Origin of the sequence: Amycolatopsis sp. cg9 (genome assembly GCF_041346945.1) — a bacterium.
GTDB lineage: Bacteria > Actinomycetota > Actinomycetes > Mycobacteriales > Pseudonocardiaceae > Amycolatopsis.
Genome location: NZ_CP166850.1, coordinates 1,074,772 through 1,130,679 on the forward strand (window position 1 = coordinate 1,074,772; position 55,908 = coordinate 1,130,679).

Annotated in this window: 56 protein-coding genes (2 of these 56 cut by a window edge); 16 read left to right on the top strand and 40 right to left on the bottom strand. The window is 72.0% G+C overall.

The window, feature by feature from the left end; genetic code table 11:
- On the bottom strand, positions 1-533 hold the 5' portion of the coding sequence (locus tag AB5J73_RS04670; RefSeq protein ID WP_370968479.1) for a sensor histidine kinase. It extends 988 nt beyond the left edge of the window; 533 of the gene's 1,521 nt are visible here — the first part of the coding sequence; the start codon lies at positions 531-533; its stop codon lies off the left edge, out of view.
- Between the two features lie 2 nt (positions 534-535).
- Positions 536-748, bottom strand: a complete 213-nt coding sequence (locus AB5J73_RS04675) for a biotin/lipoyl-binding carrier protein (protein ID WP_370968480.1) — start codon at positions 746-748, stop codon at positions 536-538.
- A gap of 100 nt (positions 749-848) precedes the next feature.
- On the opposite strand from AB5J73_RS04675, the gene AB5J73_RS04680 reads away from it, so the two are divergent.
- The gene (locus AB5J73_RS04680) at positions 849-923 is read left to right on the top strand and encodes a 50S ribosomal protein bL37 (protein WP_098515123.1); all 75 of its coding nucleotides are present in this window, start codon (positions 849-851) and stop codon (positions 921-923) included.
- 67 nt (positions 924-990) lie between these two features.
- On the opposite strand, the gene rsrA is transcribed toward AB5J73_RS04680, so the two are convergent.
- Together rsrA and AB5J73_RS04690 are read right to left on the bottom strand one after the other, a co-directional pair.
- A complete protein-coding gene (gene rsrA, locus AB5J73_RS04685; protein WP_043777179.1) occupies positions 991-1,311 on the bottom strand; it encodes a mycothiol system anti-sigma-R factor in 321 nt (106 codons plus the stop codon).
- Positions 1,308-1,931 carry a sigma-70 family RNA polymerase sigma factor gene (locus AB5J73_RS04690; protein WP_125312718.1) on the bottom strand — a complete coding sequence of 208 codons (624 nt, stop codon included), beginning with the start codon at positions 1,929-1,931 and terminating at the stop codon, positions 1,308-1,310. Before AB5J73_RS04690 ends, rsrA begins: the two co-directional genes overlap by 4 nt.
- A 194-nt stretch (positions 1,932-2,125) precedes the next feature.
- Here AB5J73_RS04690 and ybaK point away from each other — a divergent pair, with 194 nt between their 5' ends.
- On the top strand, positions 2,126-2,602 hold the full coding sequence (ybaK, locus tag AB5J73_RS04695) for a Cys-tRNA(Pro) deacylase (protein WP_370968481.1): 477 nt from the start codon (positions 2,126-2,128) through the stop codon (positions 2,600-2,602).
- A gap of 169 nt (positions 2,603-2,771) precedes the next feature.
- Here the strand turns inward: ybaK and AB5J73_RS04700 are convergent, their stop codons facing one another.
- The 3 genes from AB5J73_RS04700 to AB5J73_RS04710 all read right to left on the bottom strand — a co-directional run bounded on the left by AB5J73_RS04700 (position 2,772) and on the right by AB5J73_RS04710 (position 5,155).
- Positions 2,772-3,650 (bottom strand): transposase family protein, encoded by an 879-nt coding sequence (locus AB5J73_RS04700; protein ID WP_370968482.1) that lies wholly within the window; start codon positions 3,648-3,650, stop codon positions 2,772-2,774.
- Positions 3,651-3,803: 153 nt separating this feature from the next.
- On the bottom strand, positions 3,804-4,412 hold the full coding sequence (locus AB5J73_RS04705) for an alpha/beta family hydrolase (RefSeq protein WP_370968483.1): 609 nt from the start codon (positions 4,410-4,412) through the stop codon (positions 3,804-3,806).
- Positions 4,409-5,155, bottom strand: coding sequence for an SOS response-associated peptidase (locus AB5J73_RS04710; RefSeq protein WP_370968484.1), 747 nt, complete (start codon positions 5,153-5,155; stop codon positions 4,409-4,411). Before AB5J73_RS04710 ends, AB5J73_RS04705 begins: the two co-directional genes overlap by 4 nt.
- Positions 5,156-5,274: 119 nt before the next feature.
- On the opposite strand from AB5J73_RS04710, the gene rsgA reads away from it, so the two are divergent.
- From rsgA to AB5J73_RS04730, 4 genes are all read left to right on the top strand, one after another.
- Complete coding sequence (gene rsgA, locus AB5J73_RS04715; RefSeq protein ID WP_370968485.1) at positions 5,275-6,297, top strand: ribosome small subunit-dependent GTPase A; 1,023 nt, start codon at positions 5,275-5,277, stop codon at positions 6,295-6,297.
- A 101-nt stretch (positions 6,298-6,398) separates the two neighbouring features.
- Positions 6,399-7,289 carry a hypothetical protein gene (locus AB5J73_RS04720; RefSeq protein WP_370968486.1) on the top strand — a complete coding sequence of 297 codons (891 nt, stop codon included), beginning with the start codon at positions 6,399-6,401 and terminating at the stop codon, positions 7,287-7,289.
- A 70-nt stretch (positions 7,290-7,359) separates the two neighbouring features.
- Positions 7,360-8,106: a hypothetical protein gene (locus tag AB5J73_RS04725; protein WP_370968487.1), complete on the top strand. Its 747-nt coding sequence runs from the start codon at positions 7,360-7,362 to the stop codon at positions 8,104-8,106.
- A 50-nt stretch (positions 8,107-8,156) separates the two neighbouring features.
- Positions 8,157-9,026 carry an NAD-dependent epimerase/dehydratase family protein gene (locus tag AB5J73_RS04730; RefSeq protein ID WP_370968488.1) on the top strand — a complete coding sequence of 290 codons (870 nt, stop codon included), beginning with the start codon at positions 8,157-8,159 and terminating at the stop codon, positions 9,024-9,026.
- Positions 9,027-9,066: 40 nt separating this feature from the next.
- Here AB5J73_RS04730 and AB5J73_RS04735 read toward each other — a convergent pair whose 3' ends face one another.
- The gene (locus AB5J73_RS04735) at positions 9,067-9,558 is read right to left on the bottom strand and encodes a hypothetical protein (RefSeq protein ID WP_370968489.1); all 492 of its coding nucleotides are present in this window, start codon (positions 9,556-9,558) and stop codon (positions 9,067-9,069) included.
- Positions 9,555-10,961 carry a wax ester/triacylglycerol synthase family O-acyltransferase gene (locus AB5J73_RS04740; RefSeq protein WP_370968490.1) on the bottom strand — a complete coding sequence of 469 codons (1,407 nt, stop codon included), beginning with the start codon at positions 10,959-10,961 and terminating at the stop codon, positions 9,555-9,557. Before AB5J73_RS04740 ends, AB5J73_RS04735 begins: the two co-directional genes overlap by 4 nt.
- A gap of 34 nt (positions 10,962-10,995) precedes the next feature.
- Here AB5J73_RS04740 and AB5J73_RS04745 point away from each other — a divergent pair, with 34 nt between their 5' ends.
- Positions 10,996-11,757 carry a TrmH family RNA methyltransferase gene (locus AB5J73_RS04745; protein WP_370968491.1) on the top strand — a complete coding sequence of 254 codons (762 nt, stop codon included), beginning with the start codon at positions 10,996-10,998 and terminating at the stop codon, positions 11,755-11,757.
- A 4-nt stretch (positions 11,758-11,761) separates the two neighbouring features.
- On the opposite strand, the gene AB5J73_RS04750 is transcribed toward AB5J73_RS04745, so the two are convergent.
- Complete coding sequence (locus AB5J73_RS04750; protein WP_370972930.1) at positions 11,762-12,136, bottom strand: HAD-IA family hydrolase; 375 nt, start codon at positions 12,134-12,136, stop codon at positions 11,762-11,764.
- 187 nt (positions 12,137-12,323) lie between these two features.
- Here AB5J73_RS04750 and AB5J73_RS04755 point away from each other — a divergent pair, with 187 nt between their 5' ends.
- Positions 12,324-12,782, top strand: a complete 459-nt coding sequence (locus tag AB5J73_RS04755) for an Rv3235 family protein (RefSeq protein ID WP_370968492.1) — start codon at positions 12,324-12,326, stop codon at positions 12,780-12,782.
- A gap of 57 nt (positions 12,783-12,839) precedes the next feature.
- Here the strand turns inward: AB5J73_RS04755 and AB5J73_RS04760 are convergent, their stop codons facing one another.
- The 7 genes from AB5J73_RS04760 to mtrA all read right to left on the bottom strand — a co-directional run bounded on the left by AB5J73_RS04760 (position 12,840) and on the right by mtrA (position 23,703).
- On the bottom strand, positions 12,840-14,042 hold the full coding sequence (locus AB5J73_RS04760) for a cytochrome P450 (protein WP_370968493.1): 1,203 nt from the start codon (positions 14,040-14,042) through the stop codon (positions 12,840-12,842).
- A gap of 64 nt (positions 14,043-14,106) precedes the next feature.
- The gene (secA, locus tag AB5J73_RS04765; RefSeq protein WP_370968494.1) at positions 14,107-16,989 is read right to left on the bottom strand and encodes a preprotein translocase subunit SecA; all 2,883 of its coding nucleotides are present in this window, start codon (positions 16,987-16,989) and stop codon (positions 14,107-14,109) included.
- 206 nt (positions 16,990-17,195) lie between these two features.
- Positions 17,196-17,882: a ribosome hibernation-promoting factor, HPF/YfiA family gene (hpf, locus tag AB5J73_RS04770; RefSeq protein ID WP_370968495.1), complete on the bottom strand. Its 687-nt coding sequence runs from the start codon at positions 17,880-17,882 to the stop codon at positions 17,196-17,198.
- A gap of 708 nt (positions 17,883-18,590) precedes the next feature.
- Positions 18,591-19,460: a ComF family protein gene (locus AB5J73_RS04775; protein ID WP_370968496.1), complete on the bottom strand. Its 870-nt coding sequence runs from the start codon at positions 19,458-19,460 to the stop codon at positions 18,591-18,593.
- A 64-nt stretch (positions 19,461-19,524) separates the two neighbouring features.
- Positions 19,525-21,234: an LpqB family beta-propeller domain-containing protein gene (locus tag AB5J73_RS04780; RefSeq protein WP_370968497.1), complete on the bottom strand. Its 1,710-nt coding sequence runs from the start codon at positions 21,232-21,234 to the stop codon at positions 19,525-19,527.
- Positions 21,235-21,293: 59 nt separating this feature from the next.
- On the bottom strand, positions 21,294-23,018 hold the full coding sequence (gene mtrB / locus AB5J73_RS04785) for an MtrAB system histidine kinase MtrB (protein ID WP_370968498.1): 1,725 nt from the start codon (positions 23,016-23,018) through the stop codon (positions 21,294-21,296).
- Between the two features lie 7 nt (positions 23,019-23,025).
- On the bottom strand, positions 23,026-23,703 hold the full coding sequence (gene mtrA, locus AB5J73_RS04790) for an MtrAB system response regulator MtrA (RefSeq protein ID WP_005150760.1): 678 nt from the start codon (positions 23,701-23,703) through the stop codon (positions 23,026-23,028).
- 337 nt (positions 23,704-24,040) lie between these two features.
- Between mtrA and AB5J73_RS04795 the strand changes: the two genes are divergently transcribed.
- On the top strand, positions 24,041-24,826 hold the full coding sequence (locus AB5J73_RS04795; protein ID WP_370968499.1) for an IclR family transcriptional regulator: 786 nt from the start codon (positions 24,041-24,043) through the stop codon (positions 24,824-24,826).
- On the opposite strand, the gene AB5J73_RS04800 is transcribed toward AB5J73_RS04795, so the two are convergent.
- The gene (locus AB5J73_RS04800; RefSeq protein ID WP_370968500.1) at positions 24,823-25,791 is read right to left on the bottom strand and encodes a helix-turn-helix transcriptional regulator; all 969 of its coding nucleotides are present in this window, start codon (positions 25,789-25,791) and stop codon (positions 24,823-24,825) included. The two genes, AB5J73_RS04795 and AB5J73_RS04800, sit on opposite strands and share 4 nt — an antisense overlap.
- 64 nt (positions 25,792-25,855) lie before the next feature.
- Between AB5J73_RS04800 and AB5J73_RS04805 the strand changes: the two genes are divergently transcribed.
- Together AB5J73_RS04805 and solA are read left to right on the top strand one after the other, a co-directional pair.
- Positions 25,856-26,305, top strand: a complete 450-nt coding sequence (locus tag AB5J73_RS04805) for a hypothetical protein (protein WP_370968501.1) — start codon at positions 25,856-25,858, stop codon at positions 26,303-26,305.
- A 57-nt stretch (positions 26,306-26,362) separates the two neighbouring features.
- Positions 26,363-27,493, top strand: a complete 1,131-nt coding sequence (gene solA, locus AB5J73_RS04810) for an N-methyl-L-tryptophan oxidase (protein WP_370968502.1) — start codon at positions 26,363-26,365, stop codon at positions 27,491-27,493.
- Here solA and AB5J73_RS04815 read toward each other — a convergent pair.
- The 3 genes from AB5J73_RS04815 to AB5J73_RS04825 form a co-directional block, all read right to left on the bottom strand.
- Positions 27,482-28,114 carry a dTMP kinase gene (locus AB5J73_RS04815; protein ID WP_370972933.1) on the bottom strand — a complete coding sequence of 211 codons (633 nt, stop codon included), beginning with the start codon at positions 28,112-28,114 and terminating at the stop codon, positions 27,482-27,484. The genes solA and AB5J73_RS04815 overlap by 12 nt on opposite strands.
- Before the next feature lie 84 nt (positions 28,115-28,198).
- On the bottom strand, positions 28,199-28,954 hold the full coding sequence (locus AB5J73_RS04820) for a hypothetical protein (RefSeq protein ID WP_370968503.1): 756 nt from the start codon (positions 28,952-28,954) through the stop codon (positions 28,199-28,201).
- Entirely contained in the window at positions 28,951-29,526 is a 576-nt protein-coding gene (locus AB5J73_RS04825; RefSeq protein WP_370968504.1) for a papain-like cysteine protease family protein, read from the bottom strand. The genes AB5J73_RS04820 and AB5J73_RS04825 overlap by 4 nt, the downstream gene beginning before the upstream one ends.
- A gap of 247 nt (positions 29,527-29,773) precedes the next feature.
- Between AB5J73_RS04825 and AB5J73_RS04830 the strand changes: the two genes are divergently transcribed.
- Positions 29,774-30,772, top strand: a complete 999-nt coding sequence (locus tag AB5J73_RS04830) for a hypothetical protein (RefSeq protein WP_003085563.1) — start codon at positions 29,774-29,776, stop codon at positions 30,770-30,772.
- A gap of 25 nt (positions 30,773-30,797) precedes the next feature.
- On the opposite strand, the gene AB5J73_RS04835 is transcribed toward AB5J73_RS04830, so the two are convergent.
- From AB5J73_RS04835 to ahcY, 5 genes are all read right to left on the bottom strand, one after another.
- Positions 30,798-31,184 carry a YjdF family protein gene (locus tag AB5J73_RS04835; protein WP_370968505.1) on the bottom strand — a complete coding sequence of 129 codons (387 nt, stop codon included), beginning with the start codon at positions 31,182-31,184 and terminating at the stop codon, positions 30,798-30,800.
- 129 nt (positions 31,185-31,313) lie between these two features.
- The gene (locus AB5J73_RS04840) at positions 31,314-31,655 is read right to left on the bottom strand and encodes a VOC family protein (protein ID WP_370968506.1); all 342 of its coding nucleotides are present in this window, start codon (positions 31,653-31,655) and stop codon (positions 31,314-31,316) included.
- On the bottom strand, positions 31,652-32,101 hold the full coding sequence (locus tag AB5J73_RS04845; RefSeq protein WP_370968507.1) for a type II toxin-antitoxin system VapC family toxin: 450 nt from the start codon (positions 32,099-32,101) through the stop codon (positions 31,652-31,654). Before AB5J73_RS04845 ends, AB5J73_RS04840 begins: the two co-directional genes overlap by 4 nt.
- Entirely contained in the window at positions 32,095-32,382 is a 288-nt protein-coding gene (locus AB5J73_RS04850; RefSeq protein WP_370968508.1) for a toxin-antitoxin system HicB family antitoxin, read from the bottom strand. The genes AB5J73_RS04845 and AB5J73_RS04850 overlap by 7 nt, the downstream gene beginning before the upstream one ends.
- Positions 32,383-32,492: 110 nt before the next feature.
- Positions 32,493-33,965, bottom strand: coding sequence for an adenosylhomocysteinase (gene ahcY / locus AB5J73_RS04855; RefSeq protein WP_370968509.1), 1,473 nt, complete (start codon positions 33,963-33,965; stop codon positions 32,493-32,495).
- 92 nt (positions 33,966-34,057) lie between these two features.
- Here ahcY and AB5J73_RS04860 point away from each other — a divergent pair, with 92 nt between their 5' ends.
- Positions 34,058-36,316, top strand: a complete 2,259-nt coding sequence (locus AB5J73_RS04860) for a hypothetical protein (protein ID WP_370972935.1) — start codon at positions 34,058-34,060, stop codon at positions 36,314-36,316.
- Positions 36,317-36,375: 59 nt separating this feature from the next.
- Here AB5J73_RS04860 and AB5J73_RS04865 read toward each other — a convergent pair whose 3' ends face one another.
- From AB5J73_RS04865 to AB5J73_RS04875, 3 genes are all read right to left on the bottom strand, one after another.
- Complete coding sequence (locus AB5J73_RS04865) at positions 36,376-37,044, bottom strand: LPXTG cell wall anchor domain-containing protein (protein ID WP_370968510.1); 669 nt, start codon at positions 37,042-37,044, stop codon at positions 36,376-36,378.
- 273 nt (positions 37,045-37,317) lie between these two features.
- Positions 37,318-38,844, bottom strand: a complete 1,527-nt coding sequence (locus tag AB5J73_RS04870) for an amino acid permease (protein ID WP_370968511.1) — start codon at positions 38,842-38,844, stop codon at positions 37,318-37,320.
- Positions 38,845-38,943: 99 nt separating this feature from the next.
- On the bottom strand, positions 38,944-39,861 hold the full coding sequence (locus AB5J73_RS04875) for a cation diffusion facilitator family transporter (protein ID WP_370968512.1): 918 nt from the start codon (positions 39,859-39,861) through the stop codon (positions 38,944-38,946).
- Between the two features lie 132 nt (positions 39,862-39,993).
- Between AB5J73_RS04875 and AB5J73_RS04880 the strand changes: the two genes are divergently transcribed.
- Complete coding sequence (locus AB5J73_RS04880; RefSeq protein ID WP_370968513.1) at positions 39,994-42,924, top strand: BTAD domain-containing putative transcriptional regulator; 2,931 nt, start codon at positions 39,994-39,996, stop codon at positions 42,922-42,924.
- A gap of 927 nt (positions 42,925-43,851) precedes the next feature.
- Here the strand turns inward: AB5J73_RS04880 and manA are convergent.
- The 5 genes from manA to AB5J73_RS04905 all read right to left on the bottom strand — a co-directional run bounded on the left by manA (position 43,852) and on the right by AB5J73_RS04905 (position 48,311).
- Complete coding sequence (gene manA, locus AB5J73_RS04885) at positions 43,852-45,081, bottom strand: mannose-6-phosphate isomerase, class I (RefSeq protein ID WP_370972938.1); 1,230 nt, start codon at positions 45,079-45,081, stop codon at positions 43,852-43,854.
- A gap of 54 nt (positions 45,082-45,135) precedes the next feature.
- Positions 45,136-46,230: a hypothetical protein gene (locus AB5J73_RS04890; RefSeq protein WP_370968514.1), complete on the bottom strand. Its 1,095-nt coding sequence runs from the start codon at positions 46,228-46,230 to the stop codon at positions 45,136-45,138.
- Positions 46,214-46,435: a Trm112 family protein gene (locus AB5J73_RS04895; protein WP_086865627.1), complete on the bottom strand. Its 222-nt coding sequence runs from the start codon at positions 46,433-46,435 to the stop codon at positions 46,214-46,216. The genes AB5J73_RS04890 and AB5J73_RS04895 overlap by 17 nt, the downstream gene beginning before the upstream one ends.
- An 86-nt stretch (positions 46,436-46,521) precedes the next feature.
- A complete protein-coding gene (locus AB5J73_RS04900; RefSeq protein WP_370968515.1) occupies positions 46,522-47,877 on the bottom strand; it encodes a phosphomannomutase/phosphoglucomutase in 1,356 nt (451 codons plus the stop codon).
- An 80-nt stretch (positions 47,878-47,957) separates the two neighbouring features.
- A complete protein-coding gene (locus tag AB5J73_RS04905; protein WP_247018803.1) occupies positions 47,958-48,311 on the bottom strand; it encodes a DUF3499 domain-containing protein in 354 nt (117 codons plus the stop codon).
- Between the two features lie 79 nt (positions 48,312-48,390).
- On the opposite strand from AB5J73_RS04905, the gene AB5J73_RS04910 reads away from it, so the two are divergent.
- Entirely contained in the window at positions 48,391-48,855 is a 465-nt protein-coding gene (locus tag AB5J73_RS04910; RefSeq protein WP_158641364.1) for a metallopeptidase family protein, read from the top strand.
- A gap of 1 nt (position 48,856) precedes the next feature.
- On the opposite strand, the gene AB5J73_RS04915 is transcribed toward AB5J73_RS04910, so the two are convergent.
- The 3 genes from AB5J73_RS04915 to AB5J73_RS04925 form a co-directional block, all read right to left on the bottom strand.
- Entirely contained in the window at positions 48,857-49,330 is a 474-nt protein-coding gene (locus AB5J73_RS04915; protein ID WP_370968516.1) for a hypothetical protein, read from the bottom strand.
- A complete protein-coding gene (locus AB5J73_RS04920; RefSeq protein ID WP_370968517.1) occupies positions 49,327-52,605 on the bottom strand; it encodes a glycosyltransferase in 3,279 nt (1,092 codons plus the stop codon). The genes AB5J73_RS04915 and AB5J73_RS04920 overlap by 4 nt, the downstream gene beginning before the upstream one ends.
- Positions 52,606-52,738: 133 nt before the next feature.
- Positions 52,739-53,026, bottom strand: a complete 288-nt coding sequence (locus AB5J73_RS04925) for a WhiB family transcriptional regulator (RefSeq protein ID WP_167441477.1) — start codon at positions 53,024-53,026, stop codon at positions 52,739-52,741.
- Between the two features lie 263 nt (positions 53,027-53,289).
- Here AB5J73_RS04925 and AB5J73_RS04930 point away from each other — a divergent pair, with 263 nt between their 5' ends.
- Positions 53,290-54,051: a site-2 protease family protein gene (locus AB5J73_RS04930; protein WP_370972941.1), complete on the top strand. Its 762-nt coding sequence runs from the start codon at positions 53,290-53,292 to the stop codon at positions 54,049-54,051.
- A gap of 25 nt (positions 54,052-54,076) precedes the next feature.
- On the opposite strand, the gene AB5J73_RS04935 is transcribed toward AB5J73_RS04930, so the two are convergent.
- The 3 genes in view from AB5J73_RS04935 to mshB are tightly spaced (each overlapping or abutting the next) and all read right to left on the bottom strand, a layout consistent with a single transcriptional unit that may run on beyond the window.
- Positions 54,077-54,856, bottom strand: a complete 780-nt coding sequence (locus tag AB5J73_RS04935; RefSeq protein WP_370968518.1) for a hypothetical protein — start codon at positions 54,854-54,856, stop codon at positions 54,077-54,079.
- The gene (locus AB5J73_RS04940; protein ID WP_370968519.1) at positions 54,849-55,238 is read right to left on the bottom strand and encodes a hypothetical protein; all 390 of its coding nucleotides are present in this window, start codon (positions 55,236-55,238) and stop codon (positions 54,849-54,851) included. Before AB5J73_RS04940 ends, AB5J73_RS04935 begins: the two co-directional genes overlap by 8 nt.
- On the bottom strand, positions 55,235-55,908 hold the 3' portion of the coding sequence (gene mshB, locus AB5J73_RS04945; protein WP_370968520.1) for an N-acetyl-1-D-myo-inositol-2-amino-2-deoxy-alpha-D-glucopyranoside deacetylase. 169 nt of this gene lie beyond the right edge of the window; only the last 674 of its 843 coding nucleotides appear in the window; the start codon falls outside the window, past its right edge — the gene reads right to left on this strand; it ends in the stop codon at positions 55,235-55,237. Before mshB ends, AB5J73_RS04940 begins: the two co-directional genes overlap by 4 nt.

Genomic DNA, 55,908 nt, shown 5'->3' on the forward strand with positions numbered 1-55,908 from the left:
GGCGACGTGTGCGTGTCGGTCGCGTTGGTGCCGTTCGGCGGGAACGTGCCGTCCACGATCATCTGGCACAGGTCGCCGGCGCTGCCGAGGTAGGCGATCTCCAACGGCGAGGGCACGCGCGGCGCGGCCAGGTTGGTCTCGCGGCTCATCACGGCGATGACCTCGTCGTGGAACCGCACCGGGATGGCCTCGCGCCGCATCGGCAGGTCGCGGTACCAGTGCGGGTCCTCTTCGCGGCAGATCCGCACCTCGCGCATGGCCTTCGCCAGCTGCGGGTGCTCCTCCACCGTGAACCGCGTGCCGACGACGTCCTCGGGGTGCGCGGTGGGCGCCGTCGTCGGCCGCGCGTGCGCGACGCAGACGAAGTCGCCACCGTCGGGCTGCAGCTCCTCGGTCACCGGGACCCAGAGCAGGAAGTCCGCGAAGGACAGGTCGGCCAGCAGCTGCCACTCGGCGACGACGGTCTGGAGGTGGTCCGCCGCCTCCCCGGGGAGGCCGGTGTTGTCGGCGAGCAGTTCGGCGAGCGTCGACACGGTTACTCGACCGTCCCGAGGACGTCGCCCTGCTGGACCCGGTCACCCTTCGCCACGACGAGGCTGGTCAGCGTGCCTGCCTTTTCGCTCACGGCGGGCAGCTCCATCTTCATCGACTCCAGGATCAGCACGGTGTCGCCGGCCTTCAGCGCGGCACCGGGCGCCGCGACGACCTCGAGCACGGTGCCGACCATCTCCGCCCGGATCTCGGCCATCGCCACCCCTCCTCGTGCTCGCCCGACCACCCCATCCAACCAGAACGGGACGTCATGACACACTTGAGAGGTTGACCAGCTTTGACGACGAGGAGTGAACATGTCGAAGCGCGCCCGCAAGCGTCGCGACCGGAAGAAGAACGGCGCAAACCACGGCAAGAAGCCCAACGCCTGATTCCCGGCGTCGGCATGACGAAGGCCCCCACGCTGCGGCGTGGGGGCCTTCGTCGTGCTCAGGCGCGTTATTCGGAACGCTGCTCGAGGGTGATCTCGGTGCGTTCGACCGTCACCCCGCCGCGGGAGGCGACGGTCTGGCGGATCGACGCGCGCAGCCGGCTCTTCAGCTCGGCGGGGGCGTGGTCACCCCCGCACTTGCGGGCCAGGAGCTGCTTGATGTGCTCGTCGATGCCGTACTCCTCGAGGCACGGCGGGCAGTCGTCGATGTGGGCGCGCAGCGCGGCGTCCCGCTCGGGGCTGCACTCGCGGTCGAGCAGCAGGTAGATGTCGGCGAGCGCTTCTTCGCACCGGACCTTGTCGGACGCGCCTTCGCACATGTCGTTCATCGCCCGGCCACCTCCTCCTTGGCACCCCGGATGAAGCCGCGTTCCCTCGCGACGTCGGCGAGCAGGTCGCGCAGCTGGGCGCGGCCGCGGTGGAGGCGGGACATCACGGTGCCGATGGGGGTGTCCATGATCTCGGCGATCTCCTTGTACGCGAAGCCCTCGACGTCGGCCAGGTAGACGGCCAGCCGGAACTCCTCGGGCAGCTTCTGCAGCGCGGCCTTGACGTCGGTGTCGGGCAGGTTGTCCATCGCCTCGACCTCGGCCGACCGGAGCCCGCTGGAGGTGTGGCTCTCCGCCTTGGCGATCTGCCAGTCGGTGATCTCCTCGGTGGGCTGCTGCACCGGCTGCCGCTGCCGCTTGCGGTAGCCGTTGATGTAGGTGTTGGTCAGGATGCGGTACATCCAGGCCTTGAGGTTCGTGCCGGCCTTGAAGGACGCGAAGGCGGCGTACGCCTTCAGGTACGTCTCCTGGACCAGGTCTTCGGCGTCAGCGGGGTTGCGGGTCATCCGCATCGCGGCCGAGTACAGCTGGTCGAGCAGCGGCATGGCGTCCCGCTCGAAGCGCTCGGCGCGCTCGGCCTCGGTCGCTTCCTCCGGCGCTGAGTTCTGCGTGCTCGGCAAACCGTTCCCTTCCCGCTCGGCGTCGATGCGCGTGCGCGCATACGGCAGACCCGAGTTTACGCGGGGGCCGGGCACGCCGCGGTTCGCCGGTGCATCGGGACGACGACGGCTGCGAGAGCGTGTGGTGGCGAGCGTTGGTGTCACGTCCCATACAACCGTTCGGGGCGGGCGGGCATTCCCTAGACTTCCGGCCCATGGCTGGCAAGGGCACCCCGGCGACGGCGTTGTTGGGCAAGCAGAAGGTGGCGCACACGCTGCACGCGTACGACCACGATCCCCGCGCGGAGTCGTACGGGCTGGAGGCGGTGGAGGCCCTCGGCCTGGACCGCGCGCGGGTCTTCAAGACCCTGGTCGCCGAGGTCGACGGCAAGCTGACGGTCGGCGTGGTCCCGGTCACCGGCCAGCTCGACCTGAAGGCCCTGGCCGCGGCGGCGGGCGGCAAGAAGGCGAAGATGGCCGACCCGGCGGCGGCCCAGCGCGCGACCGGCTACGTGCTGGGCGGCATCTCACCGCTGGGGCACCGGAGCCGGCTGCCGGTGGTGATCGACGCCTCGGCCCCGACGTTCGAAACGGTGTTCTGTTCGGCGGGCCGCCGGGGCCTGGAGGTGGAGCTGGCCCCGGCCGAGCTGATCCGGCTGACCGGCGCGGTGGTGGCGCCGATCGCGGCCTGACCCGCTGACCCGCGTCCCGCTGACCGCCCCATGCGCCCCAATGTGGCGTTCGGTGCGTCCAGCGCACCCAATGTGGCGTTCGGTGCGTCTGACGCAACCAACGCCACATTGGGGTTTTTTCATCGTGGTCTGTGCTGGTCAGGGCGGGTTGACCAAGTCTGGTATTGGTTCAGGCCTGGGCGTGTCGGACGCTCTGCTCGTGCTGGGTCAGCACGAGCACAGCCCGCAGCAACGTCGTGGCGTGGCGGGGATGCAGGCGGAGTTTGTCCAGCACCCGCCAGGCTTTGAGGGCGGCGAAGCCGCCCTCAACAGCGCAGCGCATCGCAGCGAACGCCGCGTTGGCCTGCTGCTGGCCCGGAGTCAACGGCCGATTCGCCTCGGCTTTGTCAGGGGTGAGCACGATCTGCTCACACACCCCGCCGCAGATACCGCAGTCGCGGGTGCCGCGGACGTCTTTGTGCCAGCCGTGAAACCCTTTATCTCCGGCCGGGGTCAGACCGTGAGCGTGCAGCCGTTCCCGCAGCCCCAGCCGGCGGGCGGCGGTGATATCGGCGGTCTTGCCCGGCAGCACCGCCGATACCCACAGCAACCGGCCTGCCTCGTCGGTCAACGCGAGCACGACCAGCCCGTGGTGTTTGTGTTTGCCGCTGTAGTTGCCGCGGTTCGCTCGCCCGGTGCGGCGGCGGGTGCGGATCAGGGTGCCATCGACCAGCACCACTGCTTCACCTCGGGTGAGCAGGCCGCGCAGCACGCGGTCCAGCCGTGCGGCTCGGGCGGCGAGCAGGGCGATGACTTCCAGCACCCACCGGCGCACCGTGGCCGCTGAGACACCGTGGCCGGCGCCGATGTGGGCCAGGCGGGGGTCGTGGCGCAGCACCGCCAGCACGACCAGGGCCTGCCCGGCCGGGGTGGCTTTGCGCCAGCGGGAGCGCCGCCGCCGGCGATGGGTGCGGATCAGCTCGGCGGTCAGCTGCAGGGTCTGTCGTGAGAGGGGAAGGGTGACCTGGTAGAAAAGAGAACCGAAGCCCTCGGCGGGTGATTGACTCACATCTCGATCTTGCCGAGGGCTTCGCCTATGTCCGGGCCACCACGCTGGTCCGCGCGGGCAGGTGTTGCCACGCAACCTCATCCACCCAGCCACACCGCCCCAACCAGCCACAACCACGATGAAACAACCCCATTGGGGCGCTCGGGACCAGGGTCAGGCCAGCGGGCGCAGCACTCGCGACAGCCACTCCGTCGCGGCCCGCGAAACGCCTTCCAGGTCCTTCGACAGGCTGTGGTCGCCCTCGACCACCACGATCTCGTGGTGCGGGCCCGCCTTCGGTCGCCCGAACGGGTCGTTCTCCCCCTGCACCACCAGGACCGGCACCTCGACCGCGTCGAGTTCCGGCTGGCGCGTCTTCTCCGGCTTGCCCGGCGGGTGCTCCGGGAACGCCAGGCACAGCACCGCCACCGCCTGGCCCTGGCTCGCCGTCCGGCAGGCCACCCGCGCGCCCGACGACCGGCCGCCGAAGACGAACGGCAGGTCGTCGAAGCGCTCCGACAGGTCGTCCGCGATCGTCAGCCACGCCGTGTCCAGCTGGTTCGCCGGGGCCGGGGCGCGGCGGCCGGCCACCCGGTAGGGCTGCTCGACCAGCGCCACGTGCACGCCGGCCGCCTGGGCCGCGCGCGTCACCGCCACCAGGTCCTTCGCCCCGAGACCGCCGCCCGCGCCGTGGCCGAGCATCAGCACCGCCTCGCCCTCCTCGGCGCAGTGCAGGTAGGCCCGCGCGGGACCGTAGGCGGTGCCGATCTCGAGGGCGGTCATGAGAAGAGGGTGCCCTCGTGCGCCGGGTCGACGCGCTCCAGCAGCTCGGGCCCGTTGTTGCGGACGTTGTTGACCAGGGTCGAGATCGGCCGCAGCTCCAGCGACGCGACGATGTCGTCCGGCGTCGGCACCAGCAGGTCCTTGACGTCCTCGCGGTCCGGGTCCAGCCAGCCGTCCCAGTGCGGCTTCGGCACGATCAGCGGCATCCGGTGGTGGACGTCGGTGAGCTGCCCGGCCGCGTCGGTCGTGATGATCGAGAACGTGATCAGCGGCGGCGCGTCCTTGTCGTCCTTCGGGTGCCAGCTCTCCCAGATCCCGCCGAACGCGATCGACGAGTCGTCCGGCGCCGTCATGTAGAACGGCTCCTTCTCCTTGCCGGTGCGGCGCCACTCGAACCAGCCGTCGGCGGGCACCAGGCAGCGGCGGGACACCAGTGCGCGGCGGAAGGCCGGCTTCTCGGCGGCCGTCTCGGCACGCGTGTTGATCATCCGCGAGCCGACCGACGGGTCCTTGGCCCAGAACGGGACCAGGCCCCACTTCATGATCCGCAGCGAGCGCTCGGCGGGCTCGTCCTCGAGGACCTGGCCGTCCTCGTCGCGCGGGTGCCGCTGCACGACCGTGACCACGTTCTTCGTCGGCGCGACGTTGTGGTCGGCGCGCGCGTGACCCTCGGTGAGGTCGATCGCCTCGAACTCCTCGATCAGCTTCGCCGGGTCCTTAGTGGCGGCGTAACGGCCGCACATCGCCAACCTCCTCGCACCTGCCGGAAACGTCCGGGACGCCATCGTTACACGCAGGCCAGGGCGCTGGCGAGCGGCATGGGATCATTCGGGTGGGCACCGGAGCACGAAAGGACGCGGGTTTGGCGCGCAACGACTGGAGCAAGCTGGACGAGTCCGACGTCCGCGTGCGTCCGGGCAAGGGCACCAGGCCCCGCAGCAAGCGCCGTCCCGAGCACGCCGACGCCGTCACCGCCATGGTCATCGGCAAGGACCGCGGCCGCTGGACGTGCGCGATCGACGCCGACCCCGAACGGGTGATCACCGCGATGCGGGCCCGCGAAATGGGCCGGACCCCGGTGGTGGTCGGCGACCTCGTCGGGATCGTGGGCGACGTCTCCGGCAAGCCGGACACCCTCGCCCGCATCATCCGCGTCGACGAGCGCACCAGCTCCCTCCTGCGCACCGCCGACGACACCGACCCGTACGAGCGGCTGGTCGTCGCCAACGCCGAGCGCCTGCTGATCGTCACCGCGCTGGCCGACCCGCCGCCGCGCACCGGCTTCATCGACCGCTGCCTGGTCGCCTGCTACGCGGGCGGCGTCGAGCCCGTGCTGTGCCTGACCAAGGCCGACCTGGCCAGCCCGGACGAGCTGCTGGCCGGGTACGCGGGCCTCGACATCCCGGTGATCGTGAGCCGGTTCGACGAGCAGCCCGAAGACCTCGACGAGCTGCTGAAAGACCGCGTGACGGCGCTCGTCGGGCACTCCGGTGTCGGCAAGTCGACATTGGTCAACCGGCTGGTCCCGGACGCCGACCTGGCCGTCGGCGTGGTGAGCGGGGTCGGGAAGGGGCGGCACACGTCCGTGGCGGCGGTGGCGCTGCCGCTCCCGGACGGCGGCTGGGTGATCGACACGCCGGGCGTGCGGTCGTTCGGGCTGGCCCACGTCACCGCGGACGACATCGTCGACGCCTTCGAGGAGTTCGCCGCGGCCGCCGAGGAGTGCCCGTCGGGCTGCGGGCACCTCGGCCCGCCCGACGACCCGGACTGCGCGCTCGACGACGTCGTCACCGACGGCACGGCGAGTGCCGAGCGGCTCGCGTCGCTGCGGCGCCTGCTGGCCTCCCGCGGCGGGCACGACGTGACCCGGCCCACGGAGTCCTGAGGCAACCGGGAACCGATCGCGGATCGTCACCGTCTCAGAGGTAATGATTCGCCCGTTCGGGCGATATGCCCAGCGGAAGATCCAATCCTGAGGGGATGTACATGCGCAAGACCACCCTGGTCGCGGCAGGCGCCGCGCTGGTTCTGACGCTGACGGCGTGCAGCGGTAACTCCACCACGGGCACCGCCGCCCCGGCCGGCGAGCAGTCGCAGGCCGGTGGCAGCAGCAGCGGCCTCGCTTCGCCGTTCACCGACGCGTTCCAGCTGGCGTCGGCGTCGAAGCAGGGCACCGAGAAGTCCAAGTCGGCGAAGTTCACCATGGAAGGCTCCGCGGCCGGCCAGACCATGAGCGCCACCGGCGCGATGGCCTTCGACGGCGCGAACACGAAGTTCTCGATGACCAGCACCGCGGCCGGCGAGACCACCGAGATGCGCATGGTCGACAAGGTCATGTACATCAAGCTGCCCGCCGACCAGCAGAAGCAGATGGGCACCGACAAGGCGTGGGCCAAGATCTCGGCCGACGGCACCGACCCGATTTCGCAGGCGATGGGCAGTGCGCTGTCGCAGTCGGCGGAGCAGAGCGACCCGAGCAAGATCCTGGACCAGGTCTCCAAGGCGGGCCGGATCATCTCGTCCGACCAGACCGAGCTGAACGGCGAGCAGGTCAACCACTACAAGGTCGAGCTCGACGTGGCCAAGGCCCTCGACCAGTTCACCGGGCAGATCCCGGCCGCCGCGCGCGACCAGGTCAACGAGAAGCTCAAGGGCAAGGACCTCAAGATCCCGGCCGAGCTGTGGCTGAACAAGGACAACCTGCCGGTGCAGGTCACCATGGACCAGGGCGCGATGATGCAGGCGCTGGGCGCGCCGGCCGGCGACGCGAAGTTCACGATGAAGTACAGCGACTGGGGCACCCAGGTCGACGTCTCGGCCCCGCCGGCCGAGCAGGTCGTCGACCTCGGCGAGCTGATGAAGAAGGCCGGTCGCTGACCGGAAAACTCTGAGTAGCGGCGGCTCCCCCGAACGGGTTCGGGGGAGCCGCTGTGTTTTTGTTGGCACCATGCGCAAAGCCGCCGTCGTGCTGCTGTTCGTCCTGCTCGCCGGCTGCTCCGGCCCGCCGTCCCCACCCGCGTTCAGCGACGCGCGGGCGCTGGCCGACGCCGCGACGGCGGCCACCACGGGCAGCGGCTCGGCGAAGTTCGCCACGGACGTCGCGGTGGGCGAGGTCCGGTCGAAGGGCCAGGGCCAGGCGCGCTTCGGCGCCGGCGGGATGTCCCAGGTGATGACGACCGACTTCATCGGCGAGCCGATGGAGCTGCGCCTGGTGGCGGGCAAGCTGTACGCGAAGGTGCCGGAGGGCTCGCGCGACGAGGTCGGCGCGGGGAAGCCGTGGGTGGTGGTCGCGGCGGACGGCAGCGACCCGTTCTCCCAGGTGCTCGGCGGCAGCCTGGCGCAGCTGGCGGCGCAGAACGACCCGGCGCACACACTGGGCGAGATCCGGACGGCGGGCACGATCGTCTCGGCCGAGCGCGGCCGGCTGGACGGCGTGGCGGCGGAGCACTACCGCGTCGACCTGGACCTGGCCCGCCTGGGCACGGACCTGCCCGCGGGCCTGCCCCCGGAGTCCGCCGGGCGCCTCGGCAAGTTCCCGGTGGAGCTGTGGCTCGACGACGCGCACCGGCCGCTGCGGATCGTGCTCGACCTGACCCCGATCCTGCAGGGCTCCGAAGCGCGCATCACCACGCGCTATTCGGACTGGGGTACCCCGGTCGACGTCCAGCCGCCGCCCCCGGGCGAGGTGGGGTAGTCACGTTCCCGCCCGCTGCCTCGTCCGCTCTCCGACGAAGGGAGAAGGACATGCGGGTGCTGGTGATCGGGGCGACGGGCGTACTGGGCCGGCCGGCGGTGACCCGGCTGCTGGCCGACGGCCACGAGGTGAGTGCCCTGACCCATTCGTCTTCGCGAGTGCCGGCGGGCGCGAAGGCCGTCGCGGGTGACTTGTTTTCGGTCGATTCGCTGGTGGCGGCCCTGCGCGGCCACGACGCGGTCGTGAACTTGGCTACGCGGATTCCGGCGAAGCTGACGAGCAAGGCGGCTTGGGCGCTGAACGACCAGGTCCGTCGTGCGGGGAGCGCGGCCTTGGTGGCAGCGGTCCGGCAGGTCGAGGAGGTGCGGATCGTCGTACAGGAGGGGATCTCGTTCGTGTACGCCGACGGGGGTTCGGCGCTGCTGGCTGAGGAGGCTTCCCTGCGTCCGGGCGTGGTCACGGCGTCTTCGGTCGAGGCGCACTCGAACGTGGCGGCGTTGACGGACCGGACGGTGGTGCGGCTGCGGATCGGCACACTGCTGGGTCCGGACCCGATGACGTCGACCCTGCTCGCAGCCGCCCGTCGAGGTGCGCCACTGATCATGGGCGCACGCACGGACTGGACGACGGCGATTCACCCGACGGATGCGGCCGCGGCCGCGGTGGCGGCACTGGACGCGCCTTCAGGGGTTTACAACGTGGGCGCGCCGCCTGTTTTGAAGCGCGACCTGGGCGCGGCGCTGGCCGCCGCGGCCGGGGTGCGCCGGGCTCGGGCGTTGCCGAAGTGGCTGGTGTCGCGGATCCCGCCGGCGGAGCCGATGGGGCGGTCGCAGCGGGTCGATTCGACGAAGCTCATGACGGCGACCGGGTGGAAGTGCGAGCGTCCGGTGCCGGGTCCGGATTGGTTCACGGAGGACTGATCCCCCGGGTTGTCCACAGGTGAACCCACCTGTGGACAACTCAGAGCAGCTCCAGCAAGAACGGCAGTTCCTGCGGCGCGTACCAAGCCAGTTCATGATCCTCGGCATCGCCCAAAGTGAACTCCGCGTCCGGATCCCCCAGGTCAGCCGCGTCGATCACCGCGGCCGCCGCCGACACCGCTTCGGCTGCCTCAGGCGCGTCCACGTGGATCGCCGCCACCGCCTTCAGCGGGATCGGGCCGCCGATGCGGACGACCGGGGCGTCCAGGTCCGGCCGCGGCGTCACGCCCTCGACGTCCGCCGAAATCACCACCCGGCGCGGCTCGCCCTTCTCCTCCGCCGCGATCAGGCGCAGCGAGGCGCGCGCGGCGTCCAGCAGGGCCGCGTACTCCAGTTCCTCGTCGGACCCGCTCACGTACGCCTCGCGCAACGCCGGCGTCAGCGCGAACGCCGTTCCGCTGCGGGCGCGGAACTCCCCCGAGGACTCGAGGTCGCGAAGCATCGCGATGGTCGCAGGCAGATAAACCCTCACCAGTGCGCACCCTTCAGCTCTTCCAAGGATTCTTCGATCATCCCGGCCAGCAGGTCGACGTCGAAAGCGGCCTTGCGGTCGCCGTTCAGTCCGAAGTAGACGCCGCCGTGGTAGGACGTCACCCCGATCGCCAGCGCCTGGGTGCGCATCAGCGGCATCACCGGGAACATCTCGACCAGTCTGGCCTCTCCCGCGTACATCGGCACCTGCGGGCCCGGCGAATTGGTCACCATGACGTTGAAGATGCGCCCCGACAGCGACCCCGCCGCTCGCGCGCCGAGCGAATGGAGCGTAGCCGGGGCGAAGCCGCCGACCTTGAGCAGGCCGCGGGCCGCCACGGAACGGCCCGAATCCAGGTGCTCGGCCATCGCGTGGCCGATGTGCTGCAGGCGCAGCACCGGGTTCGGCTCGCCGACCGGCAGGTCCACCAGGTACGCGGCCACCTGGTTGCCGACCAGCGCCGGCGTCGAAAACTCGGCCGTCTCCGCGTCGCGGACCGCCAGCGGCACCAGTGCGCGGATCGTCGTGTGCGGGGTCAGCGGCTCCTCGCGCGAAAGCAGCCATTCGCGCAGCGCGCCGGTGATGGCCGCGAGGACGACGTCGTTGACCGTGCCGCCGTGCGCCGCGCGGATCTTGCGGAAGTCCTCCAGCCGCGTCCGGACCACGGAGAACACGCGGCCGCCGGACACCCGGACGTTCAGCGGGCCGGTCGGCGCCGGCTTCACCAGCGTGCGCAGAGTCGACGTCACGCCGCCGACGGTCTCGGCGAACTTGCCCGCCGCCGCGAACGCGTCGTTCGCCGCCGAGCGGACGTTCTCGACGACCTCGCCCGGCCGCTGGATGCCCTCGCTGACCGCGTCGAGCACCAGCTGCGTGCGGCTCGGCTCGCGCCGCGGCGTCCAGATGTCCTCGAACGGTTCCGGCTCGGCCGGCGTCGGGTCGAGGATGAGCTGGCCGAGCTCGATCGTGCCGACACCGTCCACAACGGACTGGTGCGTCTTCGTCACCAGCGCGACGCGGTCCCCGGCCAGCCCCTCGATGAAGTACGCCTCCCAGAGCGGCCGCTCGGGCGCCAGCCGCCGCGACATCAGCCGCGCGACCAGGTCGAACAGCTGCTCGTCGCTGCCCGGCTGGGGCAGCGCCGAACGCCGGACGTGGTAGTTGAGGTCGAAGTCGACGTCGTCCACCCACACCGGCCGCGCCAGGTGGCCCGGCACCTCCAGCACGCGCTGCCGGTACCGCGGCAGGTACGCCAGCCGCGCGCCGACGAGGTCCATCAGCTGCGCGTAGGTGAACCCGGACCGGGGCCGCTCGAAGATCGCCACCCCGCCGACGTGCATCGGCGTCGCGTGGTCCTCGACGTAGCGGAACGAGGCGTCCAGCGCGGAAAGGCGGTCGGGCATGAGCCGATCGTCGCACAGTGCGAGACTGCCGGGTGTGGGTGATGAGTCGACGGTCTCGCCGAAAGACCGCTTCCTGACCGTGTACGGCCGCAAGCCGGTGCTCGAGGCGCTGGCGGACGACGCCCTGCGCGTGGACAAGGTGATCCTCGCCGACACCGCTCGCGGCCCCGGCGCGGCGGAGATCCAGCGCGCGGCCAAGGAGGCCGGCGTGGCGGTGCAGCGCGCCAGCGCGCACCGGGTCAAGGTGCTCGCCGGCAACGGCAAGCAGGACCAGGGCGTGCTCGCCGACGTCGTCGCGCCGCGGATGCGGGCGCTGTCCGCTGCGCTGGCCGACCGGCGGCCGCCGTCGCGAGTGCTGCTGCTGGACGGCATCACCACCCCCGCGAACGTCGGCATGATCCTGCGGACGGCGACCGCAGCCGGGCTGGCGGGAGTGATCGTGCCGCGCCGCGGCGTGGCGGCGCTGGACCCGCTGGTGGTCAAAGCTTCGGCCGGAGTCGCGTTCCGCGCTCCGGTGCTGCGCTGCGGCTCGGCGCGCGAAGCGGCGGAGATGCTCACCGAGGCGGGCTACGCGATCTACGCGCTGGGCGCTTCGGCGCGCACCACGGTGTTCGACGTCGACCTGCCGCAGCGCGCGGCGTTCGTCCTCGGCGGTGAGACGGCCGGCGTCGGCGAAGAAGTCGGCGAGCTCGTCACGGAATGGGTGTCGATTCCCATGCCCGGTGACGTCGAGTCGCTCAACGTCTCCGCCGCCGCGGCGGTCTTGTCATTCGAATTGGTGCGCCGCGCCCGCTGACTACTCAGCCGTGCGGGAACAACACGTTCAGTTCGGCGAGCGTCTCTTCGACCGACCGGTGGTGCACGCCGACCATGCCCGCCTGGACGGCGCCGCGGATGTTCGTCGCGGAGTCGTCGACGAACGCGCAACGCACCGCGGGCAGTCCGAGGCGGTCCGCCGCGATCAGGTAGACCGCCGGGTCCGGCTTGGCCACGCCGACCTCGCCGGAAAACACCAGCGCGTCGAAATAGTCGAACATCGTGTTCTTGACCTCGGCCGACGCCCCCGGGGCGTTCGACAGGAGCGCGGTGCGGACGCCTCGCTCGCGCGCGGCCGCCAGGTAGTCGTAGAACCGGCCGGCGTCGGGGTCCGTGAGAACTCCGGCGAAATCGACCAATAGCCCTTTCAGCACCCGGCACACCATAGCCGGGCGGCAACGCGCTGTCTCGCATAGCGCAACACTGCCGAGGATTCCCACGGTTCGGCGGATCTCGCCCGGATTGTGCGATTCCCGTCGCCTTTCCGGCCCGTTCCCGCCTCTAAGCCGCGGAGGTGGGGAAATGCCGAGTCCAGGAGGGGACGAAATGATCGAGGAACACCGCCTGCGAACGCTCATCCACTGCGAAGCGGCCAGGCGGGCGGGGCCGCCGCCGTCGGTGACGCCGCTGGAACACCGTCGCGGCGGTGCCCGGTGCCCGGCGCCGCGGCAGCTCGAAGCGAGCGAAGTGGGCCGCGTGCTCAACATGCTGCTGGAGGCCTACGACGGCCGCCGCCCGGCGGCCCAGGTCCGCGCACTGGTGGCGCCGGAGGTGTACGCGGGTTTCAGCGGCCCCAGCCGGACCCGGCCGCGGCACCGGACGCAGACGATCCACACGTGCACCCCGGCCCCGGACGTGATCGAGGCGTGCGCGCGGGTGGAGGCGGACGGCCGGTCGTTCGCGCTGGCGGCCCGGTTCACGCGGACGGCGAGGGGGTGGCGGTGCGTGCGCTTCGCGGTGCTCAAGCCCCAGCACCCGGGCCGGCCACTGCGGCGAGCGGCGTGAGGTAGGCCGGTCGTGCGTGGTCTCCGAAGGCCACCTCCAGTGCCCTGAAGGTGGCCTTCAGCGCGCGACCGGCAACGTCGACAGGCCGCGCAGGGTGGTCGTCGGGTTCCACTCCGGGGGGCCCGCCAGTCGCAGGTCCGGGAGCCGCCGGGCCAGTTCGCGGAACACGATCCGGCCCTCCAGCCTCGCCAGCGGCGCGCCCAGGCAGAAATGGATGCCCTGGCCGAACGCCAGGTGGCGGGCCGCGGGCCGGGCCGGGTCGAACTCGTCCGGGTCCGGGCCCGCCGCCGGGTCGCGGTTGGCCGCGCCCAGTACGACGACCGCCTGGCTGCCCGCCGGGACCGGGACCGCGCCGAGCGTGGTGTCGCGCAGCGCCGTGCGCGCGGTCAGCTGAACCGGCGAGTCGTAGCGCAGCACCTCCTCCACCACCCGGTCCGGGGCGTCCGCCACGGCCCGGAGGCCCGCCGGGTGGCGCAGCAGCGCCAGCACGCCGTTGCCGATCAGGTTCGTCGTCGTCTCGTGGCCCGCGATCAGCAGCAGCGTGAGCGTCACCAGCAGCTCGCCCTCGGTGAGCGCGTCCCCCGCGTCGGAGACCGCCACCAGCGCGGACAGCAGGTCCTCCCCCGGCTCGCTCCGGCGCCGGGCCGCCAGCTCGCGGAAGTAGCCGACGAACGACTGCCGCGCCTTCACCGCCGGTTCGACCGTCTCCGGGCGTTGCAGGAACGGCGGGTCCAGTGCGCGGGCCATCGCGTGCGACCAGGCCGCGAACTGCTCGCGGTCGTCCAGGGGGACGCCCAGCAGTTCGGCGATCACCTCGACCGGCAACGGCTTCGCGAGCGACGTCATCAGGTCGAACTCGCCGCGGTCGCGGGCGAGCGACTCCGCCGTGAGCTCTTCGATCCGCGGCGCCAGCCGCTCCACCATCCGCGGGGTGAACGCCTTCGCCACCAGGCGCCGCAGCCGCGTGTGGTCGGGCGGGTTCAGCGACAGGAACGCCCGGACCACGCGTCCCGACTCGTCGACCGGCTGGTCCGGAAGGCGGTCCGCCGGATCCAGGTACTCGGGTTCCGGGTGCCCGAACGCCGGGTCGCGCAGCACCTGCGTGGCTTCGGCGAGGCCGCTGACGGCGAACATCCCCGCGGCCAGTTCGGCGACCGGCCGGCGTTCGCGCCAACGCGCGTAGTGCGGGTACGGGTCGGGCCGGCGATCGGCCGCGAACAGTGCGAAGAACTCCTGCGGATCGGCTGCCACCTGCGTCACGAATCCCCCGTTCACGACACCGGGGCGCGTGGCTGAGCCACGCGCCCCGGTGTGCCTGCCCACGTCAGCGACGCGGGCCCTTCTTGCCCTTCTTCTGCGCGTCGCGCTGCGCGGCGCGGCGATCCCGGCGGCTGCCGCTCCCGCCGCCCGCGGCCTGCGCGCCACCGTCGGCGTGGGACTCGACCTCGCCGTCCTCGCCCGGACCGGACAGCGTCACGCCCGTCGGCTGGCCACCGCCGCCGAGGCCCTTGCCGCGCAGCGCGGCCGGGACGGACTCGGTGTCGGTCGTCGGCGGCTGCGGCGGCGCCGGCCGCGCGTGCCGGCCTTCGGCCGCCTGGCCGTTGCCGGCGGCAACGCCCGTCGGCAGCGCCGCGGCTTCCTCCGCCGGCGGCGCCTCGGCCCGCTCGACCTGCAGGTTGAACAGGAAGCCGACGGCCTCCTCCTTCAGCGAGTCGAGCATCGCGCGGAACATGTCGAAGCCCTCGCGCTGGTACTCGATCAGCGGGTCGCGCTGCGCGAGCGCCCGCATGCCGATGCCCTGCTTGAGGTAGTCCATCTCGTAGAGGTGCTCACGCCACTTGCGGTCGAGGACCGTCAGCATCACCTGGTGCTCCAGGGTCCGCATGCCCTCCGGCCCGACGAGCGCGTTGATCTCCGCCTCGCGGTTGTCGTAGGCGCGGCGGGCGTCCTGGAGCAGGGCCTCGCGCAGGCCGGCCGCGTCGAGGTCACCGTCCTCCATCAGGTCGTCCCAGTCGACGCTGACCGGGTACAGCTGCTTCAGCGCCGTCCACAGCTTCTCGTGGTCCCAGTCCTCGGCGTAGCCGTTGGCGGTCGCACCGTCCACATAGGCGTTGACGACGTCCTCGAGCATGCCCTCGATCTGGTCGCGCAGGTTCTCGCCGGCCAGCACGCGGTGGCGCTCGGCGTAGATCACCTTGCGCTGCTCGTTCATGACCTCGTCGTACTTGAGGACGTCCTTGCGCTGCTCCATGTTGATCTGCTCGACCTGGGTCTGCGCGCTCTTGATGGCCTTGGAGACCATCTTGTGCTCGATCGGCACGTCGTCGGGCAGCCGCATGGTCGTCATGACGCGCTCGACCATGGTCGCGTTGAAGCGGCGCATGAGCTCGTCACCGAGCGAGAGGTAGAAGCGGGACTCGCCCGGGTCGCCCTGACGGCCGGACCGGCCGCGCAGCTGGTTGTCGATGCGGCGCGACTCGTGCCGCTCGGTGCCCAGCACGTACAGGCCGCCCGCCTCGCGGACCTCTTCGCCCTCGGCCTTCGACTCGGCCTTGACCTGCTCGAGGACCTCGGGCCACGCGGCCTCGTACTCCTCGGAGTGCTCGACCGGGTCCAGGCCGCGCTCGCGCAGCACCTGGTCGGCGATGAGGTCGGGGTTGCCGCCCAGCACGATGTCGGTACCGCGACCGGCCATGTTCGTGGCGACCGTGACGGCGCCCTTCTGGCCGGCGCGCGCGACGATCAGCGCCTCCCGGTCGTGGTGCTTCGCGTTCAGCACCTCGTGCGGCACGCTCAGCTTCACCAGCAGCTTCGACAGGTGCTCGGACTTCTCGACGCTGGTCGTGCCGACCAGGACCGGCTGGCCCTTCTCGTGCCGCTCGGCGATGTCCTCGGCGACGGCCTCGAACTTGGCCTGCTCGGTCTTGTAGATCAGGTCCGCCTGGTCGACGCGGATCATCGGCCGGTTCGTCGGGATCGGCACCACACCCAGCTTGTAGGTCTGGTGGAACTCCGCGGCTTCGGTCTCGGCCGTACCGGTCATGCCGGAAAGCTTTTCGTACAGCCGGAAGTAGTTCTGCAGCGTGATCGTCGCGAGGGTCTGGTTCTCGGCCTTGATCTCGACCTTTTCCTTCGCCTCGATCGCCTGGTGCATGCCCTCGTTGTAGCGGCGGCCGACCAGGATGCGCCCGGTGAACTCGTCGACGATCATGACTTCGCCGTTGCGGACGATGTAGTCCTTGTCCTTGTGGAAGAGCTCCTGGACCTTCAGCGCGTTGTTCAGGTACCCGACCAGCGGGGTGTTCGCGGCTTCGTAGAGGTTCTCGATGCCGAGCTGGTCCTCGACGAACCGGACGCCCTTCTCGGTGACGGCGACGGTGCGCTTCCGCTGGTCGACCTCGTAGTGGTACTTCGAGTTGATCAGGTTCGTCTTCTCGGTGCGCTCGCGCGACCCCATCGTGGTGGTGTCGATGCCCTGCATCAGCGGCGCGAGCCGGGCGAACTCGACGTACCAGCGCGACGACTGGTCCGCCGGGCCCGAGATGATCAGCGGCGTCCGCGCCTCGTCGATGAGGATCGAGTCCACCTCGTCGACCACGGCGAAGTTGTGCCCGCGCTGCACGCAGTCGTCGAGGCTCCACGCCATGTTGTCGCGCAGGTAGTCGAAGCCGAACTCGTTGTTCGTGCCGTAGGTGATGTCGGCGTTGTACTGGCTGCGCCGGACGTCCGGCTGCTGCTCGGAGAGGATCACGCCGACCTCGAGGCCGAGGAAGCGGTGGATGCGGCCCATCCACTCCGAGTCGCGCTTGGCCAGGTAGTCGTTCGTCGTGACGACGTGGACGCCCTTGCCGGGGATGGCGTTGAGGTACGCCGGGAGGACGCAGGTGAGCGTCTTGCCCTCACCGGTCTTCATCTCGGCGACCTGGCCGAGGTGCAGGGCGGCGCCGCCCATCAGCTGGACGTCGAAGTGACGCTGGCCGAGCACCCGCTTGGCCGCCTCCCGGACGACCGCGAAGGCCTCCGGCAGCAGCTCGTCGAGGGACTCGCCGTCGCCGTTCCGCTTGCGGAACTCCTCGGTCTTGGCCCGCAGCTCGGCGTCGGTCAGGTCCTTGACGTCGTCTTCGAGGGTGTTGATGTGATCGGCGATGTTGCGCAGCCGCTTCACCATCTTGCCCTCACCCGCGCGGAGCAGGCGGTTCAGCACCATCCGGTCGACCTCACTAGCTGAATATGAGCACGCCCGGGCCGGTCCCGGGCAGGTTCTCCCGCGGTGGCGGCCGTGTTCGGCGCCACCTTCCCACCCCCATCGTAGGGAACGGTGGCCGTCGTGTGCACACGCCGTACGTCCTGACATGCGGAGGGCCCGCACGCGAGCGCGTGCGGGCCGTCCGCGAAGGCCTCCTTAGAGCCGGCTCAGCCGAGCCGGATCACGCCGTAGTCGAAGCCTTTCCGCCGGTAGACCACGCTGGGCCGGCCTGCTTCGGAGTCGTTGAAGAGGTAGAAGTCGTGGCCGACCAGCTCCATCTCGTAGAGAGCCTGGTCCACCGTCATGGGCTCCGCGGTGTGCTGCTTCTCGCGAACGACGCGACCGGGCTGGTGACCGAGGTCGTCGTCGGCCCAGCTCTGCTGCTGGGGCAGGTGTATCTCGTCGGCACTCGCGAAGCCGTTCGTCTGCGGCAGGGCTTCGGGTGCCTCCAACACCGCGGTACTCGCGGCGGGACTGGCTGCGGCCGGGGATCCACCACCGGGCAGCATCGAGGTCGCTTCGGCGACCGATTCCGGGCGGCTGCGCCCGTAGTGCACACGCCTCCGGTCGTGTGTCCTCCGCAGCCGGTTTTCCAGCTTGGTGACTGCGGAATCAAGCGCTGCGTAGAAGTCGGCGGCACACGCTTCTGCGCGCACGGCCGGGCCCCGCCCCTTTCCGGTGATCTCGACGCGCTGGCAGCTCTTGGCCTGGCGTCGGTTGGGTTCGTGGAACAGTTCCACGTCGTACCGGATGACTTTCCTGTCGTAGCGCTCGAGCCGGGCCAGCTTTTCGCTGACAAGCGCCCGATAGTGGTCGGGCACCTCCACGTTGCGGCCCTTAACGACGATGTCCATACACGACCTCCCTCGCTTCGATGACTGCGAGCTGTTGTGTTTTCACACGGCGCCGGTATTGCGGGGACGTGAGCCCGGATCGCGGGCTGAGAAGGAACTCGGGAACGGTTCACGACGTCTCGTGCCGGGGCCCGAGCGCGGACTCAGCGCACCTCCGGCGCCAGGGACATGGGCTCGTCACCTCCCTGCCTGCGGGGATTGCTGATAGCGGAGCACGTTAGCTTCCTCACGCCCGTTGCAACAGCCCCCGAGCCGGGGGATGTCGAGGAATGAGACTCCGTCACCCCGCGCAGTGATCGCGGGATGAACACCAGAAAACACCCGCTGGTCGGACGCAGTGCACGGAGCGTGCTTTCACACGGACGGCGCATCGCTTCCTCCAGGTGGACGCCGAGGGTGACGGCCTCGTCCGGCGCAGCCGCCACTCCGGTGGAGTGGTGTGGCGGCCGAGTGGTCGTGATCGACACCCTCATGCCCGGACAACGGGCGCCGGGGCGTTCGCGTTCCCGGGTGGCATCACTCGTGTAGGTGACGGGTGGGTTCACCCGGGTGCGGTGTTTCTTTTGGGGTGGTTCGGGGGTCGTTGTCGGCGGAACCGGTACCGCGTTGGATTTGATGGTGTGGACGTGCGGGGTTTGTGTCCGGCGGGATTCGGGTGTGCGTTTCCCGGGCCGCGGTGCCATGGTGGGGTCATGGACGACCGGCGGTTCACCCGGCTGAGAGCAGGGTCAGGACGGCGGAGACCGTGACCCCGGCCGCGGCCAGCGCGCTGGCGCAGGCTGCCGCGGTGGCCCCGGTCGTGACCACGTCGTCCAGCACCACGACGAGACAGCCCGGAGGCGGGCGGCCGGCCTCGCGGAACCGCAGGCGGCCGGCCAGGTTGGCGACCCGTTCCGCACGGCCCAGGCCGACGGCGTCGCGGGCGCTGCCGGCCAGTTCCAGTGCCGGGGCGACCGCCACTTCGACGCCGCTCGCGGCCAGGACCTTTGCGGCGGCGTTCGCGAGGCGCTCGATGTGCGGACCGCCGCGCACTCGGGATGCCGAGGGGCGGCTTGGCGCCGGAACCAGGCAGATCGACCGCGGCGGCGGTGCCGGGGAAGCAGTCGTGCCGACTTGGGTCTCGCGCTCGCGGGCAACCGAGGCGGCGGAACCTGCCTCGCGCACCTGCACCGGCGAGCCGACCCCAGACATGCGTGCCGGGGAGGCCACCGCACCGGCGAGATGGCCGGCCGGAGCGACCTCCCGCGCTCGGACGGCCGAGGCGGCTCCGGAGGCATCAGCCCGCTCACCGGAACCAACCCGACCCAGCGGCAGCTCCACCACCGCCTCCGCCAAAGCCCGCCCCAACGACGGCGCCAGGTCCCGCCGCCCCCGCTCCTTGTAAGCGATCAGCAACCGCCGTCCCACGCCGTGGTAGCGGGCCAGTGCGAACACCCGGACCAACCCCGTCGTCGGCACCCGAAAAACCTCCCGGACCGAACCCCAGACCTCCCCGCACCGCGCGCAGCACGGCTCGCCGCGCGCCCCACAGGCGGCGCAGCGGCGGGGGATCACCAGATCGAGCAGCTTCTCCAGCACACGGACAGTCTCACGACCACCACCGACAGTTTCGAACACCCAGCCGCCACCCACACGAGTGAAATCACCCCGGGTAGAACGGGTCCGCGTCCTTCATCGTGTGGGCCTGCGGCCGCCACACCTCGCCCAGCACCGAAGCCGTCCACAGGCCGCTGAGGTCGGCCACCACGATCTGGCGGCCGGGGGCCGCCGTCACGCCGTGGACCGGGGGCGTCAGGTTGGAGCTGTTGAACGCGTCCATGCGCTGGCCGTCCACCGTCACGCGGACCACCGGCTGGGAGGAGGACTTCGTCACCGCCACCAGGTTGTCCTGGGCGACCCAGTCGACGTCGACCACGTCTTCGAGGTCGTGGGGCTGGAGGTGGCGGGGCTCCCGCAGCGAAACCGAGTCGCCGACACCGACCACCGAGGCCACCCACAGCTGGCCCTTGATCACCGCGGCCACGCGGGCGCCGTCGCGGGAGAACCTGAGTTCCGAGATCTCGCCCTGCTGGTTCAGGTCCGTCGCGTTGACGCCCAGCGCCGTCCAGACGCCGTTCTGGTTGACCACCATCCGGCCCACCGACAGGCTGTCGACCACCGTCCACACCTCGCCGGTGCCGGGACGCCACGTCGGGCGGCTCAGTGTCGTGCCGCCGAGGGCCACCTGGGACAGCTCGCGTCCCAGGTCGCCGATCCGCAGGCGGACGCCGCCGCCGTCGCGCTCCACCACCGCCAGGCGCTTGCCGTCCAGGGACTGGGCCGCGCTCACCACGTCGTAGCCGCCGTTGCCGGCCGGGCCGGGGACCGGGGTGCCGTCACCGAGGGAGCGGACGCGGCCGCCGACCGTCATCAGGCCCTGGAGCTCCAGGTTCGGCGACAGCGTCGAGCCGTACGCCGGGAGGTCGTTCAGGCGCCAGTCCGGGTGGTTCGGCACCAGCGGGGCGCCGTCGGCGAGGATCCGGATCCGCGCCGACGTGACGTACTGGAGCGAAAGGACGATCTGCGCGGCGATCAGGTTCCGGGTGTCGTCGGACACCCCGGCCAGCCCGGTCAGCGGGACGACCAGCGTGCCGTCGTCGAGGCTCTTGACGTTCGTGTCGATCTCGACCGGCTCGCCGAGGAAGTTCTTCACCGCGCCGGCCAGGCTCGTCGACGGGCCGCCGACCAGCAGGTCCATCACCCGGCCCGGCAGCCCGGACTGCGGCTTCGCGACGACGTAGCGCCGGTCCGGGACGAAGGTGTTCGACGACTCCGAGTAGAAGCTCACCGGGACCGGCGTGTAGTTCTCGCTGAAGTCGGACTCGGTCGCGTACAGGTCGGCGGGCGGGTCGACGATCCGCCACTGGCCGGTCGGCTGCTTGCGCACCTTGACCTGCAGCAACGCCGGGCTGAAGTCCGGCACGAACGCGTTGTTCTGGTCCAGCGTGCCGATGTCGCTCCCGCGCACGTTGACGACCTGGGTGTTCGGGTCGGGCTGCGGGTTCGTGTCGTAGACCGTGCCGAAGGTGTTCTGGATGATCGTCAGGCTGCGGCTCGGCCGCCAGCTCGCCCGGCCGGCGTCGTCCAGGTAGGCGCGCGCGGCCGCGTTGTTCTGGCCCGGCTTGAGCGTCGCGCGGACGAACTCCCGGACCAGCGTCAGCGGGTCGAGGTCCGGCCGCGGCTCGGCCACCACGTCACCCGAGCCCTGGCCCTGGCGTTCACCGGGGACGACCACGGGCTGCGATTCCAGCGGCACGTTGGCGCAGCCGGCGAGCACCACGAAACACAGCAAGGACACCAGAAGCCGCGCCAACCGGGGCTTCGCCCCGAGCCGGGGGCTTCGCCACCCGGCCCCCCGGAAAGATTGTGGTGTCACTGACCGATTCCCTCACGTTCCGCGAAGATCGCTTCCGGCGCCGGCGTGACGTCGATGATCCCGAGCGGCACCTCGGCCGGGACGTGGTCCGGCGGCGGCAGCGTCAGCGGCGGGTCGCCGGCCGGCACGTCCTGGCGGCGCGGGAGCACCAGCCGGAAGCAGGCGCCGTAGCCGGATTCGCCCCACGCGTCGAGCTCGCCGCCGTGCAGGCGCGCGTCCTCCTGGCTGATCGCCAGGCCGAGCCCGGTGCCGCCGGTGCGCCGGTTGCGCGACGGGTCGGCGCGCCAGAACCGGTTGAACACCAGGTCCGCTTCGCCGGGCCGCAGGCCGACGCCGTGGTCCCGGACCGTGATGGCGACCGCCGTCTCGTTCGCCCCGACGCGGAGCACCACCGGCCGGCCTTCGCTGTGGTCGACGGCGTTCGCGAGCAGGTTGCGCAGGATCCGCTCGACGCGCCGGGCGTCGACCTCCGCGATCACCTCGTCGTCGGGCAGCACCAGCTCGACCGAGCTGCCCGCGTTGCCGGCGATCACCCGCACCTGCTCGACCGCGCGGGTCGCGATCGGGCGGACGTCGATGAACTCCGCGGCCAGCTCCTCGACGCCGGCGTCCAGCCTGCTGATTTCCAGCAGGTCGCCGAGCAGCGCTTCGAACCGGTCGAGCTCGTCGACCAGCAGCTCGGTCGACCGGGCCAGCCCGGCCGGGAACTGCTCGCGGGACGCGTGCAGCACGTCCGCGGCCATCCGGACGGTGGTCAGCGGCGTGCGCAGCTCGTGCGAGACGTCGGAGGTGAACCGGCGCTGCAGCCCGCCGAACTCCTCGAGCTGGCGGATCTGGCGCTGGATGCTGGCGGCCATCCCGTTGTAGGACACGGCGAGCTTCGCCAGGTCGTCCTCACCGAGCACGGCGAGCCGCTGGTCGAGGTCACCGCCCGCGAACTGCTCGGCCGCCGCGGCGGCCTGGCGGACCGGGCGCACCACCTGCCGGGTCACCAGGTTCGTGATGCCCGCCAGCAGGAGCAGCAGCACGAGCCCACCGACCAGCAGCGTGTTCTGCACGGTCGCGACGGTGTTCTGCTCGGTCGTCAGCGGGAAGAGCAAGTACAGCTGCAGCGGGCTCGCGACGGTGTTCAGCGGGATGCCGACGATCAGGTACGTCGTGCGCCCGCCCATCGTGTCCGGGACGGTGTGCTCGAGCCAGCTCATCTGGTCGGCCTCGACGAACTGGCGCAGCCGCGGCGGCACGTTCTCGTACGGGCCCGCGGACGCCGGCTCGTCACCGGACTGGTCGTGGCCGCCGCTGGCGAGCACCGGGACGAACGTGCCGGCCGCCGACCCGGCAGCGTCCTGGCTGGTCGGTGTGATCGCGATCTTCTTCAGCGCGTTCTCGAGCCGGTTGGTCGTCGCGTCGCGCCCCTCGCCGCCGAGGCCGACCAGTTCGCCGGCCGCCGTCTCGGCCGCGGCGCGGGTCTGCGCGATCGCCGCGTCCCGCTTGGTGTCCAGCAGCCGCTCGGTGATCTGGTTCTGCAGGACCATGCCCAGCACGAAGACCACGGCGGAGGACAGCGCGAGGGTCGACACGGTGACCCGGAACTGCAGCGAGTGCTTCCACAGCTCGTTGAACGCGATCGCGCGACGGCGCGCGAAAACGACGACACGCCGCATCAGGCGTGCCGTCGAACGCGCGAACGCGGGGAGCCGTCTGCCGGTCGCGAGGGTCATCGACGCATCACGGCGGGCCGGCCTTGTACCCGACGCCGCGAACGGTCAACACCACCTCGGGGTGTTCCGGGTCCTTCTCCACCTTGGAACGCAGCCGCTGGACGTGCACGTTGACCAGCCGGGTGTCGGCCGCGTGCCGGTAGCCCCAGACCTGCTCCAGCAGCACCTCGCGGGTGAACACCTGGCGCGGCTTGCGGGCCAGCGCGACCAGCAGGTCGAACTCCAGCGGGGTCAGCGGGATGGCCTTGCCCTCGCGGGTGACCTCGTGCCCCGGCACGTCGATCGCCAGGTCCCCGATGGTCAGCGACTCCGCGGGCTCGGCCTCGGTGCGGCGCATCCGGGCCCGCACCCGCGCGACCAGCTCCTTCGGCTTGAACGGCTTGACGACGTAGTCGTCCGCGCCGGACTCCAGGCCGAGGACGATGTCGACGGTGTCGCTCTTGGCGGTGAGCATGACGATCGGCACCCCGGACTCGGCGCGGATCGCCTTGCAGACGTCGATCCCGTTCATCCCGGGCAGCATCAGGTCGAGCAGGACGAGGTCGGGTTTCAGCTCCCGCAGCGCGGGCAGCGCGCGGGAACCGTCGGCGACCACGGCCGTGTCGAACCCCTCCCCACGGAGCACGATGGTGAGCATCTCCGCGAGGGCGGGGTCGTCGTCGACCACGAGAACACGTGCCTTCATGTCCACATATTCGCACTAGTTCCGGCGGCCGGACGCGCGACCCGCGTGTTTGACCACCAGAAAGATCAAGATCGCGGCCCGTCCCTGCTCCATCCGGGTGCCGGTACCGGCGGCTTTGGACGGTCCGTGGAGGCCGCGCGGGTTTCCGGCGCGGCCTCCACGGACCTGAGAGGCGAGTTCAGGGAAACGGCTGGCCGGATGTCGCGGCAGTGCGTGAAAGTTGCGCAGTGCGCGCCTGGCGTGCCTCCGGCGCAACAATCGGGCCTCACGGCCGCGTCCGTCAAGAGATTCGCCCACTCAGCCGATGGGAAACGCACGAAACGGATAGTGTTGCGCTATGCGGAACCAGGACTCGGGCAACGCAACTCAGAGCCAGGTGCAGTCGGTCGACCGGGCGATCAGCGTGCTGGAGCTGCTCGCCCGCCACGGCGAAACCGGCATCACCGAGATCGCGGGCGAGCTGGGCGTCCACAAGTCGACGGCGTCGCGGCTGCTCAGCGTCCTGGAATCCAGAGGGCTCGTCGAACAGCTCGGGGAACGCGGGAAGTACGCGATCGGCTTCGGCGTCGTCCGGCTCGCCGGCGCCGCGACGGGCCGCATGGACTTGGCGAAGCTCGGCCGCGCGAGCTGCCTGACGCTCGCCGAGGAACTGGGCGAGACGGTGAACATCGCCATCGCGGACGACGGCGTCGCCATCAACATCAGCCAGGCCCGCGGTTCGGCCGCGATCACCACGCAGAACTGGACCGGCCAGCGCACGCCGCTGCACGCGACGTCCAGCGGCAAGGTCCTGCTGGCGTACATGGGCGAAGCCGAGCGCAAGCGGGTGCTGAAGCGGAAGCTGGAGCAGTACACGCCGCGCACGACGGTCGAGCCGGAAGAGCTGCTGTCCGAATTGGAGCGAGTGCTCGAAGACGGCTACGCGGCTTGCTACGAGGAGCTGGAACTCGGCATGCACGCGGTCGCCGTGCCGATCCACGGCCCCGGCGGGGACGTCGTCGCCGCGATGAGCGCTTCCGGTCCGGCGTACCGGCTTTCGAAGCAGCGGGTCAAGCAGGTCGTGCGCCCGATGACCGACGCGGCGGACGAACTTTCCGCGCAGCTCGGGTACTTCCGGGACTAGGGGTACAGCCGGGCCATCGCCGCGACGGTGTTTCCCATGTGCGCCACCAGTTCCGGCGGCGCGAGCACCTGCGCGCCGGCGCCGAGCCGCAGCAACCCGGCGGCGGCGTGGGACACGCTTTCCAGCGGTACGCGGGCGCGGCGCCAGCCCTCGGCGTCCTCGGGTCCGAGCGTGCGGGAGACGAGCCGGGCGGCCTTCGGGCCGAGGACGTCGGGCAGCGCCGCGATCCCCGCGGCCGTCAGCCGGACGACGGCGGTCTCGTCGATTTCGCTTTCTTCGTAGCGGTCGACGTGCGCGCGCCAGAAGTCCGCGAGCGCGAAGCCGCCGGGCCGGGTGAAGTGTTCGTCGAGCGGCCGCAGGTCTTCGATGTTCGAAACGCGGTAGGTCCGCGGTTCCGGCCCGGCGACGAGGTACCAGACCCCGGCCTTGAGGACGAGGCCGAGCGGGTGCAGCCGCCGCGTCACGACCCCGGGCGACGGCGACCAGCGGCGGTAGCGGACCTCGACGACCCGGTCCTCCCACAGCGCTTCCGCGGCGGCGACCAGCCGCGGCACCGGGTCGGCTTCGCGGTACCAGCCGGGCGCGTCGAGGTGGAACCGCTGGCGGATGCGCAGCGACGCGTCCCGGTACGGCGTCGGCAACGCCGCCATCAGCTTCAGCTCGGCGGCGGCCACCTGCGCGCCCAGCCCCAGTTCGGCGGCCGGTTGCGGCAGGCCGGTGAGGAAGAGCGAACCCGCTTCGCCCGCCGTCAGGCCGGTCAGCCGGGTCCGGTAGCCGTCCATGAGCTGGTAACCGCCGTTCGGGCCGCCTTCGGCGTAGATCGGGACGCCCGCGGCGGCGAGCGCTTCGACGTCGCGGTACACCGTCCGCGCGGTCACGCCGAGCTCCGCCGCCAGCCGCGCGGCGCTCAGCCGCCCGCGGTTCTGCAGCAGCAACAGCAGGGACACCAGCCGGCTCGCGCGCACCCGGCGAAGTCTGCCAGGCACCACTGACAAAAGGTGTCAGTGGTGACGCCCCAAGCTCTCCGTCATGAACGACTTCGACTTCCTCCTCGGCTCCTGGACCGTGACGAACCGGCGGCTCGGCAAGCCGCTCGCGGGCAGCGACGACTGGACCGAGTTCCCCGGCACGACGACCTGCTGGTCCCTCTTCGACGGCAGCGGCAACATGGACGAAATCGCCTTCCCCACCCTCGGGTTCCGCGGCTGCACCCTCCGGCTCTTCGACGTCGAGCGCGAAGAGTGGTCGCTGTACTGGGCCAACAGCCGGGACGGCCGGCTCCAGCCGCCGGTCGTGGGCGCGTTCCAGGGCGGCCGCGGCGACTTCTACGGCGACGACACCCACGAAGGGACCCCCATCAAGGTGCACTACGCCTGGACCGGCACGACCACGTCCGCGCCGCGGTGGGAGCAGGGGTTCTCCGCGGACGGCGGGCGGACCTGGGAGTCCAACTGGGTCATGGAGTTCGCCCGCGCTTGACAACCGCGTCGCGCACCACGCACGTTGTTGCCGAAGACGCAACTTCGGAAGGGTGCCATGACGCACTACGACGTCATCGTCGTCGGGCTCGGCGGCATGGGCAGTGCCGCCGCGTACCGGCTGGGGCAGCGCGGGCAGCGGGTGCTCGGCATCGACCAGTTCGCGCCGGTGCACAACCGCGGGTCGAGCCACGGCGGTTCGCGCATCACGCGCCAGGCGTACCTCGAAGGTCCCGAATACGTGCCGCTCCTGCTGCGGGCGCACGAACTGTGGGCGGGCCTCGAACGCGACAGCGGGCGGCGGCTGTTCACCCGCTGCGGCGGCGTCATGGTCGGCACGGCCGATTCGCGGACGATCACCGGCAGCCTGGCCTCGGCGGCGGCCTTCGGCATCCCGCACGAACTCCTGGACGCGCGGGAGGTCCGGCGGCGGTTCCCGACCATGGCGCCGTCGCCGGACGAAGTCGCGCTGTACGAACCGGGAGCCGGGCTGGTCTCGCCCGAAGGCAGCGTCGCCGCACACCTGCAGCTCGCCGCGCGCAGCGGCGCCGAACTGCACCACGAGGAGAAGGTGTTCACCTGGAGCACCATGGCCGGCGGGGTGCGCGTCGGGACGTCGCACAACTACTACACGGCGGACCGGCTGGTGCTCTGCCCCGGCGCGTGGGCGGGGGAACTGCTGCGCGACTTCGGCGTCGCCTTCACCGTCCGGCGGCAGGTGCAGTACTGGTTCGCGCCGTCGGGCGGGGTCGCGCCGTTCCAGCGGCACCCCGTCTACATCTGGGAGGGCGACGGCTACACGTTCTACGGCTTCCCGGCGCACAACGCGCCCGCGGACGGCGTCAAGGTGGCGTTCCACAGCGGGGGCGGCGTGTGCACCCCCGATGGCATCGACCGCGAGGTGACCGGCGACGAGATCCACCGGATCGCGACGGCGGTGAAGCGGCATCTGCCGACGCTGCCCGGCGCCTTCCTCCGCGCGGCGACGTGCATGTACACCGACACCGCCGACGAGAGCTTCGTGCTCGCTCCGCACCCGGACGAAGAGCGGGTGGTGCTCGCCTGCGGCTTTTCCGGCCACGGCTTCAAGTTCGCGCCGGTGGTCGGCGAGGTGCTCGCGGACCTGGTGGTCGACGGCACCACCGCGCACCCGATCGCGCGGTTCGACCCGGCCCGGCTACTGACCTAGCAGCGTCGTCGCGAGGGCTTCGTGGTCGACGCCCGCGACGCCGTCCAGGACGTGCCACGGCGCGAGCCAGCCGGACGCGGCCAGCTCGTCGTACACCGCCGCGCACCGCCGCTGCAGGCCGTCGTCGGTTTCGAAGGCGTCGCGCTCCCGGTCGGTCTCGGTCACCGCCCGGCGTTCGGCGCGCTCGGCCGCCACCGCGGGCGCGACGCGCAGCAGCAGGTGCGCGTCCGGGCGGGGCAGCCCGAAGCGGTCGACTTCCAGCTCGTGCACCCACTTCACGACGTCGCCGGTCGCGTCCTGGCGCAGCCGCGCGGCGGCGTACGCGGCGTTGGAGGCGACGTACCGGTCGAGCAGCACGACGTCGTGGGTCTCGCGCAACGCGCGGATGTCGTCCGCGGCGCCGCTGCGGTCCAGCGCGTAGAGCACGGCCATGCCGTACACCGAGTCGGCGAGGTCGCCGTGCCCGCGGTGCAGCGCCTCCTTCACGAGGTCCGCGTGCACGCTCTTGCCGTAGCGCGGGAACGCCAGCGACGCCACGCTCGCGCCCTTGGCCCCCAGCGCCGCCGTCAGCCCGTCGGCCAGCGTGCGCTTGCCCGCGCCGTCGAGCCCTTCGATGACCACCAATCGACCCACGAGTGGTCACACTAGCGGTGGTGGACCGGCGGGCTCGGTGGAAGGGGATCGACGCCGAGCCCGCCGGTTCGTCTATGCGGTGTGCCGCCGCAGGTGGAAGACGTAGCCGGCGCCGCTGACCGCCAGCACGCCGACGAGGATCAGCAGCGGCACCCAGCCGGTGTCGTGGCTGGCGGCCGAAGGACCGCCGTCGCCGCGGGGCATCACCTGGGAGGTGGCGTCGTAGCCGCCGGCCTCGCCGTCGCGGGCGTAGGCCGAGCCGGGCAGCTTGTCCGCGTAGCGCGCGCCGACGGTCCGCTGGTAGTCGGCGACGGTGACCGCGGTCCCGCCGGCCAGCGGGGTGAGGTGGCCGTCCCGCACCGCGTACCAGGCGTCGACCTGGGGCTCGTGCAGCAACTGGGCTCCCGCGGGCAGCTGCCGGGCGTACGTGCCTTCGACGTCGCCCGAAGCGATGTTGCCCACCTGCCAGGCGCCGTCGTCGCCGCGCACCGACCAGAGCGTGGCGGTCCGGCCGTCGGAAGCCCGCGCCGGCACGGCGAAGTAGGCGAAGTCGCCGGGCGCCGCGCCCGGCTTGCCCACCACGAAGTCCGGCGACAGCTCGTAGACGGGGTAGGCGTCCGGCGCGATCCGCACCGTGACCGGGCCCCGGGCGTCGGGAGCCTGAGCGAAGAACCGGACCAGGGTGTCCTGGAGGTCCGCGGCCGCGGCCCGCGCGGCCACGGCGTCGGCGCTGCTGATGCCGGCGGACTGGGCCGCGCCTGACACCGGTGCCGTCATCAGCAGCGCCGCGCCGGTCAGCACGGCGAGCGCCAGCACTCGCCTGCTCATCGGGCGATCCCGGTGAGCGTGTGCGTCCAGGAGAACGACGAATTGTGCGTGTAGAAGCCGTACGTCGACCAGTTGTAGCGCTTGGCCGGCCCCGGATCGCCCCAGTACACCCAGTCTCCGCCGGAGTCGTAGCCGTAGAGGACGTGCGAGTGCCCGCCGCCCGAGCGGAAGCCGACCCGGGTCTCCACCGGCCGGTCGGCCGCGGTCTGCGCCCGGATCGCCGCGTAGGTGATGGGCCGGTCGAGGTAGCGGCCCGGCGAGCTGAAACCGAGCCGGGCGAAGGCGCGCTGCGGATCGGCGAGCGTGCCGGTGCGGTTGGCGCAGTCCTGGCCGGTCTCGCCGTGCGCGAGCTGGCAGAACTTCCGCTGGCTCAGCACGGCGCCGTGGTAGGCGGCGATGGTGTTGCCCGCGCCGGCCCAGCACCACTGGTTCTTCTGCTGGGCCTGCATCACGATCTGGTTGCGGTAGGTCGAAGGCACTCCGGGCGCGGCTCCGGCGGTGACCGGCGCGACCAGGCACATCATCAGGCTCAGAGCCAGTACGGCGTGAACCTGGCTCGACTTCACCAGCACGGACGGCCTCCTGCTCGAACGTGGGCGAACCAGCGGTGGTCACAACGGTGAACAACGTGGTCACCCGGAGCAAGAACGCCATCCGGAGGAACGGACCGTTCCGGGTCATAGCCGGAACGCGGAACAGTCACCCTGGCGAGGCCAACCACCCTGAACGGGGGTCGGCCAGGGCACTCTACGCTGCTAACGTGAACGTTCCGCGGTGTTCACGCCCAGCGCACACACTGGTCGGGTGAAGGGACGAGCGGTGGCACAAGACGGGAACCTCCCACTGATCATCGATGGCGCCCGCACGACCCGGGCATCGGTCGCCGAACTGCCGAAAGAGCTGACCGAGGCGCTCCGCACCGGCGAGTTCCACCACGCACTGAGACTGGCGATCGCCTACCGCGGCCTCTCGCTCGCCCGGCTGCGCGCGCACCTCGCGCTGCGCGGCGTCCAAATCGGACAGTCCACGCTGAGCTACTGGCAACGCGGGCTCCGCCAGCCCGAGGTGCCGAAGGCGCTCCCGGCGGTCCGGGCCCTGGAATCGGTCCTCCAGCTGCCCGCGGACGCCCTCGTGGTGCTGATCGGACCGCGACTGGTCCGCCGCGGCCACCAGCCGGCGGCGTCCTTCCACGACCTGCGTTCCGGTGACATGGGGTCGATCGTGGAGGACCTGCTGGCCGAACTCGGCGCGTACCCGTCGTCGAACCACTACAACGCCGACCTCGAGCTGCTGTCGGTGCACGACACGATCACGTTCGACGCGGAGCACCGCCAGGTCAGCCTGCGCACGCGGCTGGTGACGCGCGCCCGCCGCCACGGCCCGGACCGGTACCTGACGGTGTACAACGGCGATCCGGGCTGCCGGATCGACGACGTCGAGCTCATCACCGACGAGGGCTGCCGCGTCGGGCGGATGCGCCGCAACCCGGACGCGGACACGATGGCGACGGAGCTGCTGTTCGACCGCAAGCTCGCCGAGGGCGACATCCACGTGTTCTGCTTCGAGGTCCGCGACGATTCCGGGTCGGCGTCGCCGGGCTACTACCGGATGCTGCGCGACCGGTGCGCGAGCTACCTCGTCCAGCTCCGGTTCGACCGCAACGCCCTGCCGGCCCGGTGCACCCGCCAGGTCCGGGCGCGCGACGACGCCCTGCCGGTGGTGGCGGAGGAACTGGCGTGCGACATGGGCGGCGTCAGCAGCGCGTTCTTCAGCGACGCCGGGCCGGGGCTGGCCGGGGTCGCGGTGGAGTGGAACTAGCGGCACTTTCACGTGAAAGTGCCGCTCACCGGCCGCGGTGCTTGGCGCGCGACTTCGCTTTGGCGAGGGCACGGCGGCGGGCGGCTTCGGCGGCGGCACGGCGTTTGCGGGCCGCCTTGTTTTCGATCGCCCGCTCGGTAACCGCGTGCTTCAACGCCCGCTGGGCGGCGGTGCCGATGCCTTCGTCGTCGTGAGTCCGCTTCGGCCGCCGCTCGACGGGAACCGGCGGCGCCTCTCGGGCTTCGTCGGCGAGACGCACGAAGTCGCGTCCCGCGGCGAAGGCCGCCAGCTCGGCGTTGTTCGGCTCGGCACCGAAGACGTGCCGCGCGGCCCGCACCAGGCCGTCTTCGTGGATTTCGTAGACACCGACCCAGAACCGGCCGTCGTGGTACAGCGTGAACACCCCGTGCATCGGGAAACCTCCAGGCGTGACGGATCAGCCTGGCGCCACCGGTTTCCCTTGCGGGACAACGAGCCCGTGCGGACCGCCCGGACTACCTACCGGGCCGTGAGGTTCGTGAAGCCAAGAACGTTCATGAGGTTACGCGGGTCCGCCGCCGATGCCGAGCTCGTTTCCCTCGGGATCGCGGTAGATGATCTTGCGGACGCCGTTGTCGTAGGTCTCGCGGTCCGCGGGCTCGATGCCCCGCGCGGAGATCCCGGCGACGCGCTCGTCGAGGTCCTCGACGAAGAGGGTGTGCATGGCGAGGCCCGCGCGTTCGGGCCGCAGCACGAGGTAGACCGAGCCGTGCGGGGTGACTTCCCAGAGAACCTCGGTGTCGTGCACGACGAACGTCGGCGGGGAGCCGAAGAGGCGTTCGTACCAGGCGACCGCACCGGCGAAGTCACGGACGGCGATCCCGGCGAAGAGTTCGACGGTCACAGCACCTCGAATCCGTTGGCCTTCGCAGCTTCGGCTTGCCGCTCGTCGCGGGTGACGAAGGTGACCGGCTCGCCACCGGTGAGCTCGGCGGTGTCGTGCATGGCGACGGCGATGTGGATGGCATCCAGGGTGCGCACGGGGTAGTTCTCGGTGACCAGCCGCCGCGCGGCGGGAATGATCCGGTTCGGGTTGAACGGGATGAGCACCAGGTCCCCGTCCGGCGAGGCGAGGTGATCGAAGTGCGCCAGCACCGTCGCGGGATCGGGAATCCGGCCGGTCCGCTCGGCGGCCGTCATGGCACCGGCGAACTCGACGCGGGTGAAGTCGCTGCTCACGACCAGGGAATCGCCTTCGATCAGCAGCTTGCGGAACTTGTCGTGCTCCGGCTCGTCCGAAAGGTAGGCCGTGACCAGCGCGCTGGTGTCGACGTACAGCACGGTCACCACTCCCCTCGGGTCCAGTCGAGTGCTTCGCTCACAGCCGTGCCCCAGCCGCGGGACAGGTCTTCGATCTCGTCCAGGGTCGGCACGTGGGCCGGCGCCTCGACGTGCACGACCTTGCCTTCGGCGATCAGTCGCCGTTTCCATTCCGCTCGGGTTTCCGCCTTCGCCACAACGCCCCTCAACGCTTCCGTGACCAGGTCGTTCATGCTGCGCCCTTCGGCTTCGGCTCGCGCCTTCAGCCGGGCGTGCAGCTCGTCGTCGATCCTCGTGATCAACTGTTTCACCACCCCATGATAACACGCCACCCAATCGTGCTATCACTGTTCAGAGCGCAAAACAAAGGGCCGCCCCGAACACTTTCGGGGCGGCCCTCACCAGCGAAAACGCGGAAACCTCAGTACCGGTAGTGCTCCGGCTTGAACGGGCCCTCGACGTCCACGTCGATGTACTCGGCCTGCTCCTTCGTGAGCTTCGTCAGCTCCCCGCCCAGCGCGTCGAGGTGGATCTTCGCGACCTTCTCGTCGAGCTTCTTCGGCAGCCGGAACACCTCCTTGTCGTACTCCTCGTGCTTGGTGAACAGCTCGACCTGCGCGATCACCTGGTTGGAGAAGCTGTTCGACATCACGAACGACGGGTGCCCGGTCGCGTTGCCCAGGTTCAGCAGCCGGCCCTCGGACAGCACGATGATCGTGTTGCCGTTCGGGAAGATCCACTCGTCGACCTGCGGCTTGATGGTGATCTTCCGGATGCCCGGGTAGCGCTGCAGGCCCGCCATGTCGAGCTCGTTGTCGAAGTGGCCGATGTTGCCCAGGATCGCCTGGTGCTTCATCTTCGCCATGTGCTCGACCAGCACGACGTCCTTGTTGCCGGTCGTCGTGATGACGATGTCGGCCTCGGGCAGCGCGTTCTCCAGCGTGCGGACCTGGTAGCCGTCCATCGCCGCCTGCAGCGCGCAGATCGGGTCGATCTCGGTGACGATCACGCGCGCACCCTGGCCGCGCAGGGACTCCGCCGCGCCCTTGCCGACGTCGCCGTAGCCGCAGACCACCGCGACCTTGCCGCCGATCAGGACGTCGGTGCCGCGGTTGATGCCGTCGATCAGGGAGTGGCGGATGCCGTAGCGGTTGTCGAACTTCGACTTCGTCACGGCGTCGTTGACGTTGATCGCCGGGAACAGCAGCTCACCGGCCGCCGCGAGCTGGTAGAGCCGCAGGACGCCGGTCGTGGTCTCCTCGGTCACGCCGCGGATGCCCTCGCCGATCTTCGTCCACTTGCCCGTGTCGGCCGCGACCGAGGTGCGCAGCAGCTCGAGGAACACGCGGAACTCGTCCGAGGTGTTCTCGTCCGGGGTCGGCACGACGCCCGACTTCTCGTACTCGGTGCCCTTGTGCACCAGCATAGTGGCGTCACCGCCGTCGTCGAGGATCATGTTGGGACCCTCGCCGTCCCAGGTGAGCATGCGCTCGGTGCACCACCAGTACTCCTCGAGCGACTCGCCCTTCCAGGCGAAGACCGGGACGCCCTTGGGCTCCTCGGGCGTGCCGTGCGGGCCGACGACGATCGCGGCGGCCGCGTGGTCCTGCGTCGAGAAGATGTTGCAGGAGGCCCAGCGCACCTCCGCGCCCAGCGCGACCAGCGTCTCGATCAGCACCGCGGTCTGCACGGTCATGTGCAGCGAGCCCGACACGCGCGCCCCGCGCAGCGGGTAGACCTCCGCGTATTCACGCCGCAGCGCCATCAGTCCCGGCATCTCGTGCTCGGCGAGGCGGATCTCCTTGCGGCCGAACTCGGCGGCATCGAGGTCGGCGACGGCGAATTCGATGCCGTTGCGGGTCTCGTGCCGCTTCGCAACGCTTTCGGGGGGCATAGTGGCGATTCCTCCAAGACTCGATGACACCGGAACACTACCGTTGTCCGCTCGACCTTCCCTAGAGCGGTTAGGAGACCCTTACCGTGCCGATGCCCGGCCCGGACACCCGTGTCGTCGAAATCCGCGTCGCCGGCCTCGTGGGCACCAGCGGGGAAACACTGCTCGACGCGGTCGCGACCGTCGACGTCGCCGGCGACGGGCTGGGCCGGGTGATCCGCCCGGCCGACCGGCTGCGGCGGCCCGCGCCCGGGCCCGTGCTGCCGGCGCTCGGCCGGACGATCCCGCGGACCCTCGAAGGCTACCTGTGGCACGGCATGACGTCCGGCGGCGCCGCCAAGGCCACCTGGGCGCTGCTGTTCCCGTTCTCGCTGGCCAACGTCGCTTTCTGGATGCTGCCGCCGGTCCCGCCGGACCGCCGCTTCCCGCGCGTCCTCGGCGCCGTCTGCCGCGGCCTGCTGCGCGTCGGCGCCCTGCTGCTGACCATGCTGCTGATGGGCCAGCTCGCGGCGATCGCGCTCGACCTGTTCGCCACCCAGTGCCTCGCACCCGGCTCGGGCTGCCTGCCCGTGGTCCCCGACGTGCTCCGCACGGTTCCCGCGCGGATCGCGCTCGGCGTCGTCCCGCTGCTCGTCGTGATCTTCGTGCTGCACCGGATCTCGTCGGCGACCTGGGCGGTGCACGCCGACGGCGACCTGACCGGCGGGCCGCTGCGGATGCGCGCCGACCCGGAGACGCCGGCGCTGCGCTGCCTGCACACCGTCGCCGCGCTGGCCTCGGTCGCGTTGCTGCTGCTGGGCGGGCCGTTCCGGGTGCCGGGCGACACCTTCGGCCTGGTCGTCTGGATCGTCACGCTGGCCGTCGTGCTCGCGGTCGTCGTCGCGGCCGCGATCGGCGTCGACACCGGCCGGTTCGCCCGGCCCGGCGTGCTCGCCTTCGCGAGCCTGCTGGTCGTCCTGGCCGCGGTGCGGCTGCGCCCCGGCACCGGCCCGCTGCCGGGCACGAACGGCGTCGTCGAAGGCCTCGGCGCGGCGCTGGTCGTCGTCGCGGTGCTGTTCGCGCTGTTCCTGGCCCCGGCCGCGCTGCTGGCCCGGCCCGGCTGGCGGCACAAGCCGCGCCGGCTGCGCCCGTGGCTGGGCGGCTGGGCGGCCGCGCCGGTGCTCGCGCTGGCCGGGCTGCTCGGCGGCGGGTTCGGCGCCGGTCTCGCCGAAGCGCTCCGGCGGCTGTCCGGCGCGGAGCTGCTCCAGGTGCCCGACACGTACCTGCTGGTCACGGTGCTCTGGGGCGCCGGCCTCGCGCTGGCCGCGGTGCTCGCCGTGCTGGGCTTCGCGGTCGCCGTCCCGCTGCGCCGGCTGCGGCGGGGCGTCCCGGAGATCGTCGAGCTGATGGAGCACGACGAGCGCCAGGAGGCGCAGGCCGCGGCGGCGTGGGCGCGGTCGGCGTGGGAGCGGCGGCACCTGCACCACCTGGCGCTCGCGGTGGCGTCGGCGATGTCCGCGGGCGGTGCGGCGCTGCTGGTGCTGCGCTTCGGGTTCGGGCTGGTCCCCGGCTGGTTCAAGCCGCTGTCCGCGATCGGCGTGGTCGCGCTCGGCGCGCTGGCCGCCGGCCTGCTGCGCGTGGTCTACACGGCCGCGCGGACCCCGCAGCGCAGCCGCCACCTCGGCGCGCTGGCCGACCTGGTCTGCTTCTGGCCGCGGGCGGCGCACCCGACGGTTCCGCCGTGCTACGCGCTGAAGGTCGTCCCGGAACTGGCCGCGCGGGCCCGCGAGCACCTCGCCGAACCGGGGACGCGCGTGGTGCTCTCCGGCTACAACCTCGGCAGCCTGCTCACGGTCATGGCGGCCGCCCGGCTCGCGGCCGAACTGCCGGCGGCGGACCTCGAACGCGTCGGCGTGCTCACCGCCGGCTCCCCGCTGCAGTGGGGGTACCAGCGGGCGTTCCCGGCGCTGCTGCCGCAGGAGGCTCTCGAGACGCTCTTCGCCGACCTGGACGGCCGCTGGCGGGCGCTGTGCCGCGGCACCGACATCTTCGGCGGCGGTGTGACGACGTGGCGCCACGAAGTCTCCGACCGGCAGCTCTTCGGCGTCGGGTTCCAGCCCGAAGGCGGCTCCGGGCCGTTGAAGGCCCGCGCCGACGAGAACGGCGTCCTCATCCTCGGCGGCGACCACTGGCTGCCGGACCCGCTGCGCGGCCCGACCGGGCGGCACCGCTGGGCCCCGGGGGTGCTCCGGCACCAGGACTACGTGGTCGACGCGGAGTGGGACCGCGCCGTCGCGATGGCCGCCGGCCTCGGCAAACCTTCCGGTGGCGAGCAGGGTCTGCTCTTCGGCGACTTCCCCGGAAAGCCGTGAAGGCCACCTCGAGGAACTTGTAGTTCCTGAAGGCGGCCTTCACGGCACTTCGACCAGGCTTACTCGGAAGCCTTGCGACGGAACTTCAGCAGCGCGAGCAGACCGCCACCGGCGACCAGCAGCAGGGCCGCGATCCAGATCAGCCAGCTGTTGTCGAACCCGGTGTTGGCCAGGCCGCCACCGGTACCGGACTCGTTGCCCGCGGGGACGGCGGCCGGCGCGGTGGTGCTGGTCGGCGCGACCGTCTCCGAGGACGCCGGGGCGCTCGGCTTCGTGGTCTCGGTCGGCTTCGTCGGCCGGGTCGGGGCCGTGGTGGTCTCAGTCGGCTTCTCGGTCTTCGTGCCGCACAGGTACCACTTCTCGATGTCGGCCTGACGCCCGTTGCGGCTGAACGGCGCGCGCAGGTCGTTCCACGGCGCGGCCTTCTCGAGGCCGCGGGCACCCGGGGTGTAGTCGTTGAAGCCGTCGTCGCCACCGATGACGACGATGCGCTTGACCGTCACGCCCTCGTGGACCTTCGAGATGTTGAGGCGGTTCTTGACGATCTTGAAGTCGACGTCGCTCTGGCTGAGGTCGGTGCCCTCGGCGCACGGCGTCGCCTTGCCCGGCGTGGGGTGCGGGCGGTTGTCGTCGCTGTGGCAGGCCAGCGCGGAGCCGGCGGTGCCGATGAGGGCAGCGGTGGTCAGCGCCATGACCGCAACGGCGCCGCGGAAGGTACGTCTGCGCATAGAGGAACTCCTGTACCGGCGGGGAGACAGCACTTGCGAAATCTGTGGTCGCGGCACCACTGAGCGTGTAACCACACTGCTGTAATTCACCCGTCAGTGGCACGCGGAGGATCGAAAGGTATCGCACGTCACTCGACCCTTTACGCGGGGTCCCCCTTTGGGCGCGCAGAGCAAGATCCTTTTAACTCGTTCGTGACCGGCTGTTCCGTACCATGCGCACGCGAAAGCCCCGCCGACCTGCGCAATCCGGTCGACGGGGCCTTCTCGTGCGGATCAGGCGTCGGGCGTCTTGACGGGGTCGCCGGTCCCGTCGGCCTGCCGCTTGCCGAGCAGCGAATGACGGCGGCTGTAGGCGAAGTAGATGACCACGCCCAGCACCATCCAGGCGACGAACCGCAGCCAGGTCAGCACGGTCAGGTTCAGCATCAGCCACACGCAGGCCAGGATCGCCAGGATCGGGATGACCGGCATCAGCGGCACCTTGAACGCGCGGGGCAGGTCCGGGCGCGTCCGGCGCAGGACGATCACCCCCGCCGAGACGAGCACGAAGGCGAACAGCGTGCCGACGTTGACCATCTCTTCGAGCTTGTCCGCCGGGAAGAACCCGGCCGCGAGCGCGACCAGGCCGCCGACGATGAGGGTCGCGCCCTTCGGCGTCCCGTGCTCGCCGGTCTTCGCCAGCCCGCGGGGCATCAGGCCGTCGCGCGACATCGCGAAGATGATCCGGACCTGGCCCAGCATCAGCACCATGACGACGGTGGTCAGGCCGGCCAGCGCGCCGAAGGAGATGATGTTGGCCGCCCAGTCGACGCCGTTGTCGGAGAACGCCGTGGCGAGGGTCTTGTGGCTGCCGTCGCCCGCGTCGGTGGCCAGCTTCTTGTAGTTCGTCATGCCGACGACCACCAGCGACACCGCGACGTAGAGCACCGTGACGATGGCCAGCGAGCCCATGATGCCGCGCGGCACGGCCTTCTGCGGGTTCTTCGTCTCCTCGGCGGTGGTCGCGACGATGTCGAAGCCGATGAACGCGAAGAACACCAGCGACGCGCCGGCGAGCAGGCCGAACACGCCGAACGAGCTGCTCGCGCCGCCCGCGATCAGCGAGAAGAGCGACTGGTCGACGCCGGTCTGGCCGGCCCCGCCGGTCTCGCCCGGCGGGATGTACGGCGTGTAGTTGGCGCCCTTGATGTAGAAGATGCCGAGGATGATCACGAACAGCACGACGGCGACCTTGACGCCGGTGATCACCATCGACACCCGCGACGACAGCTTCGTGCCCAGCACCAGCAGCGTCGTCAGGATCGCGACGACGAGCAGCGCGCCCCAGTCGACGGTCACGCCGCCGACGGCGAACGTCGTCGTGGTGCCCTTGCCGAAGAGGTAGCCGAGCACCGTCTCGAGGTAGACCGACCAGCCCTTGGCCACCGCGGCGGCGCCGACGGCGAGCTCGAGGATCAGGTCCCAGCCGATGATCCACGCCATGAACTCGCCGAAGGTGGCGTAGGAGAACGTGTACGCGCTGCCCGCGACCGGCACGGTCGACGCGAATTCCGCGTAGCAGAGCGCCGCGAGGGCGCACGCGATCGCCGCGAACACGAACGCCAGCGACACCGACGGCCCGGCGTAGTCACCGGCGGTGCGCGCGGTCAGCGTGAAGATCCCGGCGCCGATGACGACGGCGACGCCGAACACCGTGAGGTCCCAGGCACTGAGGTTCCGCCGGAGCTTGGTGTCCGGCTCATCAGTGTCCGAAATGGACTGTTCGATCGATTTAGTGCGCCACAATCCCGTTCCGGGCACCGTTGACCTCCTGCGGCTGAACTGCGTTTATCGCGGTACGTCACCCTAACGGGTCACGTCCGTGACGGCTCGCCGAACGCCCGGAAGTGGATCTTGAAGCTACTTCGCCAGGCTGCGGTCGAGGTCCGGCTCGAGGTAGATCAGCTTCGCGACCGGCACCTTGGCGCGGACGCGGGCCTCGGCGTCGTCGATGGCCGTGGCCAGCTCGGCCGTGTCGAGCCCCGGCACCATCGCCAGCTTGGCCGCGACGAGCAGCTCGTCCGGCCCCAGGTACTGGGTGCGGATGTGGATGACGCGCTCGACCTTCCCGGCGGCGAGCTCGTCGACGATGACCGCGAGCACCTGTGCGGTGACGCCTTCACCGATGAGCAGGCTCTTCATCTCGACGATCAGGATGATCGCGATGACCCCGAGCAGCGCGCCGATGGCGAGGGTGCCGATGCCGTCCCAGACCGGGTCGCCGGTCGCGACCGCGAGCCCGACGCCGGCGAGCGCGAAGACGAGGCCGAGCAGCGCGCCGGCGTCCTCCAGCAGCACGACGGGCAGCTCGGGTTCCTTGGCCTGCCGGATGAAGCCCCACCAGCCGGCGTCGCCCTTGATCTTCTTCGACTCGGTGATCGCGGTGTAGAAGCTGTAGCCCTCCAGGCACAGCGCGACGACCAGGATCACCACCGCGACGATCGGCGATTCGAGCGGCTCGGGGTGGCCGATCTTGTGGATGCCTTCGTAGATCGCGAAGGCGGAGCCCAGGCTGAAGAGCATCAGGGCGACGATGAAGGAGTAGAAGTACCGGTCGCGGCCGTAGCCGAACGGGTGCTCCTGGTCCGCCTCCCGCTTCGACGTCTTCTGCCCGAGCAGCAGCAGGCCCTGGTTCGAGGTGTCGGCCAGCGAGTGCACCGACTCGGCCAGCATCGACGACGACCCGGTGACGAGGAAGCCGGCGAACTTCGCGACCGCGATCCCGGCGTTCGCCCCGAGGGCCGCGATGATCGCCTTGGTTCCGCCTCCAGCTGACACGACCGCTCCCCTGCCGACGTTCCCGAATTGCCGGGTTGGAGCCTAGAGGACCCGCCTCGGGTCCCGCCGCACCGCCCGGTTTTGTCGGACCCCTTCGCTACGGTGGCCGTTCCGGTACTCGGGAGGGCGGACATGGCTCACTTCGGCGTGCTCGGGCCGCTCGCCATCGAGTGTCCGCCCGGGCACTGGGTCGCGTTGCGGGGCGAGCGGCAGCGCACGCTGCTGGCCGTGCTGCTGGTCAACGCCAACCAGCACGTCCACGTCGACGTGCTGGTCGAAGCGCTGTGGCCGGGCGGGCCGCCGAAGTCCCACACCTCCAACCTGCACACCTACCTCTCCCGGCTGCGCGAGCGGATCGACGGCCTCCGCGTCGAGCACGGGCCGCTCGGCTACCGGCTGCACGTCGAGCCGGGCGAGCTCGACCTGCTCGGCTTCCGGTCGGCCGCCGCCGAGGGGAAGCGGGCCGCGGACGCCGTCGAAGCCGCCGGGCACTACCGGCGGGCGCTCGCGCAGTGGCGGGGGCCGGTGCTGGCGGGGCTGCACGTGCCGCGGCTCGACGCCGACGTCGCGCGGCTGGAGTCCGAGCGGCTCGCCGTGTTCGAAGACTGCGTCGACGCCGAGCTCACCGCCGGGCGGCACGGGGAGCTGACCGGCGAGCTGCAGGCCATGATCACCGAACACCCGCTGCGCGAACGGCTCGCCGCGCAGCTGATGATCGCGCTCCACCGGGCCGGGCGGCAGGGCGACGCGCTCGAGGTCTACCGGCGGTTGCGGACCACCCTGATCGAAGAGCTCGGCGTCGAACCCGGCGCGGAGGCCCGGCGGGTGCACGCGGCCGTCCTGCGCGGCGAAGACCCGGTGCCGCGGCTGCCGCCGCCGGTCTGGCCGGTGTGCCAGCTGCCGCCGGACATCGGGGACTTCACCGGCCGCGAAGCCGAGCTCGCCGAGCTGACCGGTGTGCTGGGCGACGACCGCGGCGTCCCCGTCGCCGTGCTCAGCGGCGAACCGGGCGCGGGCAAGAGCACCCTGGCCGTGCGCGCCGCGCATCGGCTGCGGGCGCGCTTCCCGGACGGGCAGCTGTACGTCCCGCTCGCCGGCCGCGACATCGGCGACGTGCTGGCCGACCTCCTGCGCGCGCTCGGCGTGCCCGGCCCCGCGGTGCCGGACGACGTCCGGGCGCGCGCGGCGGTGTTCCGCGGCCGGCTCACCGACCGGCGGGTGCTGGTGGTGCTCGACGACGCCGCGGACCCCGGGCACGTCCGCGCGCTGCTGCCGGGGACGCCGGGGTGCGCGGTGCTCGTGACGAGCCGGCGCCGGCTGAGCGGGCTCGCCGGGGCGCACCGGCTGCCGCTCGGGCCGTTGTCCGGCGCCGACGCCGTCGAGCTGCTGAACCGGCTCGCCGGGGCGCGGGTCGCCCGGGAGCGGGCCGACGCCGAGCGGATCATCGCGGCGTGCGCGCGGCTGCCGCTGGCCCTGCGGATCGCCGGCAGCAGGCTGGCCATCCGCCCGCACCTGCGGCTCGGCGAGCTGGCCGGCCGCCTCGAAGACGAAGTCCGACGGCTCGACGAGCTGACCGTCAGCGACCTGGCCGTCCGCAGCAGCATCGCGTTGAGCTACGAAGGCCTCCGGCCGCCCGCGCGGCGCGCGTTCCGGCTGCTCGGCCGCTGCCGCCTCGCCGACCTCCCGGCCTGGGCGGTGACGACGCTGATCGGCGCCCCGGAGGCCGACGAAGCCGTCGAAGAGCTCGTCGAGGCGAGCCTGCTGGAGGCGCGCGGCGCGGACCCGGCCGGCGAGGGCCGCTACCGGATGCACGACCTCGTCCGGCTGTACGCGGCGGAGCTCGCCGAAGACACCGGCGGCCTCCGGACGGTGCTGTCGGCGACACTCGCCCTCGCCGACGCGGCCGCGGCCCGCCTGCCGCGCACGGTGCCGATGCCACCGCCGGCCGCTTCGCAGCTTCCCCAGCCGTTGCCCGGCGAGCTGGTGGCGCGGCTGCTGGCGCGCCCGGACGACTGGTTCGCCGCCGAGCGCGCGAACCTCGTCCTGCTGATCGGGTGGCTGCCCGCCCCGGACGCGGTGCGGTTGCTGGACAAGCTGAGCGTGTACTTGTACCTGCACGGCCAGTACGCGGAGATGCGCGCGGCGTACGAAACGGTGCTCGCCGCGACGGACGACCCGGCGGTCGCGCTGCTCGCCGAGGCGAACCTCGCGCTGTTGCGCCACGAACGCGGTCAGTACGAGGAGGCCGCGGCCGCGTACCGCCAATGCGCGAAGGAGCTGGAAGCGCGTGGCGAACACCGCACCCACGCGTGGGTGACGGCCAACCTGGCCCACTGCCTGATCGGGCTCGGCGACGCCGAAGAAGCCTTGGCGACGGCGGCCCACGCGCGCGAACTGTTCACAGTGGACGGTCAACCGGAGCCGCTCCGCGTGCGCTCGGCGGAATCGGCGGCCCTCCTGCGGCTCGGCCGGGTGGCGGAAGCACGCGACGTCGACCGCATCGCACTGGCAGCGGCCCGCGAAACCGGCGACGCACGACAGATCGGCACGGCCCTGCACGGCTTGGCGTGGTCCTCGCTCCTGACCGGCGACGACGTCCAGGCGGCCGCGGCGATCGCGGAAGGGGTGGACCACTTGCGCCCGACACCGGCCCGTTCGGAGCTGGCGAAGTCGTTGCGCACCCTCGGCGCGATCTCCGCGGCAACGGGCGACCGCGACGGCGCGATGGCGGCGTTCGGAGAAGCCCGAGAGCTGGCAAGGGAACTGGACGAGCGGCCACGCGAGCTGTCCTGCACCCGGGCACTGGCCGCGGGCTGGATCGGCGAAGGCCGCGCGGCGCAGGCGATCCCGGTCCTGCGGCAGTGCTTGACGGAATTCCGCGAGATGGGCGGCCGCTCCGCGACAGGGCTGACGTGGCTCGTGCTGAGCCGAGCCTGCGACGCCGTCGGCGACGAGGTGGGCGCGGCAGAGGCGGCGGCGGAAGCGGAGCAGCACACCGACCCCCGCGACGCCAGCGCGGCAGCGCTGAGGCGGGCATTGCTGGCGCTTACCGAGCGGGTCTGAGCCAGGGCGGCCGGCCTGGCGGGGCGCAGCTGCCGCTCTTGCGGCCCGGTCGGCGCCGGTCGGTTGCCCAGCCGGTGCCTGCCCAGCTGCGCCACCAGACTCCCGCCCAGCCGATGCTCGCCCCTCGAAAGCACCGCCTGGCTCACCGGCCAGCCGATGTCCACACCCCCGGCAGCATCGCCAGACCTTCCCCCGGCCGACGCTCGCCCCGCGCCGGGGTACCAGCCCCGACTGCGGCGGCAGGACCACTGACCGGCCGGCACAGGCCCGCTGGACTCCCCAATCGGCTGGTGCTCCCCGCCCGTGGTCTCCACTGACCAGCGCGGGCTCTCCAACCCAAAGGCCGGCACGCCCCTCCGCCAGGCCCCCGCCCAACCACCGGTCGCCCCAGCAGCACCGCCAGACTTCCCCCCCGGCCGAAGCTCGCCCCCAAAGTCCTGCCCGGCGCCCCTCCGGCCGTTGTGCGCCCCCAGCAGCACCGCCTGCCCCCCGCCCGGCCGATGCCCGCCCCCAAAGCCCCAGCCAGGCCCCTCCGGCCGAACACACGCCCCGGCCAACACCACCCGCCCCCGTCCAACCAACGCTCGCCCCCAGCGGCACCGGCCAGACCCCCGCCCAGCCGATGCCCGCACCCGCAGCACCGCCGTCCCCTCCCCCTCAGGACCGCGCCCCCGAGTCCTCCCCGGCTCGGCTGCGCGTTCCCTCTGGGCCGGGTGGTGCCGCCCCCTCGCGGCACCACCTCCACGCCCACGGGCGCCGGGCAGGGATCTGACCGGCGCCACCCCCAGCGGACCGGCAGCGCGCGCCAGCGCACCAGGGTCCCCCCGTTGGGTCGATAGTTGCCGACGCCGCCACACGGAACGCACACAAAACGGCGGAGGCCCCTCGGGAATCCCGAGAGGCCTCCGAACCGAGCCGAACGCGAAGTCAGTCTTCGCAGGTACCCGCGGTCGCGCGGAAAAGCTGCGCCCGCGCGCCGTCCAGCGGACGCACCCGGACCGGCGGGTCCGCCGCCGGAAGCCACACCGACTGGCCGCGCCGTAGCTCCACCTTCTCGCCGTCATCGGCCGTCACCAGCAGGTCACCGGCCGTGCACAACAGGATCTGGGGGCCGACGCTGTCTACCGAAATCTCGTCGTCCTGCCCCGCTGCCCACTCGACGCGCGACAGCTCGAACTCCGGCGCGTCCGTGCGGTACACCGACAGGCGCTCCCCGCCGTCGCCGCACTGGACCGGCATCTCGCCGCACGCGAAGTCGACCACGCGCAGGAGCTCGGGGACGTCCACGTGCTTCGGGGTCAGGCCGCACCGCAGGATGTTGTCCGAGTTCGCCAGGATCTCCACGGCCGTGCCGTGCAGGTACAGGTGCAGGTTGCCGGCCGGCAGGTAGATCGCCTCGCCCGCGCGCAACGTCAGCCGGTTCAGCAGCAACGCCGCCAGCACGCCCGCGTCACGCGGGTGCGCCTCCCCGAGCTCCAGGATGGTCCGGCACTCGACCGCGAACTCGCCGTGCTCCTGGACGTGCCGGACGCACGCGTCGAGCACCTCCGGCAGCAGCGAGTCGAGCGACGCCTGCGGCAGCGTGATCCACGTCGTGAACAGCGCCCGCAGCCCGGACGGGTCCGGCTGCGCCTCGAGCAGCCCGGTGTACTTCGCCAGCCCCGGCGTCTCGATCGCCTTGAGCAGCTTCACCGTGCGGTCCGGAGCGCGGAACCCGGCCAGCGCGTGGAACTCCGTCAGCGCGCAGACCAGCTCCGGCTTCGCCGTCGGGTCCGGGTAGTTGCGGTTCGAGGCGTCCCGCGGGATGCCCAGCCGCTCCTCGCGGGCGTGCCCCTCCGCGGCCTGCGCCGCCGACGGGTGCGCCTGCATCGACAGCGGTTCCTCCGCCGCGAGGATCTTCAACAGGAACGGGAGCCGCCCGCCCCACCGCTTCGCGCACTTCTCGCCGAGCTGCGTCACCGGGTCGGCGTCCACCAGCTCCAGCAGGCTTCGCTCGGTGCCGTCCGGGCCGATCACGTGCGACGGGTCGCCCGGGTGGGCACCCATCCACAGCTCGGCCTCGGGGTGCGGCGCGGGTACCGGGCGGCCCAGCAGCTCGGGGATCGCCGTCCGCGATCCCCAGGCGTAGGGCCGCACCGCGTTGCGCAGCAGCTCCACTGTCACCTCAACTCCACTCCTTCGGCACCGGCCGGGGCCGGTGCTCGGCGGGTCTCACGCCGTCGCGGGCGCGTAGCGGCCTGCGCCGCCGATGCTGCCCGCCGCCAGCCCGAGGTAGACCGCCGCCAGTTCGAACCGCAGCGCCAGCACCGCGGCCCGCACGATTTCGTCGGCCTCGATCTCCTCGGCCGGGGCGATGACGTCCGCACCCGGCAGCAGGTCCTCGGCCTGGTACCGCGCCGCGTCCGTCGCCGGACCGGTGCGCACCGAGAGCAGCAGCACCCGGGTGGGGATGTCACCAGAGGGATCGTCCGGATCAGCGAAGATGTCACGCTCGGAGCCCCCCGATTGCGCCGCTCGCCGCAATGCGGGCCGCGCCAGGGCCTGACGATAGTCCTCGACGTCGCAGACCATGGCCGCGTGCGCGGCGAAGGCGTGCGCCGCGTGCTCGCCCACGGCGACCGCGACCGGGTCCAGCCCCCACAGCAGCGGCACCCGGTCGGCGACCCGCAGCGCGAGCGCCTTCGCCGGGTTCGCGAACGACTCCCGGGCCAGGTAGTCCTTCTCGGCCTCCAGGTCGAGCTGGTCGGCCAGCACCTGGACGTCGGAGATCAGCAGTCCCAGCGCGTTCGCCGTGAGCAGCCCGGCGGCCAGGCCGCGCGGGAACGCCAGCTCGGGCGGCACCGGGACGCGCGGTGCCAGCAGCACACCCTTGCCCGCCACCGCGGCCGCCACCGGGCCCTCCGCGGGCGCGGACAGCACCACCGAAGCGCCGTAGCGGGCAGCGCGCTCCAGCGACGCGGCGAGCTCGCGGTCGCCGGGGTCGTCGGTGTGCGCGAAAACGACGTCGAGCGCGCCGATCCAGCTCGGCACGACCTCGGCGACGACCACCGGGACCGGGCACGAAGGCGTCAGGAGGGCGGCCAGCAGCCGCGTGAGCGTGCGGGACACGCCCGGCCGGTCGATGAGCACGACGGCACGCGGGCGGCCCATGTCGAGCCGCTCGGACAGCTCCAGCTCGGCGGCGAGCTCGGCGGTCGCCCGCACCTGGGCGCCGGCCATCGCGGCGGCCCGCAGCAGCCCCGCGCTGTCGGCCTCGGCCAGCCGCGCCGGGTCGTCGAGCAGGGTGTCGTCAAGCACTGTCGGCATCGGAAGTTCCGTTGGTGCCCGGTTGTGTCGCCTCGTCGAGGAGCAGCACCGGGATCCCGTCACGCACCGGGTACACCCGGCCGCACTCGGTGCACGTCAGCGCGTCGGCCTCGGGATCGTCCGGTGCGCCGGGGCGCAACGGGGCGTGATCCGGCGACGGGCACGCCAAGATCTCGAGGAGCTGGGCGTCGAGCGTGATGGCCATGGTTCCTCCATACCACGCGGGGCACTGTGCTGAAGAGCACTTCAGGACACAGTTCGGCCCCTAGGCACCCTTCTTAGGGGGTGGGGTCAGTTGCGGATGATCGCGAGCACTTCGTCCACCAGGCCCTGCACGGCCTCGGCGTTCGCGGCCTCGACGTTCAGGCGGAGCAGCGGTTCGGTGTTCGACGGGCGCAGGTTGAACCAGGCGCCACCCGGCAGCTGCACGGTGAGGCCGTCCAGCTCGTCGATCTCGACACCGGAGCGGGCGCCGAAGGCGTCCTTGACGGCCATCATCTTGGCGACCTGGTCGTCGACCGTGGAGTTGATCTCACCCGAGGCCGCGTAGCGCGAGTACGCGCTGGTCAGCTCCGAGAGCGGGCCGTTCTGCTCGCCGAGGGCGGCGAGGACGTGCAGCGCCGCCAGCATGCCGGTGTCGGCGCGCCAGAAGTCGCGGAAGTAGTAGTGCGCGGAGTGCTCGCCGCCGAAGATGGCGCCGGTGCGGGCCATCTCGGCCTTGATGAACGAGTGGCCGACGCGGGTGCGGACCGGCTTGCCGCCGTGCTCGGCGACGATCTCCGGCACGCCCTTGGACGTGATCAGGTTGTGGATGATCGTGCCGCCCGGGTCCTTCGCCAGCTCGCGGACGGCGACCAGCGCGGTGATCGCGCTCGGCGAAACCGGCTCGCCGCGCTCGTCGACGATGAAGCAGCGGTCCGCGTCGCCGTCGAACGCGACGCCGGCGTCCGCGCCGACCTCGCGCACCTTCGCCTGCAGGTCGACGATGTTCTTCGGGTCGAGCGGGTTGGCCTCGTGGTTCGGGAAGGTGCCGTCGAGCTCGAAGTACATCGGCACGATGTCGATGGGCAGCCCGGCGAACACTGTCGGGACGGTGTGCCCGCCCATGCCGTTGCCCGCGTCGACGACGATCTTCAGCGGCCGGCTGCCGGACAGGTCGACCAGGTTGCGCAGGTAGGCGGCGTAGTCGGCGAGGACGTCCCGCTCGGTCACCGAACCGCGCTGGCCCTCGAACCCGGGGACGCCCTGCTCGACGGTGTCGCGGATCTCGGCGAGCCCGGTGTCCTGGCCGACCGGGGACGCGCCGGCGCGGCACAGCTTGATGCCGTTGTACTTGGCCGGGTTGTGGCTGGCGGTGAACATCGCGCCCGGCAGGTTGAGCGAGCCCGACGCGAAGTACAGCTGGTCGGTGCTGGCCAGGCCGATGCTGACGACGTCGAGGCCCTGCGAGGTGACGCCCTCGGCGAAGGCCGCGGACAGCTGCGGCGAGGAGTCGCGCATGTCGTGGCCGATCACCACCGACGGCGCCTCGGGCTTGATGAGCAGGGCGAATGCGGCGCCGAAGTCGCGGACGAGGTCCGCGTCGAGCTGCTCGCCGACCACGCCGCGAATGTCGTAGGCCTTCACGATGCCCGAAAGGTCTGACACGCCGTCTCCCCGCGATTAGTCGTCCTGGCGCCCGCTGCGCCGCGCGGAAAGCCTACCGGCGGTGGTGGTGGGCGACGCGCTCAGGCGCGGCCGGGGAGGACACGCAGGTGGCCGCGGCGCCCGGACGGGCCCTCCGGCTCGGGCGCGGGAGCCGGTTTGTCGGAGCGGCCGGCCTCGCGCACGGCCTCGGCCAGCGCCGTCAGCTCGTCCGCCGACGGGTCCGGCGCGGCGAAGGCGCCTTCGTGCCGGACGACTTCCCAGCCCTTGGGGACGGTCAGCCGCAGCGCGTGGGCTTCGCAGAGGTCGTAGGAGTGCGGCTCGGAAGCGGTGGCCAGGGGGCCGACGACGGCGGTGGAGTCGCTGTAGGCATACGTCAGCGTGGCCACAGCCGGCTCGAGACAGCCGGTACGCGAACACTTCCGTACGTTCCGCACGATCCGAAACGATAGCGCGTCGCCGCAAGCTAGTAGGAGCGACACGCGCTGGGACGTGCCGACCGCATAGACTTCCGGGGTGGCGACGGCTCGTGACTACCGACAGCGGCGGCGCCTGCGAAGGGACCGGCACGGCCGGGGCCTGCGCGGGACGCTGTACCCGGCGACCCTGCCCGCCGCCGCGAGCCGCGCGGAACGCTTCGACGCGCTGGTCCTGGACGCGCTCGAACCGATCGAGGCCCGCTGGCGCCACGAGCTGACGAAGCTCGACGTGGCGGTGGACGACGTCCCGGAGATCCGCGAGAACGGCCACTCCCCGGCGGACGGCGTCCTGCACGACGGCGCGGTGCCGCTGTCGCGCCTGGTCCCGGCGGGCGTGGACCGCACGGGCCTGCCGACGCGCGCCCGGATCGTGCTGTACCGGCGGCCGCTGGAGGCGCGGGCGAAGGACCCGTCGGAGCTGGCCGAGCTGGTGCACGACGTGCTGGTCGAGCAGGTGGCCGGCTACCTGGGCGTGGAACCGGACGTCATCGAAGGCGAGTGACCTACCGGACCGGTCCCCGCTCGTCGACGGAGTGCGTGGGCTCGCCCAGGAACGCGTCGGCGGGCAGCTCGCCGAAGCCGACGTTGAACGTGTCCAGCCAGTACGACCAGTCCTGCCTGCCCGCCGCGCTGCTGAAGCGGTAGTTGAGCCGCCAGCGCACCCACTCGCCCGGCGCGAGCTTCACCGCAGGCGGGCGCCGCTCGCGGGGCGGGAGGCCGAACAGCTCGCCGACCCGGGGCAGCACCCGCAGCCGGCCGTCCGCTTCCCGCAGGTCCACAGCCACGTCCCGGAGGTTCTCCACCGACGCGACCGGCGCGAACCCGTCCTCTTCACGCATCCGCACCACGTGCGCGACCCGGCCCGGCAACGCGGGCAGCGCGAAGCCGGCCGGGGCCGCGTTCCGGACCGCCGCGGCCGGGCCACCGCGCGAGTGCTTCGTCCACGACACGCGGACCCATTGCGCGGTGATCGTCACGGGCGGCGCCGGGCCGGGACCGCCGTCAACAGGGTGAACAGGACCGCCGCCAGCTGGGCCAGCAGGAGCAGGTTCCGTTCCGTGCCCGGGTACTCCACCGTCACCTCGGACGACGCCGGCGGCACCGACACCGCCACCTGGTGGCCCCAGGCCGGCACGATCGGGACGCTCTTGCCGCCCACCGCGGCCTTCCAGCCCGCTTCCTGCTCCGCCGCCAGCACCAGCAGCCGGCCGGTCGGGCCGTCCGACACCCGGACGCGCACGTCCGGGAGACCGGCCTGCACCGGGGCCACGCCCGGGGCCAGGCCCGGGGCGCCGCCGCCGGTGACCGCCGCCTTCGCCTGCTCCGGCGAGATCAGGATCACCTGGCCCGCCGGCGCGAGCAGGCGGAGCACGCCCCGCCCGTCCGACGTCGGGGCGGCCACCGACACCAGGTCCTTCGCCAGCGGCGGGTAAGCCCGCGGGTCCGCTCCCGGCGGCAGCACCACGTACTCCACGCCGGCGGCGGCCGCGGCCGCGAACGTGCGCTGGACGGCCGCCGCGTCGCCCTGGCCGAGGTCGTGGCGCCACGCGGCCAGGCGGGCCGGGGTGCCGGGGGTCGGGGCCAGTTCGTCGTCGCCGTAGTGGGGCAGCCGGCCGCCGATCTGGCGGGTCGTGTCGGCCGCCAGGTCGAGCACCGACCGGCCGGACGCCGAGATCTCCGCCGCGACTTCGGGTGCCAGCGCGGGCCGCGGCCCGGCGCGGAGCGGGCCCTGGCCGCCGACGGCGACGGCGCCGCCCGCCAGAGCCAGGAACACGACGACCCCGGCCACCGCCATCACCTGCGGCAGCCACGGCGACGGCACCCCGGCCGAACCGCCGCGCTGCCACGACCCGAGCACGACCCACAGCAGCCCGGCGCCGACGATCAGCAGCGGGACGCCCGCGTAGCCGTGCGCCGCCGCGCCGCCCTGCATCGGCGCCGCCGTCACCAGCCGCACCAGGACCAGCCCGCCCGCGCCCAGCGCCGCCAGCGCGAGCCCGCCCGCGGCGAGCTTCGTCGGGCGCACGACCACCGCCACGAGGGCCGCGGCGATCACCGCGACGCCGATCGGCCACGCGCCCGGCCCGCCGGGGTCGAGGCCGGCCAGGTCGGTGCCGGACACCGCAGCGGCCGCGCCGCCAAGACCCTGCACGAGCAGCTCCGGGTGCCGCAGCAGCACGGTCGGCCACGGCAGCAGCAGCGCCAGCGGCAGCAGCACCACGATGCCGACCGACGCGATCCGCCGGGCCAGCCCGGTCGGCGCGGGCAGCACGACGAACCCGATCAGCAGCCCGGCGAGCGCGAGCCCGTGCGCCAGCGGGGAAAACGCGCCGAGCAGCGCCACCCCGAACGCCGAGAGTGCGGACACGTGCAGCCAGCGCGTGTCCGCGTGGACGAGCAGCCCGGCGATGCCCGCGGCCACCAGCGGCAGCACGAGGTGCACCACGACGACGTCGAGCCGGCCCTGCGCCACCCCGGCGGTCGCGGCGGGCAGGAGCGCGTAGGTGGCCGCGACGACCGCGCGGACCCAGCGGCGGACGCGAAGCCGCCGCGTCGCCGCGTAGGCGCTCAGCGCCGCCAAGGGGATGTCGCCGAGGAGCAGGACCGCGACGAGCGCGGCCGGGCCGCCGATCGGGGCGAAGACCGCGCCGAGCGTGCCCAGCACGGGCAGCGTCGCCGACACGGGGGCGCCGGTGCCGCCCGCGATCGCGTGCCACGGCGTGAGGTACGACGACCAGAGCTCCCCCAGCCCGCCGACCGGGAGCAGCTTGCCGCCGAAGAGGTCCAGGCCGAGCCGGGCCCGGTTGACGACCAGCCCGAGCGCCGTCATCACGACGAGCAGCACGACCGGCGGCGCGAAGATCGTGGCCGCGAGCACCCGCCGCCGGTTCACCTCGACGAAGACGAGTTCGGGCTCGGCCTCTTCGGCCGGTTCGGCGGAGACCGGTTCGTCGGAGACCGCGGCCGGCGCCGGGGTTTCCGGCAACGCGACGGCGACGAGCGTGCCCGGCCGGCGCAGCCCGGACCCGCGCGAGCTGAGCCCGCGCAGCGCACCCGCGGGCAGCGCGTCGGGCCCGACGGGCCGGGTCTCGCGGGCGTCGAGCGCTTCCGGCGTCACCCACGCCGACTCGGTTTCGACGGTCTCGGGAACCCGGCCGAGCGCGACGTCGCTCTCCACGCCCCGGCGCACCAGCCCGACGACGCCCGCGCGGAAAGCGTTGCGGAGCCGGGTGACGCGCCCGGTGAAGAGCCCGCGAACCGTGCCCGGCCGCGGATTCCGCCGCCGGCGGGCACGGGCGGCGCGCAATCCGCCGCGTCCACTGAGGAGGTACGCGGCCGCGGCGAACTCGGCGCGCGCTTCGCCGGTGCGGCGCAGCAGGACGAACGCGAGCGCGCGCAGCACCGAGAGCAGCGGGAGCCGGATCATCCCGAGCCAGAAGGAAACGGGCGAGCAGTTCACCAGGAAGACGCGCAGCCCGTGAGCGCGGTTCGCGGCGGCCAGGGGCGCGGTGACGGCGTCCGCCGCGCGCCGGCCGGTCGTGACGGCGCGCGCGTGCCGGACCCGCGCGGTCGGCACGGAGAGCACGATCCCGCCGGCGGCGTTGGCGCGCCAGCCGAAGTCGAGATCCTCGCGCAGCAACGGGAATCCGGGGTCGAAGCCGCCGAGGTCGTCCCAGGCGTCGCGGCGGACGAGGGAGCCCGCGCTGGGCACGGCGAGCACCTCGGCCGGTTCTTCGCCGAGCGCGGCGACCTGCTGGCGGTGCCCGGACGCGTCGGTGGACAGGCCGGCTTCGACGATCAGCCGCGGGTCGGTCCAGTCGAGCCCGAGCGCGCCGAGCACCGTCGCCGACGGCGTTTTCGTGGCGACGCGCAGGAGTTCGTCGAGGCAGTCGGGCTCGGGCGCGCAGTCGTCGTGCAGCAGCCACAGCCACGATCCGGGATCGCCCCAGCGTTCGGTGGCGTGCTCGACGGCTTCGGCGACCGCGGCCGCGAAGCCGGTGTCGCTCGAAAGTGTGATGACCCCGGAGAGCACGGGAGAAGAATCCGAGCCGGGTTCGGCCGCCGCTTCGGCGAGCAGCCGCGGGGTCGAGTCGGTGGAGCCGGTGTCGACGGCGAGCACGTGCCGGGGCCGGACGGAGCTGCGGCGCAACGAAGAAAGCGCCAGCGGCAGCCAGTTTTCGCCGTTGTGACAGACCACAATGGCCAGAACGGGCGCGGTGCGCAGGACGGGCGGCGCGGCGGTGCGGGGCAACGAACGCTCCAGATCAGGCGGCGGGTCGGTGCGGCCACCCTACGGCCCCGGTCCGTCACCCGGTGGTGAACCCACGCCGAGTGTTCACCACGTGGAATCACCGGTGACGCACGCATCACCGGTGATTCGCCCTCTAGACGACGCGTTTCTTCAGCTTGCGGCGCTCCCGCTCGGACAGGCCGCCCCAGATGCCGAAGCGCTCGTCGTGGGCCAGCGCGTACTCAAGGCACTCGTCCTTGACCTCGCAGCCCAGGCAGATCCGCTTGGCTTCGCGGGTGGAGCCGCCCTTCTCCGGGAAGAACGCCTCCGGGTCCGTCTGCGCGCACAGAGCGCGTTCCTGCCAATCCTGCTCTTCTTCGGTGGCATCGATGAGCTCGGTGAGATCTCCCAGAGCCTGCTCCGGGATCTCGCCCCAACTCATGACGTGCCCCCATTCCTTACCATCGGCTTCCAACCGCACGTCCGCCTCCTCGCTCCCTAGCACTCCCCAGGCTGGCGGTGGTGAAACGACACTCGCCGCCCCCTCTGGCGGCGAATGACATCACTGTGATTACACCCGTGTAGTGCGGTCAGGTCAAGCGGAGTAGCGAGTTCGGGGGACGTCGGAGCCCGATCGCGCAAGGGGACACGCCGGTAACTTCACACCGGGCATACGGAAGACTGGGACTCGTGCAGAAGTCAGCAGTGCGCCCCAGCCCGGTCTTCCTCGGCATCCTCGCGCTCACCGTCGCCGGTGGGGCGATGGCCGCGTTCGGTGACATCAACACCGTTTTCGTCCGCGACCGCGACCCGCTGCTCATCGCGGGCGTCGTGATCTTCGTCGCCGCCGGCTGGGTGGCGTCGCTGTCGCTGCACGAGTTCGGCCACGCGATGGTCGCCTACCGCGGCGGCGACTACAGCGTCGCCCACAAGGGTTACCTCACCCTGGACGTGCGGAAGTACACCGATCCGGTCCTGTCGATCGTCCTGCCGCTGATCTTCCTCATCATCGGCGGCATCCCGCTCCCGGGCGGCGCGGTCTGGATCAACCGCGGCGCGCTGCGCTCGCGCGGGACGTCGTCGTGGGTGTCACTGGCGGGCCCGCTGAGCAACCTCGCCGTCGGCGCGGCACTGGCGCTGGTGGTCGCGCTCGTCCCGATGGCGGGCGGCCTCGTGATCGCGATGTCCTACCTGGCGCTGCTGCAGGTCGTGACGTTCATCCTCAACATCCTCCCGATCCCCGGCCTCGACGGCTGGGGCGCGATCGAGCCGTACCTGCCCCCGCGCGCCCGGGAGATCGGCGCGCAGGTCCGCCCGTGGGCGCCGATCATCCTGTTCGCGATCCTGTGGTTCATCAAGCCGGCGAACGCGCTCCTGTGGAACGGCTCGTACGCGCTCTTCGGCGCCTTCGGGGGCTATGTGGACGGTGCGCAGATCGGGTTCAGCGTCTTCCAGTTCTGGAACTGAGCCGGCGCGAGCACCGCACCGGAGCTCAGGTGCGGTGCTCCGTCAGCCAGACGTGCGCGCGCTTCCAGGCCACGCGCAGCCCCGAGCGCTCGCCGAGGTAGTCACCCGCCGCGCCGACGACCGGCAACATGCCGATCGCACGGTGCAGGAAGTTGCCGCGCGGGCGCTTCTCCAGTTCGCCGGTGATCCCGAGCAGTCCGCGCCCGAGCCGCCACAGCGTGCGGCCCGCCGCCTTGACCGTCGCCTTGCCGTGCTTCTTCTCCGACGCCGTCAGTTCCTCGGTCAGCCTCGCGGCTTCGTCCGCCTCCGCGGCTTCGTCGTGCTCCGCGTGGCTGCCGGCGGCGAGGTCCGCGTCGATCTCCCGCTCGAACAGCACCCAGGCGATCAGGCGCACGCGCGTGCCGACGTCCGTGACGCCGTACTCGCCCGCGATGGCGCACAGCAGCAACCCCTGCGACGCCGCGCCCAGCGCGTCCTGCACCGGGAGCCGGTCGGCCAGTGCGCCGCCCAGCCCCGGGATCGACGTCAGCAGCGCCGTGAAGCGGCCGACGCGGTTCATCCACCAGCTCGACCGGTCGTAGCCCGTCATCCGCGCCCACGCCGCCGTACCGGGGACCTTCACCGACGTCACGCCGTGGATCAGCTTCGCCTTCAGGCCCGTTTCGACCTCGGCCAGGTCGTCCGCAGCGCGGGCCTGCAGACCGAACGGGTCGGACTCGCGCAGCGCGTCCAGCATCGGCCCGCACGCGCGCACGAACGGCCGCAGCACCGCCACGACCTGCCGATCGGAGATCGCCTCAGCCACGTCCCGTTCCCCTTCCCACCGCACGGCCCAGCCCACCGCCGAGCACCAAGGCGCCCGGCAGCGCGCTCGCGCCGAGCAAGAGCAGCGCCCGCCAGTCCTGGATCAGCACCAGGTCGCCGCCGGGTCCCAGCATGCCGACCCCGAACACGACGAGCACCCACACCGCCAGGGGTACCCACGAAAGAGCGGGCCGCACCAGCTTCGCCGTGGTCGACACCAGCCACGGCGTCGTGACGGCGCCGACCAGGACGGTCACCGGCAGCGGCACGACCCCGATCCGCAGCGGCAGGAAGAACAGCTCGACGATCGCCAGCAGGACCGTGTCGAAGACGAGCAGCGCCAGGAGCAGCCGCTGCTCCCAGGTCAGCGGTTCCACGGTCACAGTCCGCCGAACAGGTCGTCCGCCGCGCCCTCGGCGGGGCCGTGGGCGAGCACGAAGTAGTCCTTCGCGGCGATCGGCTGGGCGACCTCGTTCGTCAGCGCGAAGTACGGGACGGGACCGTCGACCACGGCGAGCTGCGTCGCGTGCGCCCGCAGCGCCGCTACCTTCGCGGGGACGTGCGCGGCGACGTCGAGCACCGTCGTGATCTCTTCGTCCGGGGTCGCCGGCAGCTCGTCGTCGGCCGGGACGCCGTATTCGGGGGCACCCGCACGCAGCGCGTTCAACCCGGTGCGCACCGCGTTCTTCGACGCCACCGTGTGGAACACGCGCGCCACCGACTCCGCCCGCGGTGCCGCCGCCATCGTGATCTCGTGCGCGCGGATGTGGTCCGGGTGGCCGTAGCCGCCGAAGGCGTCGTAGGTGACGACGACCTGCGGGCGCACCTCGTCCAGGATCTCCGCCAGCTGCGCGGCCTGCTCTTCGGCGCTGCCGCCGGTGAACGCCCGCGGGTGCGACGCCGACGGCGTGCCCGCCATGCCCGAATCGCGCCACCGGCCGATCCCGCCGAGATAACGATGCCGTGACACCCCGAGCGCGGCGCACGCGGCCTTCAGCTCGGCGACCCGGTAGCCGCCCAGCTGGTCGGCCGCCCAGGCGCCCAGCCCGGACA

Bases quoted from the DNA above. Each gene is read 5' to 3' on its own strand.
- AB5J73_RS04675 (WP_370968480.1), bottom strand. From the start codon at position 748: ATGGCCGAGATCCGGGCGGAGATGGTCGGCACCGTGCTCGAGGTCGTC.
- rsrA (WP_043777179.1), bottom strand. From the start codon at position 1,311: ATGAACGACATGTGCGAAGGCGCGTCCGACAAGGTCCGGTGCGAAGAA.
- ybaK (WP_370968481.1), top strand. From the start codon at position 2,126: ATGGCTGGCAAGGGCACCCCGGCGACGGCGTTGTTGGGCAAGCAGAAG.
- AB5J73_RS04705 (WP_370968483.1), bottom strand. From the start codon at position 4,412: ATGACCGCCCTCGAGATCGGCACCGCCTACGGTCCCGCGCGGGCCTAC.
- AB5J73_RS04710 (WP_370968484.1), bottom strand. From the start codon at position 5,155: ATGTGCGGCCGTTACGCCGCCACTAAGGACCCGGCGAAGCTGATCGAG.
- AB5J73_RS04720 (WP_370968486.1), top strand. From the start codon at position 6,399: ATGCGCAAGACCACCCTGGTCGCGGCAGGCGCCGCGCTGGTTCTGACG.
- AB5J73_RS04725 (WP_370968487.1), top strand. From the start codon at position 7,360: ATGCGCAAAGCCGCCGTCGTGCTGCTGTTCGTCCTGCTCGCCGGCTGC.
- AB5J73_RS04730 (WP_370968488.1), top strand. From the start codon at position 8,157: ATGCGGGTGCTGGTGATCGGGGCGACGGGCGTACTGGGCCGGCCGGCG.
- AB5J73_RS04740 (WP_370968490.1), bottom strand. From the start codon at position 10,961: ATGCCCGACCGCCTTTCCGCGCTGGACGCCTCGTTCCGCTACGTCGAG.
- AB5J73_RS04755 (WP_370968492.1), top strand. From the start codon at position 12,324: ATGATCGAGGAACACCGCCTGCGAACGCTCATCCACTGCGAAGCGGCC.
- secA (WP_370968494.1), bottom strand. From the start codon at position 16,989: ATGGTGCTGAACCGCCTGCTCCGCGCGGGTGAGGGCAAGATGGTGAAG.
- hpf (WP_370968495.1), bottom strand. From the start codon at position 17,882: ATGGACATCGTCGTTAAGGGCCGCAACGTGGAGGTGCCCGACCACTAT.
- mtrB (WP_370968498.1), bottom strand. From the start codon at position 23,018: ATGACCCTCGCGACCGGCAGACGGCTCCCCGCGTTCGCGCGTTCGACG.
- mtrA (WP_005150760.1), bottom strand. From the start codon at position 23,703: ATGAAGGCACGTGTTCTCGTGGTCGACGACGACCCCGCCCTCGCGGAG.
- AB5J73_RS04795 (WP_370968499.1), top strand. From the start codon at position 24,041: ATGCGGAACCAGGACTCGGGCAACGCAACTCAGAGCCAGGTGCAGTCG.
- AB5J73_RS04805 (WP_370968501.1), top strand. From the start codon at position 25,856: ATGAACGACTTCGACTTCCTCCTCGGCTCCTGGACCGTGACGAACCGG.
- solA (WP_370968502.1), top strand. From the start codon at position 26,363: ATGACGCACTACGACGTCATCGTCGTCGGGCTCGGCGGCATGGGCAGT.
- AB5J73_RS04820 (WP_370968503.1), bottom strand. From the start codon at position 28,954: ATGAGCAGGCGAGTGCTGGCGCTCGCCGTGCTGACCGGCGCGGCGCTG.
- AB5J73_RS04835 (WP_370968505.1), bottom strand. From the start codon at position 31,184: ATGCACGGGGTGTTCACGCTGTACCACGACGGCCGGTTCTGGGTCGGT.
- ahcY (WP_370968509.1), bottom strand. From the start codon at position 33,965: ATGCCCCCCGAAAGCGTTGCGAAGCGGCACGAGACCCGCAACGGCATC.
- AB5J73_RS04860 (WP_370972935.1), top strand. From the start codon at position 34,058: ATGCCCGGCCCGGACACCCGTGTCGTCGAAATCCGCGTCGCCGGCCTC.
- AB5J73_RS04865 (WP_370968510.1), bottom strand. From the start codon at position 37,044: ATGCGCAGACGTACCTTCCGCGGCGCCGTTGCGGTCATGGCGCTGACC.
- AB5J73_RS04880 (WP_370968513.1), top strand. From the start codon at position 39,994: ATGGCTCACTTCGGCGTGCTCGGGCCGCTCGCCATCGAGTGTCCGCCC.
- AB5J73_RS04890 (WP_370968514.1), bottom strand. From the start codon at position 46,230: ATGCCGACAGTGCTTGACGACACCCTGCTCGACGACCCGGCGCGGCTG.
- AB5J73_RS04895 (WP_086865627.1), bottom strand. From the start codon at position 46,435: ATGGCCATCACGCTCGACGCCCAGCTCCTCGAGATCTTGGCGTGCCCG.
- AB5J73_RS04925 (WP_167441477.1), bottom strand. From the start codon at position 53,026: ATGAGTTGGGGCGAGATCCCGGAGCAGGCTCTGGGAGATCTCACCGAG.